Consider the following 57671-nt stretch of genomic DNA (forward strand, 5'->3'; position numbering starts at 1 on the left):
AATACCAATTGCGGGTGCCGGAGGGCATTCTAACCAGCATGAACGAGCCTAAAACCAATGTGATGCCGGCAAAAAAATACTCTCACAGCCTCATCGCCCACCATGGTAATAAACTCAAGTTTCGGGGTACGCGCTTTGGTGCCAGAACCCGCACCGGCTGCCGGGTAGACCCATTCGGGGTCGCCGTGAACCCATCCATGGGGGCTTGGCGGCAGCCATCCTGGCTGCCGACATCCCCGAATGGGTCTACCCGGCAGCCGGCGCTAGCCATGGGTGAACACCGAGACTTGAATAATAAAATTACCGTAGTTTCCGCACCTCGGTAAGCATTGCCCACCCTACTGGACTGCCCCAAGCTCCCTGAAGAGTCTCAAGCTGTGGATTGAACAATGACTCGATCTTTTATCAACCGCCCACTGCGCAAACTGGGCGGTTTTGTCGTTTCCATGGTCTGCGCGATGTCAGCGTGGGCCGATTTGCCTTTTAGCGGTGGCGATACCACCGTTCATGCCAAAGGCTCCAACGCCTTCTCCCTGCCGTCGGCCAATCTCTCGTTCGAGGAACGGCTCGATTTCAGCGTCGGCAATTCGTTTTTCCGCAACCCCTGGATTCCCGCACCCGCCACGACGACGGCGCGGGACGGACTGGGCCCCCTGTTCAACACCAACGCCTGTCAGAACTGCCACATCAAGGACGGGCGCGGGCACCTGCCGGAGAACGATGCCGATATCGCCGTTTCCATGCTGGTGCGCATCAGTGTTCCTTCAACGGACGAGACGCCGGCCGAACTTCTGAAGCAGATGGGCAACGTTCCGGAGCCCACCTATGGCGGTCAGTTCCAGGACGCCAGCCTGCCCGGCACCCAACCGGAAGGACGCATTCGCATCCGCTTCAACGAACGGAGCCTGACCCTGGCCAATGGCCGGGAAGTCCGGTTGCGCGAGCCGGTCCTGGACTTGACCGATCTGAACTACGGACCCCTGGCGGACGATGTGCAGACGTCCATTCGGGTGGCGCCGGCCATGAACGGGCTGGGATTGCTCGAAGCGATACCGGATACCGACATCCTGGCCTGGGAAGACCCGGACGATGACGACGGGGACGGGATATCCGGGCGCGCCAACTGGGTCTGGGATCAGGCCGCTGAGCGGACCCGGTTGGGCCGGTTCGGCTGGAAGGCGGGTCAGCCCACGTTGCGCCAACAAAACGCTGCGGCCTTCAACGGCGATATGGGCCTGACCACCGACCTGTTCGTGGCCGAAAACTGCACCTCGGCGCAAACACTGTGCGCTGACCAGCCAAACGGCGGATCGCCCGAAGTGAGGACCGAATTGCTCGACAACGTCACCTTCTACAGCGCCCACCTGGGTGTGCCGGCGCAGCGTGATCACGACGCGCCCGAGGTCCTGCGCGGTGCCGAGCTGTTTGAACAGAGCGGCTGCGCCGGCTGTCATCGACCGACTGTTCAAACCGGCCTGTCGCCTAACCGTCCGGCTCTGTCCGGGCAAACCATTCATCCCTTCACTGACCTGTTGTTGCATGACATGGGGCCGGGACTGGCCGACCATCGGCCGGAGTTCCGCGCCAGTGGCCGGGAGTGGCGAACCCCGCCTTTGTGGGGCATCGGTCTGCTGCCGGATGTGAACGGTCACCAACAACTGTTGCACGATGGCCGCGCCCGGAATGTGTTGGAGGCCATTCTCTGGCATGGCGGCGAGGCCGAGGCGGCCCGGACTACAGTGGAGCAGATGACCGAGGCCGATCTGGACGCGTTGTTGGCGTTCGTTAATTCCCTGTGATCACGAGCGAGGAGAGCGGAGTGAAACCTTTGATCCCACTGGTGCTGGGCGCCGTTCTGGCGGCTGGCGCACAGGCCGACCTGGCGACCGACTGGGCGCGGAACCAGAAGACCGCCGTATCCAAATGGCAGGATCGCACGACAGCGTTTGTGGCCGAGATGAACCGGGTGTGCGACGCCCGACCGGAAGCCCGTATTCCGGCCGAACATCGCCGGGCCTTGTTACCCGCCTGGTATGATCTGGTCGAGGCGTGGGGCGTTGTGGCCAGCCAGGAACCGGCGGCGATCGACGAACTGGGGTTTGGCTACCGCGTCGCTTTCTGGCCGGACAGCCGGGGTGTCGTCGTGAGGCAGATGGAGACCCACGCCGTGCAGCGTCAAACCGGTCAGTTCGAGTCGCTGCAAATCGCCGGCCATGGCATCCAGGGTTTGGACTGGATGCTGTCTCGATCGCAACCCGACTGCCGTCTGATGCGTGACTGGGCTGACCATTATCCGGGCTATGTCGACCAGATCGAGAGCGCCATGCCGGAACGGATGAGGCTGGCCGATCAGGCCGTGACTCTGGCCGCTAACGATCTCTATGCCCAGGCCAGTCGGCTTAATCAGCGTCTGCGCGAGGTGATGAACGAACCGGGCGGGCGGTACCGTCCTTTCATGGGCGATGTCTCCGAGACCGGTCAGTCCGTTCGCTTTATTCGAGCCGGCCTGAGCGATCTCGGCGCGCGCCTGGTGCTGTTCAGCGAACGCCTGCCGGACGATCGTATGCGGGCTCCGGCAAACGAATGGCGGAACACCCTGGTTGAATTGGCCGATACCTTGCCGGATGGCTGGCCTGAAGAGTCGGATGCGGCTTGGGATATGATCAAACGCATCCGAGCGGCCAACCAGGGTGTCGAAACCTGGTTGAAAAATGATGTCGCGGACGCTTATTCATTGCTGATCGGGTTCAACAATCAAGATGGCGATTGATCGAAGAACTTTTCTGTCGATGGCGGGGGCGGCCTGTGTGTCGCCCTGGTTGCGCGCCGGAGAGCGACATCCACGCTGGTTGAGTACCGGGCGCGACCGGGACGGTCGATATTGGCTCGCCGGAGTGGGGCGGGGCGACGACCTGGCGTTCAAAAGCCCGTTGCCCGGGCGTGCCCACGGCTTCGCCGTTGCGCCCGACCGGCCGCAGGCTCTGGTTTTCGCCCGTCGGCCCGGCAACTGGGCGGGTGTCTTCAGTCCGCTCGACGGTCGGATCAGCCGCTGGCTGGAACCGCCCCGGGATCACCTCTTCGTCGGCCACGGTTGCTGGCTTGAAGATCGGTGTTGGGTAGCGCTGGGTTCCGAGTCCAGCGATGCCCGGTTGGGAATCTGGTCCCCCGTTAACGGGCACTGGACGGATCGAATCGCGTTGCCCGGCATCGGTGCCCACGAAGTGGTCGCCCATCCCGGCGGAGAAGGCCTGGCCGTTGCCGTGGGAGGCCTGGACAACAGCGTCCGCGCATCGGGAGAAGCCTTCCGGAGCGCCTTGATTCTGCTCGATGGCCTTGGCCGGGTTCGGACCACGTTGACCTCCCCGCGGCCGGGCTTCAGTGTCCGTCATCTCGACGCCGATGAAGACCACGTTTATGTCGGCCTGCAGTATTACGGACCGGATCGAACCGACCTGCCGCTGGTCTATCGGGTCGCCTGGCGGGATCCCGCCTGGCAACCGTTGCCCGCCGAGCCTTGGCAATGGCTGCAAATGAACAGCTACATCGCCAGTGTGGTGTGCGGTCCCTGGGGTGTCTCGGTCAGTTCGCCCAAGGGGCACCATGTGATGCACTGGCGCTTTGAGGCGCCCGTTGCGATGGAACCGATGCGCGACGTCGCCGCATTGGCCGGTACGAATGATCGCCTCTGGGCGGGCAACGGTTTGGGTCAATGGCGGAGGTCGAATACGAGCGGTTCCACGGCACGAAGCGGCATCGTTCCGCTCGCCTGGGACAACCACGGCGCCGTCGCCTGGGTCTGACCTCGCCCCCGACTTGCCCGCCGTTCGAGGCGGGCGTATTATTCCCGGCTTCAATCGACTTCAGGGCGGGGTGAAAGTCCCCACCGGTGGTAGTGTTGCGGGGCGGGTGCCCTGTCAGCAGAGCCCACGAGCGCCTGGCTTGGATGTATCCATGCCAGGGTCAAGCAGATCAGGTCCAATGCCTGAGCCGACGGTGATAGTCCGGATGAAAGAAGTTGATCGCACCTCCGTCGCTGGGCGGAGGCTTGTCGTGCATGGCGATTACCCGACTTCCCTTGTCGGTACATGGCCGTGCCGGTGCGTTCGTACCTTCCTTTCTTACAAGCTGAGCCCTGTCACAAGAGGATACGACCGTGACAGGTACTTTCTATGTTCTTCTGGCCTGCCTGCTGTGGGCTCTGGACACCCTCATCCGATACCCCTTGCTCGAAGCCGGGGTCTCGACTCTCCACATTGTCTTTCTCGAACACGCCTTCCTGCTGGTCATGATGGTGGTGATCGGCCGTGTGGCCGGCATCCGTCTCTGGTCCTTCCAGAAGCGGGACTGGCCGGCCCTGTTCGTGATCGGCGGGCTCGGTTCGGCCATCGGCACTCTGGCCTTTACCCAGGCCTTCAGCCTGATGAACCCGACGCTGGTGATCCTGCTGCAAAAACTGCAGCCGGTCGTGGCGGTCAGTTTGTCGGCCCTGGTGCTGGGCGAGCGGATCAGCCGAGGGTTTCTGGTTTACCTGGCCGCCTGTCTGCTGGGCAGTCTGCTGCTGATCGGGGAGGATCTACTGCCCCTGTTCAGCCAGGAAGACTGGTTTTACCAACCGGGGCTGGATGCCAAATTGCTGGGCTACGGTTTGACCCTGACCGCCGTGGTCGGCTGGGGGGCGAGCACGGTGTTCGGCAAGCAATTAAGCCAGCGCGGGCACGGAACGAGCGGCATCATGACCGGACGGTTCGCACTGGGGTTCGCCATCCTGCTGCCCTGGCTGTTGATCGCCCAGCCGGACCTTTCCCAGGTGGCGCCCACCCAGGTCGGGTGGATCGGCGTAATGGTGCTGATCTCCGGTCTGCTGGGCATGGCTTTCTATTATCGGGGGTTGCGGCGTATCGCTTCCCGGCACAGTGCCCTGGCCGAAATGTGTTTTCCGGTGGCCGCCGGTCTGGTCAACTGGGTGTTTCTCGGGTTCGCGCTGTCGCCGCTTCAGATGGTTGGCGCCGTTGTTTTGGTGTCGGCGAGCCTGCTCGTGCATTACCCCGGGCGCACTTTGGATCAAAACGCCAATCAATTGACGAGCGATGATTTAATACCCGCACTAAAAAAGTGACGCAGTGCTCAAAATAGAACATTGATCAGCTGCAAGGAAGCAAAAGTGACGTAAGTCCGGTTTGGGCGGATGGCCTGCGCTACCATCCGGCCAAACCGGTTAATAGAAGTTGGGATTGCGTCATGAACACAGCCAAAGTCACGCGCCTGAGCGACCATCTCGCCAAGGTACCTTCAAAACGGGACGACGCCCGTTTGCAGGCGCTGTCTCGCCGTTTTCTCGACCTGTTGCCACCGCTTCTGGACGGCTATTTCACCGCCGCCGACGACTTCCTGTTCCAGTGGGCCGAGAAGACTCGGGATGGCGTCGAGTCCGCCGCTTATTTCGAACACCTGCGCGCGCTCCGCCTGGAAAAAGACACTATCCGCGAAGCCATCCTGGAGGGGACTCGGGACCTGAACGAACGCCAGTTAAACGGCGACACCGGTTCCGGCCGGTCCGTCAAGTCCGTGTCCATGGATGAGTTGTCCCTGATGGAGGACGACACTCTGGAGCGTGGTCTGGCCATCGACAGCTTCGCCAATCGCGTGCTGGAGCGTTCCGGTAACGAATGGCTGGCCTTCCGCGAGCGGATGGGCGTGCTGATGGGCGAGCGTGAGCTCAAAGACGAACAGACCCCGTTCAATCCCCAGGATTTCGGCAAGGTTGTGTTCGAGGCGCTGGAGCGGATGGATTGCCCGCTGAAAACCGTGCTTATGCTGTATCGCCTGTTCGACCAGAAAGCCTGCGCCAAACTGACTGTGTATTACGAATCCGGCAACCGCTGGCTGGTGGAAGAGGGCATCCTGCCCAACCTCAAATTGATGAATGCCCGTAACGAAACGCCCCTGGCCCAGCCGGAAACCTTCGAGCAGTTGGGCGCCATGCTGGCCCAGCGCGCTTTGCAGGGTGAAGGCGGCCAGGGTGGCTCGTTCGGCGGTGGTGCGGCCGGTGGCTACGGTCACCCCGGCGGCATCGGTGGAGGAGGCGGAAGCGCTTCCCACGGCGGCGGCTATCCCTCCGGAGGTGGCATGGCCGGTGGCGGTGTGTCCGTCGATGCCGGCACCATGCAGCATTTGCTGTCCACTCTGAGCCACATTCAGACCCAGGTTGCGCCGGCGACAACCGACGTGGCGACGCTGAAAAACTGGGCCCAGACCCAGGCTCAGGCGATTACCACTGAAGCCCGGGGCACCGAAGACGCCGGGACCATCTCGCTGGTCGCCATGCTGTTCGAATACATTCTGGACGACGACTACCTGTCGCCGCACATGAAACAGCTGATGGCGCGGATGCAGATTCCCATCATCAAGGTCGCCCTGCTCGACAAGGAATTCTTTACCGATGCCGAACACTCGGCGCGCCGTTTATTGAACCGCATGGCGAAAGCGGCGGCCGGCTGGGAACCGGATTCGAACATCGACGACGACATCCTGCTGGACGGGATGGAAACCATCGTCACCCGGCTGAATCACGATTTCGAAACCGACCTCGGCATGTTCGATACTGCGCTCGACGAGTTCATGGCGTTGAAAGACGAGTACGACGCCATGCAGTCCGCGCGTGTGGCCGTATTGCGCGACGAGGAAGACGCCCGGGTTCGCCAGCACGAAAACCAGGATCGCGCCAAGCTGTTCATCGAAGCCCTTTTGAAGGACGAGGCACCGCCGACCGACGTGCTCAACCTGTTGCAGCGTCACTGGTATCGTCTGATGAAGGGTATTTTCAATTCCCGGGGCGAGGGCAAAGCCTGGAAAACCAGTGCCCGCATCGCCCGCGAGCTGATGTGGAGCCTGCAGCCCAACGTTCAGTTGACCGAAGCCACCCGCTTCAACAAGGTTGTGCCCGGTATGTTGTCCGGCCTGCGCGACGGTTTGAAAGCTCTGGGCGTGGACGAAGCGGAACGCAACAAGGTGATCGAACGCATCGAAGCACTGCACGACAGCAAACGCCAGAGCTTCAATGAAGATGTCTGGACCGCGCAAGAGAAACTGGATGCGTTCGAAGAACGCTCCCGGAAGGCCGAAGCCATTGTCGACGAACCCCAGCCACTGCCGATCGATGAGCCCGTGGTACAACACAAACCGGCTGACCTGACGTATTACATGGATGTTGTCGAATCGCTGGAAACCGGAGGCTGGTTCGACATCGAACTGAACGAAGGCGATGTACGCCGCGGCTGTCTGTCCTGCATCATCGGCGCCGGTACCAAGTACCTGTTTACCGATTACCAGGGCGACAAGATCGCCGAGCGTTCGGCCATCGGTCTCGCCATGGCCATGCGCAATGACACCGTGCGTCCGCTCGACGACGCGCCCTTGTTCGATCGCATGATCAACACCCTGGTCACCGATCTGGGTCAAAACCAAACCCGCCACTGATCGGGTGGTGGGAGCGAAGTGTCCGCCTAACACGCGGCCCGGACAGCCTTGTCTGCGTCGCGGCTGGACCCTGGGCTTCCATTACCCAACAATCCAAGACGATTTCGCACAAATCCCCTACGAACTTGAAAAACAGCCGCCTGCCCCAAGCACTATACTGTATCTGGTCGATCCCGGATTACCTCAATTTTTGTCAACAATTTAAATTGCCAAAGTGAGGTAGGCCGTTAGCTCCCACGACATGGGGGTCATGGCGGGATGGCCGATAAGGGTCTACCCTTATTAAAAGCGTTCAAAACGGGTCCAAAAACGACCTCAAAAGCGCATTCGGCTTGATTATGGACGCTAAGTTATAAATGTTTGTCGAATTCATGTACAGATTTTAAACAGGAGTGAGATTAGAGTAAGTATGTACCCAAAGAAAACTGACCCATCTGCTGGTAACAAGGGTACTAACCATCAGAACGATGATCCCAAGGTGAATAAAATGGAGAAGAAAGAAACCGCGAAGAAATCCTTTCTGGCCTTTTTGGGCGCAGTGAGCAAACACAAAACCCGCCGCCGGGGTAACTATACCACTCTGGATCGGCTGGCTCGTCCTGAAGTACGGGATGAACTCTCGCTGAAAGGTGTTGCGGTTCTAAGCGACAACTGATTCGGTTGCCGCACCCCGGGCTCACCCCCTGGGTCTACGGACAGAATCCAAGACCGGTCGGCATCCGGTGATGCCGACCCAGGCCTTTACCTCGGCCACGCTATCATTCGGGTCATGAACGACCGACCATGATGAGATACAGTCAGGCTGAATCGGGCGTTTTGCTCGCCGGAAAAACAGCCCAGCCTCGCGTGGGCAAGCTACCTCTCAGGGTGTAGACTCTTCGCTTTTATTGTCCGAAGTGAATCCCCCTCGTGTTGTATTGGCTCAGTGGCTTCGGCCTTGGCTTGGTGTTGCTCCAGGCACTGCTCGTCGTTGTAACCTTTCCCCGGCTCAAACCGGCCTGGAGTTACGCTTGTCTTATGCTCGCCGTCGGTGCCTTCCTGCTGCATCCGCTGGCCGAAGACGGCGTGCGCCTGATTACCCAAAGCATCCGCACCGCCATACCCGCCTTATTCTGGTGGCTGTGCATCGAAACCTTCACCGACCGACCCAAACGCTTTCGCTGGGGCGTCGGTTTCGCGCTGTACAGCGTTCTCGCCCCGGCCATCCACCTCGTCACCTTCGGTTCAACCGACGCCGGCTCCCCCGTGCTGCATCGGCTGCTGATCGGACTGCCGCAACTGGTCGAATACGGCCTGATCCTCACCGGCCTCGGCGTCGTCCTCTACCACTGGCGCGACGACCTCATCCCCACCCGTCGCCGACTGCGCGGCTGGCTGCTCGGTTTCGCCGGCGTCATCATCCTCACCCAGGTCGCCCTCGAACAATGGGTCGAAGCCGGCCAGATCGGCAAACTTCTGCTGGCCGACATCGCCCTCATCGCCATCGCCTGCCTACTGCTCACCGGCCGGACCGGCGTACTGCTCGGGCACGCGTCGCCACAGCCACAATTAACCAATAATGAACCTGCAGAACCCGACCTCGAAATCTCCCGGGAACGTCGTGCACTGAACCAGGCCATCCAGAATGGACTCTACCGACAGGAAGGCCTCACCCTCGCCACCTTCGCCCGGGCCATAAAACTGCCCGAATACAAAACCCGACAACTGATCAACCAGGAACTCGGCTTCCGCAACTTCCCCGACTTCGTCAACCACTACCGACTTGCCGACGCCTGTCGGCACCTCAAGGAAACACCCGACGAACCCATCACAACCATCGCCCTGGACATGGGCTTCCGGTCCGTCAGCTCGTTTAACCGCGTCTTCAAGGAACACTTGGGGATGACGCCGACTCAGTATCGAAAAGCCGGGGCGAGTGCTGGAGAGGCATAGTTCCCTGGAGTTGAAATCGGAGGTGTTTCGCCACCAGTAGATCGAACTTCACATCCAAGCAGGCAAGGGGTGCGCCTCTAGCAGGTAAGGCCAGTAGCGTATGTCCGGTATGCTCATTCGGTGGCAGGACTGGTTAGTATCGGATGGGTGGGATGCTCCCAGGGGGATATCTGAGGCATGGATGCCGAAGCTAAGCCCCCATGGAGGGGTTTACGGCGGCCCCCTGGGAGCATCCCACCCAGCCGATACGGGTTTCTGGCACCCAATCAAACCCAGCCGGGGCGGGTTCAACCACGATACAAGGGGCTATACCAAAGCCCCCGTATAGAGCCATTTTCAAAGAATTGCAAAGCGATTCTCAGGGTTTGAGAAGCACCCGACCGACCGTCAGCGCTAGTCTTCCTGGAGCGACAAAAGGAGAGAACCCATGAACGCGCTGAAAATAACAACTCAATGGCTGCTCATCACCCTGATCCTGGCCGCCTGCTCCCAGGACACCGACACCGCCGCCACCTCCGAGGACTACCAGAAAACCCTCATGACCCAGCTCATCGAGGCACAGCCCGGTGACGTCATCGACATCCCCGCCGGCACCTTCCACTTCAACCGGGGCCTCACCCTCAACCAGAACGGCATCACCCTCAGAGGGCAGGGCATGGACCAGACCATCCTGTCGTTCAAAAACCAGATCCAGGGCGCCGAAGGACTCTTCGTAAGCGGCAACGACTTCACCATCGAAGATCTGGCCATCGAAGACGCCAAGGGCGACGCCCTTAAAATCAACGAAGGACGCAACATCGTCATCCGCAACGTCCGCACCGAATGGACCAACGGCCCCGACACCGACAACGGCGCCTATGGCATCTACCCGGTCCAGACCGAAAACACCCTGATCGAGGGCTCCGTCGCCATCGGCGCCTCGGACGCCGGCATCTATGTAGGCCAAAGTCGCAACGTCATCGTTCGCAACAGCCGCGCCGAATACAATGTCGCCGGCATCGAGATCGAAAACACCCAGGGAGCCGACGTCTACGGCAATCTCGCCACCAACAACACCGGCGGCATCCTGGTGTTCAACATGCCCAACCTGCCGATACCGGGCAAGGGCACCCGGGTCTACGACAACGACGTCACCGGCAACAACACCGGCAACTTCGCCCACAAAGGCGCGGCCGTGGCCAGTGTGCCGGCGGGCTCGGGCGTCGTGATCAACTCCAACGACCAGGTCGAGATCTTCAACAACCGCATCAAGGACAACGACACCGCGAACATCATCATCTCCTCCGCCCAGTCCACCGGCTATTACGAAGCGGACAACGAAGCGGCCAGCTTCGACCCCTATCCGGAATCCATCTTCATTTACGACAACACCTTCGAAGGCGGCGGCAAAAGCCCGGACCACCTCGAACTCAAAGCGCTCAAGGTGCTCGAATTCGGCATCACCGGAGCTTTGCCGGACATCCTCTGGGACGGCTACTACGACCCGGAAAAACAAGTCGACGGCCAAACGCCGGATGCGCTGAAGATCTGCGTTCAGAACGGCGAAGCCGGCTTGATCAACGTCGATGCACCGGGTGGTTTCGACAACATCTCCACCGACATGAGCCCGCACAACTGTGAGCTCCCCAAACTGCCCGCCGTTTCACTGGAAGGAGCCGAGGCATGACCCGGATGCAAGGCATAACGACGGCCGGCCTTCTGGTTCTGATCGCACTGGTGAGCGGCTGTGGCCCGCAAGCAGTGACTCACCACGCCGAGGACCAAATTCCGGACGACCTGGCCGAGTGGGGCATTGTCACGATAGACGGCGATCGGCTTGTCTGGTCCGAACAGGTTCAGGTCTACGATCTGAACACCCCCCTGTTTACCGATTACGCCCACAAACTGCGCACCGCCTATGTCCCGGAAGGCGCTCAGGCCCAACTGGCGGATACGGGAGACCTCACATGGCCGGTCGGCACGGTTTTTAGCAAAACCTTTTATTACCCCAAAGGCCAGAAGGCAGGGCAGGTACAAAAAGCCGAGTTCGATCCGCAGGAAATCGAAAACGGCCTGTCACTGGAGGAACATCGACTGATTGAAACCCGCTTGCTGGTTCACTACGACAGCGGCTGGAAAGCCATCGGTTACGTCTGGAACGAAGAGCAGACTCACGCACAGCGTGAAGTCACCGGCGCATTGGTCCCATTAACCCTGCAGACCTCGACCGGGCAGCAGGACTTCACCTACGTCGTCCCGGACGCCAATCAATGCATCGGCTGCCATGCCACCGCCTTCAAAACCAAGCAGGCCCTGCCCATAGGCCCCGGCCAGGCCCGATTCGTCAACCGGACCGTTCCCGGCCAGGCAGGCAATCAACTGGCCGTCTGGCAGGAGCGTGGCTGGTTGAGTGGCGCGCATGACACACAGGCATCCGCACCCGATTGGCGTGACGGCTCCGCCAGTGTCGACGCCCGTGCCCGCGCCTACCTCGACATCAACTGCGGTCACTGCCACAGTCCGGAAGGCGCCGGTGACACCAGCGGTCTCTGGCTGCAACAAAACGTCACCGCGCTCAACCGTCTCGGTGTTTGCAAACCGCCGATCGCGGCCGGGCAGGGGACCGGCGGCAACCGCTGGGGCATCACCCCCGGCAAACCGGACGAATCCATTCTTCACTACCGCATGGCCAGCCTCGATCCCGGCGCGATGATGCCCGAGCTCGGGCGAAGCCTGGTGCATGACGAAGGCGTCGAACTGATTGCCGAATGGATTGCCGGGATGGACGGGGAATGCAACGAACCCGAAGCGGGGTTTTCCCTGGACCGGACGGCGGATTGAACAGTGTCCCCTCCCTCCGGGAGAGGGATAACCCCCGGGCTGTTGCCAAACCCCGATCACCCATTAAGCTGACCCAAAACCAACAACAATAAAAAGCCAGGAGGCCATTATCATGCTCAACAAATCCATCGACCAATGGCTCGACGAATACGGCGAGAGCCACCAGAACAAAACCAACAAACTCATCCACTGGATCTGTGTGCCCGTTATACTCTGGTGCGTCCTCGCCCTGCTGTGGCATGTCCCGCTGGGTCCCAACGAATGGCTTAACGGCGCCTCCGCCCTTATCGTCATCAGCATCCTGTTCTATGCCCGGCTGTCACTGACACTGACACTGGGCATGGCCGCCATATCCGCGATCTCGGTTTGGCTGATTATGGCGTATCAGAATGCGGGGTTTGGCTTTCCGCTCTGGGCTTTTGCGCTGGTGCTCTTTGTGCTCGCCTGGATCGGGCAGTTTGTCGGGCACAAGATTGAAGGTAAGAAGCCCAGTTTCTTCAAGGACATCCAGTTCCTGTTGATCGGACCGGCCTGGTTGTTGAGTTTCGTGTATAGGAAAGTGGGGATTCCGTTGCGGGCGTGATCGGGGGTGCGGGATTGATTGTTGCCCGGGTTTTATTGTTGGATTACGCGCTCTCGCGCTAATCCAACCTACGCAATACTACTTAGTGCAATTTGTCTTGCAGTCACCTTAAAAGGTGGGCAGTGCCCACCCTACAACGCAATGTATGTGCTGAGCACCCGAGGTGGGGGATGGCTTCTGCGGGGATGTCGGCAGCCATGGATGGCTGCCGCCAAGCCCCCATGGACGGGTTTACGGCGACCCCGCAGAAGCCATCCCCTGCCTCGGGTGCGGATAATGCCACCGCATACAAACGAGCCTTCACAAAAAGGGTTGAGGAAAAACACGAACCCGGTACCCTCCAGAAGCTGACACCCACCAAGACCTCAGCTCGGGAGAAGACTTCTTGGCGAAGCACGAACTGACCGCTCATGGCCTGACCTTCCTCAAACCCGGCCATAAACGCATCAAAGCCCTGAAAACCGAATACGGCGAAGCCAACCTCCATGGCACCAAAGTCTGGGACTCCAGCTTTGTCCTTATGGATTACCTGCTGCTCGACCCGATCCCCAAAGACCGGGTCGTCTTCGATATCGGTTGCGGCTGGGGGCCCACATCCCTGTTTCTGTTGAAACATTTCAGTTCCCGCGTCCTGTCCATCGACGCGGACGACTCTGTCGAGCCCTACCTGAAACTCCACGGCGAACTGAACGGGTACGAACCCATCTTCTGGCAGCGCAAGCTCAACCAGTTGAAGAAAGAAGACCTCGCCATGGCCGACACCATCGTCGGGGGTGACATCTGCTTCTGGGACGAACTGCGCGACGACTGGTGGAAACTGCTCAAGCGCGCCAAGAAAGTCGGCGTGCGCCAGGTGCTCATCGCCGATCCGGGGCGTCAGCCGTTCTACGACCTCGCCAACTGGGCCAAAGAGCGCTTCGATGCCGAACTGTGGGAGCACGACATCAAACAGCCCCTCAAAACCAGCAAATACGTGCTGGAGGTCAACCTGAACCCGGAGGCCCCCTAAACTTTGGGCCGGATCGGGCGATAACCTTATCGTCCACCCTCAACCGTGCGAACCACCGATGAAGCGAGCCGCCGTCCCCCATCGAATATTCCCGCTACACCGGCAGGGCCTGGCCCTTGTCGCCGCCCTGGCCTTGGCGGGCGGGGCCGGTGCGGTCGAACTGGGACTGGATCTCGGGGCGGCCGGCAGCCGCCTGGCCACCGGCTGGGGGCTGGCGACACACGCCCAGACGATGTTCACGCCCGAATGGGGGCTGGATCTCGGTTACCGTTACCAGAGCAAGCTCGAATACGATTTGAACGGGTCCAGCCACGAACATCGTTTCAGCCAGTTCGAGACCGGCCTGATCTGGCAACAGGGCAATCGCGGCGCCCGCTTCCAGGCCATTGGCGGGGCCATCTTTGCCGGCTACGGCGTCGAAGACGACTCCGGAGACCTGACCCTGGAGCGGTTCACGCCCGGGTACCGGTTCGACGCCGACGTCAGCGTCCCCGTGTTCACCCGGTTCCGGGTGTTCGCCAGCGCCGGTTACCAGGGCTTCTACAGCGACGGCATGTCGAACCAATGGCGTTGGCGCTATGGTGTGCGCATGACCTTCGGCAGCGAAGTCACACCGCTGGAGCGGGACGAACAGGCCCGGTTGGCCGCCGAACAGGCCGCCCGGGAAGCCGAGCGTGAAAACCCCAGCCCTCGCATCGACCCGGAGGTGCCGCAGTACATGCCCCGGTATCTGTCCCAGTCGCTGCCGCCCATCGTTGAACTCTCCGAAGTGTGCAAATGCTTCCCGGCCGGGCCCTATACGTTGCAGTTGGGTGAGTTCCGCTCGATGGAGCAGGCCGTTCGCGCCATGGAATACCGTGGCTTGCGCCAGTTCTTCAATACCGTCGCCTATGAACGCGAACCCCTGCCCGTCTTCCTGGCCCAGGTCGATCCCGAGGGCGCGGTGCTGATGTTCGTGGGCGAATTCGACTCTCTCGACCGCATCGACTTCTGGAAACGCCAGTTGCGCCGCAGTGGCGTCGAGGGGCGTTTGCGCAAGGTGATCGGCAGCGAGGGCCGGGTCGCCAATCGCATCGCGGCTGTACCGGAACTGGAGCGGAGCATCGAACCGCAGTACACCGAAGAAGAAGTGCGCCGGATGAACAGTTTGCCCGGTGATCGGCCGGCAATGGATACCGCGGCCATGAATCAGGCCGAACCGGAGTCGGCATCACGCTATACCGACAGCCTGGTGGTTGGGCCGGTACGGGAGAATCTGGTGCGTGCCTGGCTGGAACAGGCGGAATACCGCGATACACTGCTCAAGACCACGGACACCGCCATGCCGGGCCGCCAGCGTCTGGTTTGGGAGGCCACCCGCCAGGAGGGGTGGCTGTACCTGGATGGCTTCGCCGATCGACGCCAGTTGGACCAATGGCGGGCCTGGCTCGAACGCCGAGACCTGGTGGCGGATCACCGCGAACAGGCGACGCTGCCGGTGGGGGACACCTACATCTACCACCTCGGCTCCCGGCAAACCGGCCACACCCTGTTGCTGGACGCCCAGCCGACCGCGAACGCCATCATGACGCGCATGACCTCACCGGAAGTGCTCTGGTTCCAGGCGTATCAGGCCATCAACGACCAGCCGCCGACACTCAGCGTCAACTGGTCCGACAACGACGGGCGCTACCATCTGGTGGCGACCGGATTTGGCCAGCGCAGCCAGGTAATGGAGGCATCCCGACAACTGAGTAACGTCGGCCTGTTACCCCGTTTGATGGAGTAAGGGCGCGTTCGACCAGCGTTATATTCGATCGGGAATTTCAGGCATAATGGCCAGCCGTTGACGAGACTGGAGCCCTGAATGGAATTGGATTGGCCACTGACGCTGTTGTTCATCATGTTCGCCGTTGCCATGCTGGCCGGCTGGGTCGACACCCTGGCCGGCGGTGGCGGCCTGATCGCGCTGCCGGCCTTGCTATTGGCCGGTGTTCCTCCGGTCAGTGCACTGGCGACCAATAAGAGTCAGGGCGTCGTGGGCACGTTGACCTCCACTTTGACGATGTACTTCAAGGGCCATCTGCGAGGGCGCCACCTGATTCCGCTGGTGATCGCCTCCGCCATCGGTTCGGCGATCGGCACCTGGCTGGTGCAACGCGTCAACACCGATTGGCTGGCCTGGGTGATTCCCGTTTTGTTGGTCGCCGTCGCCGTCTACTACTGGTTATCCCCCAATCTGGGCGAAATGGAAGCCGATGCCCGCATGACCGAGCGCGCCTGGGGTCGTACCTGGGTGCCGGCTGTCGGCTTCTACGACGGCTTTTTCGGGCCCGGCACCGGGTCGTTCTTCGCCGCCAGCGGCGTGGCCTTTCGCGGTCAGACCCTGCTGAACGCCACCATCCGGGCCAAGTTGTTGAACTTCACCTCGAATGTCGTCTCTCTCGCCCTGTTCACCGCCGGTGGCCAGGTGGTCTGGACCATTGGTTTCGCCATGATGGCCGGGCAGATTGTGGGCGCCTATGTCGGCAGTCACACCATGCTGGCTGGCGGCGCCAGGATCATCCGTCCGGTGGTGATCGTCATGTGTGTACTGATGAGCATCAGCCAGGTGTTGCAGCAGATCGGGTGGCTCAGCTTCGGTTGAGGGACGGCCTTGCAAGCCGGGGTCAATCGCGCTACATCTAGTAGTGGTCCGAAACGGCCGGGAAGGAGGCTCCCATGGCTTACGATGAAGGTCTGGCTCAACGCATTCGCGACTATTTTCAGGGACGCACCGATGTGGTCGAGAAAAAGATGTTCGGTGGCCTGTGTTTTATGGTGCACGATCACATGTGCTGCGGTCTGCTCGGCAACGATCTGATGGCTCGGATCGGGCCGGACCACTATGAGGAACATCTTGCCTTACCCCACGCCAAACCCATGGAGTTTACCGGCCGACCGATGAAAGGCATCCTGACTGTCGAAGCCGAAGGCCTGGCGGAAGACGCCGATCTCTTCGCCTGGATCGACCGATGTGTTGCGTTCGTCGACACACTGCCGCCCAAAGCGCCGAAAAAGTCTCGCAAATCCCGGACATCCGCCCGCTCGGACGATGCCTTCGCCGGTTTGAGCGCCCCGGCCCGACGCGCCCTGGCGAACGCCGGCATCAACACCTTGAAAGACCTGTCCCGCTACAGCCAGGCCGAAATCCTGAAACTGCACGGTATGGGGCCGAGTTCCATTCCCAAACTGGAAAAAGCGCTGCGGGACGGAGGATTCTCCTTCCAATAGCCCCGGAAAGGATTCGAACACGATGACCGTAACAACCGATACCTTTGCCAACTACCCCGATCCGGCCAGGACGAAACTGAACACGCTGCGTCGGTGGCTTCTGGATGTCGCCAACGAGCACGAATTGGGATCCGTGACCGAGTCGTTGAAATGGGGCGAGCCCAGCTTTCAGGTGAAAAATGGAAGTACGGTGCGAATGGACTGGAAGCAGGCGTAAACATCCTTGCCCTCGTCGAGCCATCGTTTGATGCGCTCCTGTTCAATGGTTTTCAATGAACTCGCGAGTCAGATACTCGCGCAAGGCCACGGCCTGGTTGTGCTCCGTGTCGCGCGCGGAGTACAGCAACGTGATCGGACCCTGTCCGGCCTCCTGCGTCAATTGTTCGATAGCGTCCTGTTGCCCACGCAGTTCCTCGAAATAATGGTGCTTGAACGCTTCCCACTTGTCCGAGTCGTGGTTGAACCACTTTCGAAGTCGGGTGCTCGGCGCCAGTGTCTTGAGCCAGCGATCCGCCTGAACCTCCTCTTTGGTGCGACCACGTGGCCAGACCCGGTCCACCAATACGCGATAACCGTCGTTCGTTGCGGGGGACTCATAAACGCGTTTAATGCGAATCTCCATCCGTCCAGCCTCTTTGGTTTTCGGGAAACCTGTCTTCAATGATGCGACAAGGACGTAGCCCATCACAACCTTGAGAAGTGAAGCATTAACCCGCCGCTCTTACGTTGCTTTCCTCGCCCATCTTGCATAACGTCGAATCTTCACACCGTTCAATAATCGAATAGGAGAAGATCGATGCCCGATAGTCGCTACACCGAATACAAGGTCGTTCACCTCGCCGAAGGAGGTTGCGGCACTATCCTGCTGGGGGCTTCAGGCCTGCCGTTGCGCAAGATCGAAGCGGAACTGAATGCGCTGGCGGCCGATGGCTGGCAGGTGGTCTTTCAGGTGTTGGAACAAAAGCGCTTCTGGCTCTTCTGGCAGCGTGAAGCCATGATCGTCACCCTGGGGCGGTGATGTCGCCGACACGGTGCGTTCTCTGGATGATCGGGCGTTACCGGGCCACCGGTGGCGGTCGACGCTGGTTCGGAATCGACTGCAATTTCGAACCCAGCTGTTCGGCCTTTACGGAAGAGGCCATTCGCCGGCACGGCCTGGTACCGGGAATGCGGCTCGGTTGGGACCGAATACGTCGCTGCAATCGGCACGATGCCGTATGCAAGTGTCATGAACCGGTTCCGGACCGGGCCACTCCAGGCCATTCTCACCTCAAGAGACGGGAACGGGCACGCTGAATGCTGAAACAAGACGAAGTCGACAACGACGAAGAGCAACTCAAGACCGAAGCCAACGCCTTGCCCGCCGAAGCGCGCAAGGCCTTTTACCGCGAAGCCGGTCGGGCCGTGAAAGATCCCGACACCTACGCCGCCCTGAACTGGTTTTTCATCACGGGATTGCATCATTTTTATCTCGGCCGCTGGGGTCGGGGTGCGCTGGATCTGGCGCTGTTTGTGTCGGGGCTCATTGTGATGTTCACCCATTCCGTGCTTTGGGGGTTGGGGATGATCGCGTTGATCACCGTCCTTGAGTTTTGGGCACTGTTTCGCTCCCAGATCATCGTTCAGGACTGGAACAATCAGGTGTACCGGAGACTGCTTGACCGGTATCGGGGGCGACACTGAACGTCGTCGTCAGGTGTTCATAATATCGAACATATGGCACGATTTCGGAACCGATTTATTAGATCCCTAAAGAAGCCTGAGAAAATTTTTTAGGGATCTAATAGTTATTCCCCCAAAAATTAATAGCCTCGAAAGTGCGTTTCGAATGACGCTGAATATTCATTTTCAGTCGAACTTTTTATTCACTGGGCATGATTATTATTTGGGCCGTATTGAAGCGGTTTATGCACTAAATATATGTTTGTAACCTATTGATAATAAAAGATTTATAAGGGTTTTATCGAAAGCGGTTTGTAGGCCGAATTGTAGCGGAGGCATCCTGAATGCAACGGCGTTCGGCTCGGTGCGAAAAAAATGTCTTGCAACCCTGCCGTTATTGAATCTAGGGTATCCGCAGTTCAGCGCTGTGCGATTTATCAATTCCTGACTATCCTGAAATGGCAGGCTGAACACGGTATGTGTGATTCGAGGAAAACTGTCAAAAATATTTGAAATAGGTGGTGTGACGTGGCGCAGCAGCATGCACAAAACTGGGATGCGTTTATCGAGGAATCGGTCGCGTTTCGGCGTGAATTGCATCGGCAACCCGAACTCAGCTGGTCGGAAGAACAAACGGCGGACAACATCCGTCGGCGCCTGACGGCACTGGGAATCGAATGGGAGCCCTGCGCTCAAACCGGCACCGTTGCCCGTCTGGCGGGACAGGCGAGCGGGCGCCACGTCGCGTTGCGCGCAGACATCGACGCCTTGCCCATACACGAAGACACCGGCGCCGACTGGTCTTCCCAAACCGACGGGTGCATGCATGCCTGCGGTCACGACGGTCACACCGCCACCTTGTTCGCCGCCGCTCAGTGGCTGAAGCAGCACGAAGCCGAATTGCCGGGTCCGGTCACGCTCCTGTTCCAACCCGCCGAAGAAGGCGGCCACGGCGCCAAACGCATGATCGAAGACGGTGCCTTGAAGGGCGTGGACGCGGTTTTCGGCTGGCATAACTGGCCGGCCATCCCGTTCGGGCAGGCGGTGTGTCCCAATGGCGCCGTCATGGCCGGCAACGGCACCTTCAAGATCGAAGTGCGCGGGCAGGGCGGTCATTCCAGCCAGCCCGAGGTGTGCCGCGACCCGGTTCTGGCCGGCTCCGCCATCGTTGTGGCGTTGCAGCAAATCGTCAGCCGGCGTCTGGCTCCCCAGGATGCCACCGTGTTCAGCGTCACCTCTTTCGATGCGCGCAGCGGCGTCACCATCATACCCGACTCCGCGACGCTCGAAGGCAGTTTTCGCCTCGCCAATCCCGACCAGCGCGATACCCTGGCGACCCTGATCGACGACATCGCCCAATCCACCGCGCGGGCCCATGGCGTGGAGTGCGACGTCAGCGTTTATCCGCGTTACGGGGCGACCATCAACCACCCGGAAGAGGCGTCGCTCTACCGGCAGGCGTTGCAGGACGAATTCGGGTCCGACGTGATCAGTCAGTCCACCCCGGTTCCCATCATGGCCTCGGAAGACTTCAGCTATTACCTGAATGAAGTCCCGGGCGCCTTCGCCCTGATCGGGTCGGACGACGGCCGGCAACACGATATTCCGTGCCACAGTCCGAAATACGACTTCAACGACGCGCTGATCCCCCATGTGGCGCGCATTTACGCTCGACTGGCCGGGGCACCCATACCGGACTGATCCATGGTCTACACTCGACCTAACCAACCAAGCTCGACAGAGGAGGGGCTGATATGGCTGATATGAACGTGTTTGAACAGTGGGAATCCAATATCCGTGGCTATTGCCGTTTGTATCCCACGGTGTTCAAGTCGGCCTCGAATGCGAGGCAGGTAGACGAAGCCGGGAAGTCTTACATCGACTTCTTCGCCGGTGCCGGTGTGCTCAATTTCGGGCACAACAACGAGCACATGAAAAAAGCGTTGATCGAGTTCATTCAGAACGATGGTGTGGCGCACAGTCTGGACACCTACACCACCGTCAAGCGCGACTTTCTGGATAAATTCGCCGACACCATTCTCAAGCCGCGCAACATGAACCACAAAATGCAGTTCATGGGGCCCACCGGCACCAACGCCGTTGAAGCGGCGCTCAAGCTGGCACGCCGGGTCACCGGTCGCAAGAACGTGGTCGCTTACAGCCACGGCTTTCACGGTATGACGCTGGGCTCGCTGGCCTGCACAGCCAACGCCGTCTTCCGCAATGCCGCCGGTGTACCGCTGGAGCATGTGGTGCGCCAGCCCTTTGGCTGTGAAACCCGCTGCGAAGGCTGCGAAATGGGATGCGGTACCGAAGCGGTCGACCGTCTGCGTGCGCAGTTCGAGGATTCCTCCAGCGGCCTGGAAAAACCGGCGGCGTTTCTGGTCGAGGCCATCCAGGCCGAGGGCGGTGTCCACGTCGCCAGCCAGGAATGGTTGCAGGCGGTTCAAAAGCTGGCGCACGACCTGGGCGCCTTGTTCATCATCGACGACATCCAGGCCGGTTGCGGCCGCACCGGCAGCTACTTCAGCTTCGACGGCATGGGGCTGGACCCGGACATCGTCACCCTGGCCAAGGGCATCGGCGGTTTCGGTACGCCGCTGGCGATGAACCTGGTCAAGCCGGAGCATGACGAACACTGGAACCCGGGTGAACACACCGGCACCTTCCGGGGACAGGGCTTCTCCTTCGTCGCCGGCGTGGAAGCGTTGAAATACTTCGACAACGACAACCTGATGACCGACACCAAGCGCAAGGGCGAGGTCTTGAAAGAACACCTGCAAGGCATTGTCAGCCAGCACTCCGGCAAACCGTTCCAGGTTCGCGGCAAAGGCATGATGCAGGCCATCGACCTGGGCGACGGTGCCCTGGCCAAAAAAGTGGCTCAAGAGTGTTTCAGCCAGGGATTGCTGATCGGTGCCTGTGGCACGGGCGGTAAGGTGTTGAAGTTGATTCCGCCGCTGACCATTCCCGATGCCGATCTCAATGAAGGTCTGGCCATTCTGTCGAAGGCTGTGAATACCGTTGTGGAGGGTGCATGAGACAGCGCGATGACATGACCTTTCCGTTCGAGGAGTACGTGCGGCGCCTGGACGGGTTGCGCGAGCGGATGGCCAAGCGCCTGCTCGATGCTGTGGTGATCACGGATCCGGAAAACCTGATGTACCTGACGGATTATCAGACCACGGGGTATTCGTTCTTCCAGTGCCTGGTCGTACCGCTGGAAGACGAACCCTTCATGATTACCCGTTACATGGAAGAGTCCAACATCCATGCCCGGACCTGGGTGAAGCATACCCGCCCTTATCCGGACACGGGGGATGCCATTCAGATGTTGGTCGAATCGCTGCGCGAGTTCGGTCTGGCCGGTAAGAACATCGGCTACGAACGGAACAGCTATTTCTTCCCGGCCTACCATCAGGACAGCATCCACACCACCTTTCTGGATGGTCAGTTGATGGACTGTTTCGGCATCGTCGAGGAAGGTCGTGTCTGCAAGTCGCCGGTCGAGATCGATGTCATGAAGAAAGCCGCACTTGCGACCGAGGCCGGCATGAAAGCCGGCTTCGATGCCTGCGTGGCCGGCGCGACGGAGAACGAGATCGGCGCGGCGGTATCCAACGCCATGTTCCGCGCCGGTGGCGAGCCGCCGGCGGTGATGCCCTACATCACCTCCGGACCGCGCACCATGATCGGCCATGCCACTTGGGAAGGCCGCACCGTTCAGCCGGGGGAGCACGTCTTTCTGGAAATCGGCGGCTGCTATCGGCGCTACCACACGGCCATGATGCGTACCGTCGTACTGGGTGACCTGACCGACTCGATGCATCACGCCCAGGAGCGTATGAAGCACGCGTTGCGGGAAGTGAAAAAGCTGATTCGTCCCGGACTGACCGTTTCGGATGTTGATAATCTGGTGCGCAACATCATTACGGACAATGACGTGGGCGCCCGACTGGTCACGCGGTCCGGTTATTCGATCGGCATCGCGTTTCCGCCGGCCTGGGACGAGGGCTATATCGTCAGCCTCAAACAAGGCGATTCCCGCGTTCTGGAGGAAGGCATGACCTTTCACATCCTGCCCTGGATGTGGGGCGTGGACGGCGACAAGACGGTCGGTATTTCCGACACCATTCGGGTGACTGATCGGGGCTGTGAGTCGTTCTTCACGCTGGACGAGGACTTCGTGGTCAAGCCGGAATTCGCGGCTCGCGAAATCGAACCCAGAGATGTGGCTCCCACAGTGGTCAATGAGCCTTCAAACGAACCCGAGGCGCCCAAATCGTCCGAAAAAAAGGCCCGGTCCAAGGGTAAGGAAAAACAAACCCAGGCCGCCGCCAACTGATGTCATATCAGGCCGGTGTCGCGGTGCGTCGGGTAGCGCGACACCCTACAATCAAAGAGGAATCAACATGCTGACAGCCACAGATCCAAGCACCGGAAAAATCGTGCGTGAAGTACAGCCGGCCAGTTCATCCGAGGTCGAGCGCATCCTGGTGACGGCGGACGCGGCCTATCAAAGCTGGCGGCAGACCACGTTCGATGAACGTGCACGTGTACTGAAGGATGTCGCCAAGCTGATGCGCGACGACATCGAAAACCTCGCCATTCTGATGACCGAGGAGATGGGCAAGCCGATCAAGGAAGCGCGGGGCGAAGTACAGAAAGCCGCCTGGTGCGCCGAACACTATGCCGAGCACGCCGAGGACTATCTGAAAACCGATACCATCGAATCTGATGCGACCCTCAGTTATGTCCAATATCGGCCGTTGGGTGTGATTCTCGGCATTTTGCCCTGGAACGCGCCTTTCTGGCTCGCGTTCCGCTATTGCGCCCCGACGCTGATGGCCGGCAACACCTGTGTGATGAAACACGACCCGCACGTACCGGCCTGTGCCGAGGCCATCGGCAAATTGTTCGAACGGGTCGGTGCGCCGGAAGGCATCTTCCAGAACCTGCCGTTGGAAACACCGGACGTGGAAAAAGTGATTCGCGACGACCGCATCCAAGCCGTGTCCTTCACCGGGTCGGAGAAAGGCGGGGCGGCCGTGGCCTCCATCGCCGCGTCCGAAATCAAGCATTCCGTGCTCGAACTCGGCGGCTCCGACCCGGCCATTGTGCTGTCCGATGCCAACCTGGAAGAAGCGGCGGATGTGATCACGCTGTCGCGCATCATCAACGCCGGCCAGAGCTGCATCGCCGCCAAACGCATCATTGTCGAAGCGCCGGTGTACGACCGCATGGTCGAACTGCTGGAAGAGCGGTTGGCTAAGCTCAAGCTCGGAGACCCGCGCGAAGAGACCACCGACATCGGCCCCATCGCCCGCCCGGATCTGCGCGACAACCTGCACCGCCAGGTGACCGAAACCGTCCAGGCCGGCGCTCGCTGCCTGCTGGGCGGTGAAATGCCCAGTGGTGACGGCTACTACTACCCGGTGACACTGCTCGCCGATGTCACCGAGGACATGACCGGCAGCTGCGAGGAAACCTTCGGGCCGATTGCCGTAGTGATGAAAGCCGAGAACGAAGTTCAGGCTCTGGCCATGGCCAACAACAGCCGCTATGGCCTGGCGGCCGCCATCTGGACCGATGCCAAGCGCGGCGAGGCTCTGGCTCCGCTGATCGAAACCGGCCAGGTCGCGATCAATGGCATCGTCAAGACCGACCCGAGGCTGCCGAGCGGTGGCATCAAGAAGTCCGGTTTTGGCCGCGAACTGGGTCCGCACGGCATTCGCGAATTCGTGAACGCCCAGCAGATCTGGATCGGCCCGAAAAAAGACGGCTGATTGGGAACCAAGTAGGGCAGAAGTGGTCCGACACATCGGGCGACAGCGATATCTGCCGTTTACAACAGTGCCGCTCAACTGAAACGACCGGCATTCACTTAGTAGGGCAGAAGAGCCTGAAGGGCGTTATCTGCCGTTTAATACGGTGCCTGTCAAAGAGACGAACGGCACCGTTGATAACGGCAGATAACGCCGTCGCTCTTCTGCCCTACTAATTCAGTGCCATTCGTTTCAACTCGCCGGCACCGCTGTAAACGGCAGATAACGCCCTTCGGGCTCTTCTGCCCTACAATTTATCCAGCCCCCAATCCAACCACCTCGCACTGTCCACGCAACAGCCTCAACCAATCCTCCACATCCATCTCCTCACCCCCAAGCCCCTCCACCAACACAAAGAAATAACTCGCCATCCAGGCTCGCGAGACCCAATACGCCCGCTCTTCCGTCAAACCATCTACGCCCGTCAATCGCCGGGACAATTCGGACATGAATCCGGTCAACTGGGACCCGAAGCCGCTCATATCAAACATCGAGGTGGTCAACAGCGCCCGACTCAACGTCGGATTCGAGGCGTAGAACCGGTACAGGTGGCGCGCATGAATCAGCAGAACCTCCAGCCCACCGCTGGACTTCGGAACCTCTTCGCGCGCCCAGGCGAGCGCCGACTCCACGTCGTTGTACAAAATCGCCCTCAACAGCGTCGGCTTGTCCGGGAAGTGTGAAAACACGGTGCCCACGCTGACGTCACATACCCGGGCCAGCTGCCGTGTGGTGGTGGGTTCATACCCCTGTTCAATGAACAATCGCTTGGCTTCCGCAAGCAGGCGATGGCGGGTGTCGGCTTTCTGTTGCTGGCGTTTGGACACGGTATGGGTTCCCGAAGACGTTCAGGGGCAGTGTATCGTTTTGTTGAGCATGTTCAATGAATCTTGACCGAGTGGCGTTTCAGGATAATAATGAACATGCTCAATGAGCATGATCAATCAGTATTTAAAACAAGGAAACGACAATGTCCAACCGAACTCTGGGTCTGTCACTGATCGCTCTGGCTTTACTGCATCAGGTGGTCGGTTTGCTGACCTTCCACCAACCCCTGAAGGACGCCATCGCTCTGGGCTGGTGGGCCTCCCAGGATCGTGATGAACCGCTTCGTGCGGTTATGTTCTGGTTCTTTTACTTTGGCTTTCTGCTCGCCTTGTGGGGCGAATCCATCCGGCATCGCACCGACCCGTTGCGCCGGGTGGAATGGGGCGGCGGGGCTCTGCTGTCGCTTTTGGGAGGAATGGCGATTCCGCCTTCCGGCTTCTGGGCCGTTATGGTGCTGTGCCTGGTGTATGGCTACCGACAGCGCTCCCGGACACTCGGGGTGCCGGTATGAAAGCGGGTGTCGATGCCAAACCCCGGGTGTTGATTCAGGGCGCGGGCATCGCCGGGCTGACACTGGCGGGACAGCTCGAGCGTCGGGGTGTGGACTATCGGATAGTGGAGCAGGCTCGAACGTTGGAACCGGTCGGGGCGGGCCTCGTCATTCAACCCAATGCTCGGGCGATCCTCGAAGGTCTGGGGTTGGGCGATGCATTGACTGAAGCCGGCTGTGGGTTAAAGACCATGTCCGTCGGTCCGGCCGGGCACGCCCGGAGCCTGACCTTTCCGAACCGACAGTTCGCGATCGGTGTGCATCGCGCCGACCTGCATCGGATGCTGCTGTCCATCGTGCCCGGGGAACGACTTCAGATGGGGGCCAGCCTGTCCGGTTGGCAGACCCGGGGTAATTGTATCGAGGCTCGATTGAATACGGGTGACGCCTGGACGGCGACCCATCTGATCGGTGCCGACGGTCTGCACTCCGCTGTTCGGCACCGACTGGAACCCTTGGACACGCTTCGCGACAGTGGCCAATGGTGCTGGCGCACGGTTCTGCCGGCCCAGCCCTTGGGTCCACACGGGCTGGAATGGGTACGCGGCACAACCCGCCTGGGCGCCATTCCCATCGGTGGCCATCGAACCTATCTGTATTGGGTGGAAACCGGTGCCGACGCGGCTTCAGCTCCAACGGTCCGTGATTTGAATGCTTGGGGGCCGGAAGGGCGAGCGTTGGCGGATGCCTTACCGACTGACCCGCATTGGCTCAGCCACCCGTTGTGCGACCGGCCCGTACGCTGGGGCACAGGCAACCGCCTGCTGATCGGTGACGCGGCGCATCCCGTGACACCCAACCTGGGGCAGGGCGCGGCCCTCGGCATGGAAGACGCCTGGGTGTTGGCCGGATTGCTGATGCAGGGGCGTGGATCGGCGGAGGCGCTGAAACGACAGCGCCATCGACGGGTCGATAACGTGCGGCGCTTGTCCTGGTGGGCAGGTCGATTCGCCCATGGACAGGGGCTCCCGGGAACCGGGTTGAGAGACCGGCTCTATCGGCTCATGCCACCCCAATGGATCCTGAGATCCCAGCAATCGTTCGTGGCCGGCTTTTTTCCCTAAAACCGCTTCCAAACAGAACAGAGTTCACAATTTGTGAACAAAAATCGATCAATGGGCTCGTATTGCCGTTGAGTCATAGACCTGTAAAAACTGTCTGTTAGGTTAGGTTTTCCTGAAAAGGAATAAGCAGTTTCCTCATAAATAACAAATAAGGCCAATAATCCATGAAGAAACGACTGACCTTCCTGACACTGGCACTGACGTGCCTGACCGCCCAAGGCGCCGCCCTGACCGAAGGGACACCGGTCAACTCACTGTCGGCATCCACCGGCAGTGCGCTGGACTATGAAATCGCCGTCCCGGCCGATGCCACCAACCTGAGCGTTAATCTCTCCGGCGGCTCCGGCGATGCGGACCTCTACGTTCGTGCCGGGGCTGTACCGACCACATCCAGCTACGATTGCCGGCCTTACCTGTCCGGCAACGATGAGACGTGTGACTTCGGTACACCGCAAACCGGGACCTATTACATCCAGGTTCGCGCTTATCAGAGTTTTTCCGATGTCTCTCTGTTGGCGACCTACGACAGCGCGAGTGGGGGTACCAGCCAGGCCCTGAGCAATGGCGAGACCCTGACCGGACTGTCGGGCGCGGACGGCTCCGAGACCCACTACCATCTGGACGTCCCCGGCGACGCCGAAAATCTGGTCGTCGGGATCAGCGGCGGCTCCGGCGATGCCGATCTGTACCTGAAGTACGGTACAAGCCCGACCTCATCCAGTTACGATTGCCGCCCCTATGAGGCCGGCAACGACGAGACCTGCAGCGTCGCGACCCCGCAAGCGGGGACCTACCACCTCATGGTTCGGGGCTATAACGCCTATTCGAACCTGAGCCTGACCGCGTCCTACAGCGATGGCGGGGGCTCCGGAAATGACGGCGCGACCTGGGACGGGTACGAGACTTACTACGCCGATGCCATCGGAAAAACCGGTTCAGCCCTCACCAGCGCCCTGAATGAAGCCGCCGCGCGCAACCACAGTCGAATGAGTTATTCCCAGGTATGGGATGCCCTGTCGTACACCGACGAAGACCCGAACAACAGCAACAACGTCATCCTGATCTACACCGGCCGGTCCCAGGACAAGGATTTCAGCGCCAGTGGCAATAACGACCAGGATGCCTGGAACCGCGAACACAGCTGGCCGAAGAGCCACGGTTTTCCGAGTTCCGGCGACTGGGCGTATACCGACATCCACCACCTGCGTCCGTCCGATGTGTCGGTCAACGCCGACCGGGGCAACAAGGACTACGACGACGGCGGCAGCCAGATCTCGGAAGCACCCGGCAACTACACCGACGCCGACAGCTTCGAGCCGCGCGACGCGGTGAAAGGCGATCTCGCGCGGATGATGTTCTACATGGATGTGCGCTACAACGGCAACGACGGCACCGGCGTCGGGGACTTGCAACTGGTGAACTACACCGGCACCAGTGGGAACAACCTGGGCGAATTGTGCACCCTCTATGCCTGGCACCAGCAAGACCCGGTCAGCCAGCGCGAAATCGATCGCCATGCACGCATCGTCGAACAGCAGGGCAACCGCAACCCCTTCGTCGACTACCCGGCCTGGGTGGACGAAATATGGGGATCGCAGTGTAATTAACACCCATCGGGGGGAGCCGGCATCGCGCCGGCTTCTCCCGCTCCATTGTGTAAGTAGGTTGGATCGGTCCGACGGTTCGGTAGCGCGTCTGCGCGTAATCCAACACCGAGCTATTGCCTCCAAAGTAAACCGTCCTACCAATGAACCTGTCGGACGACGCCTGCGGCGACCAGCCAATCAAATGGCACAAAGTGCAAGCAGGACGGCGCGTTCTGCTAGTGAGTGTGGTTAGACTGCGGTCTATCATGCTCTCCATCCAAAGATACCCCAAGGAGAGACCGCATGACCCGAATTGACCGCAACGCCCCGGTTATGGTGACCGGCGCCACCGGCTATGTAGCCGGCGTATTGGTCCGCAAACTGCTCGAAGCGGGCCTGACGGTCCACGCCCCGGTACGCGACCCCGACAACACCGACAAGCTGAAATACCTGAACGACGTCGCGGCCAACACACCCGGAACCCTTCGGTATTTCAAGGCCGATCTACTGGACAAGGGCTCCTACGCGGAGGCCATGGAAGACTGCGAACTGGTGTTTCACACCGCCTCTCCCTTCTTCAACAGCGTCGAGGATCCGCAAAAAGAGCTGGTGACACCGGCTCTGGAAGGCACCCGCAATGTGTTGGAGACCGCCAACCGGACCCCCTCGGTCAAGCGCGTGGTGCTGACCAGCAGTTGTGCCGCCATCTACAGCGAGTGCGCTGATCTCGACAAGACCCCCGATGGCGTATTCACCGAGGACGTCTGGAACACCACCTCGACGCTGGACGACAACCCTTATTCCTATTCCAAAACCGTCGCGGAACAGGCCGCCTGGGAGATCAACAAGGCCCAATCGCGCTGGGACCTGGTGGTCGTCAACCCGAGCCTGGTCATCGGCCCGGGCCTGAACCCGTTCGCCACCTCGGAGAGTTTCAACATCATCCGCCGCTTTGGCGATGGCACCCTGAAGTCCGGCTGTCCGCGTTTCGGCATCGGCGCGGTGGATGTCCGCGACCTGGCCGAAGCCCACTATCAGGCCGGGTTCACACCGGAGGCGCAAGGTCGCCACATCATATCCGGCCATAACACCGACCTGTTCGAGATGGCCCGGACTCTGCAGGATCGATATGGCGACCGCTTTCCGATTCCGCGCCGCCCCTTACCCAAGTGGCTGCTCTGGCTGGTCGGCCCGCTGGTGGACAAGGAGATGACGCGCAAGTTGATCGCCCGGAATGTCGATTTGCCCTGGAAAGCCGACAACAGCAAGAGCAAACGGGCCCTCGGCATGACCTATCGGCCGCTCGCCGAGTCCGTGAACGATTTCTTCCAGCAAATGGTGGACAGCGGGCAACTGAAACCCCGGTCGTGATGGTATCCTGAACCGGGTGAGCACCCGGCCCGGGTGGTCGGTCTATTCGACAAGTGGGAGAACAATGAACACGACCTTGAGATTCGCGGTCAGCCCCAGTTGGCGGACCATCCTGACCGACCTCGGCCTCAACGTCGCCGAGGTGCTCCGGCGCGCCGATTTGCCAGCGGACCTGTTCAGTCGCCCCAACGCGGGTCTGTCCACCGAAGCGTATTTTCGGCTCTGGCGCGCCATCGAGTTCATGGTGGATGACGCTGCCTTTTCGTTTCACATTCTGCGTGGCCTGAACAGCGAAGCGTTCAGTCCGCCCCTGTTCGCCGCCTACTGCAGCCCGGACCTGAACACCGCGCTGCAGCGGTTGCGGCAATTCAAACCCCTGATTTGCCCCATGACCCTCGACATCGACACCGGCAAGGACGCCACCCGGGTCACACTGCGCTTCCTGGAGAACCGGTGGGACATTCCTCCGTCGCTGATCGCGCTGGAAGTCGGTTTTTTCGTGCAACTGGCCCGGATGGCCACGCGCGAGCCGATTGTTCCACTGCGTGTAACCACACCGACTGCCTTCCCGGCCATCGACGCATGCACCGAGTATTTCGGTGTGACACCAGAGCTCGATAACACCATTACCGTGACCTTCGGTGCCGAGGATGCCGCCAAACCCTTCATTACTGAGAATTCCGAGATGTGGGCCTTCTTCGAGCCCGGTCTGCGCAAACGCCTGTCGGAAATCAACACCGATAGCGGCATGGCCGAACGCGTGCGCAGCGCCTTGCTGGAATTGCTGCCCGTCGGGAAAAGCAGCGTCGATGACCTGGCCGGTCAACTGCACGTCAGCCGTCGCACCCTGCAGCGGCGCCTGTCCAGCGAAGGCACCAGCGTCAAGACCATTCTCGGCCAGGTGCGCGAAGAACTGGCCCGGTACTACATCACCCAGTCCGATCTGCCCTATGCCCAGATCTCTTTTCTGTTGGGCTATGAGGATCCGAACTCGTTTTTCCGGGCGTTTCATGCCTGGACCGGGGATACGCCCGAGTCGGTTCGCTCCCGGGCCATGCATTAAGGTGCGATCGCCTCCCCCTTCCGGAGGCGTTCCTGTATAATCCCGCGCCCTTTTTTCTGTGAACGGCCGGGAGGATGATGCATGATCTGTGGACTGGACTTTGGAACCTCGAATTCCACCGTGGGCGTCTTCAAAGACGGCCGGGCGCAGATGGTGCCGCTGGAATACGACCCGCGTACCGGGCAACAGGAAACCACCTTACCCAGCGCCCTGTTTTTCGACTTCGAGACCAATGACATACACTTCGGACGCCGGGCGATCGCTCATTACACTCAGGGTGAGTTCGGACGCCTGATGCGTTCGATGAAGTCCATACTCGGTACGCGCCAGATGGACGAAGGCACCCAGATCAAGACCCGTGTTTATTCGTTCAACGACATCATCGGATTCTTCGTTCAAAGCCTGAAGGAACGCGCCGAAGCCTTCGCCGGGAAACCACTGACTCACGTCGTACTGGGTCGGCCCGTGCATTTCAGCGACAATCACCCCGAGTTGGACCAGGCCGCCGAAGCTCGTATGGCCGACATCGCCCACAAGGTCGGCTTCCAGGACGTCTCCTTTCAATACGAACCCATCGCCGCCGCCTACGACTACGAACAGCAGGTGGACGGCGAAGAGCTCGCCCTGATCATCGACGTGGGCGGCGGCACCTCGGATTTCACGCTGATCCGTCTGGCCAAGTCGCGCAGCCAACTGGCTGACCGCTCCAGCGACATCCTCGCCAATCACGGCGTTCACATCGGCGGCACCGATTTCGACCGGAACATATCGCTTGCCACCGTCATGCCCCTGCTCGGCATGAATGTCTGCTATAAGGACAAGCCGACACTCAGCATGCCCAGACACTATTTTGTGGATCTGGCCACCTGGCACCGCATCCACTGGCTGTACGAACCCAAGGTGCTGCGCGACATCGCGGATTTACGTCTGCAGATGCGCGAACGCGAGCCCATCGATCGGCTGATGACCGTTCTGAAAAACAAGGCGGGTCACCGACTGGCCGGCGAAGTCGAACGAGCCAAGATCGACTTGTCCCAGGTGGACGAGACTCAGTTGGATCTGTCGTTTCTGTTGGAGGCTGAAGACGGGGGCCCGCAACCCACCGCAACCCAAGCGACCATGAACGAAGCCATTGCCGACGATGTGAATCGTGTGTTCCGCACCGTCGACGAGACTCTGGTTCAATCCGGCCTGGGCAAAAGCGACATTCAAACCATTTTCACCACGGGCGGTTCAACCGCCTTGCCGACCATCCGATCCATGATTCAATCACGCTTTCCCGATGCGAAATGGGTCAGTGGGGATCTGTACAACTCCGTAGGCAAAGGCCTGGCGTTGGAGGCCCGACGTCGGTACCTTTAGCGCCCAACAGTTGGGTGGGGATTAGGCTTTTCCCTGTCTGACCCGACAGTTAATGTCTGATGAAAGCCGATAATGGGAGGGACTATGCACCAAAGGATACTGACTTTGCTATTGGCAGGGTTGCTGGCGTTTTGTGAAGCCGTTTACTCGGACAGCGCTGGATTCGGTTGTGGAGCCGTGGGGGCTTCACTGGTCGAAGACGAAGACATCGTCGTTGTTGGCGAGTACCACGGTACGAAAGAAATCCAACCGCTGTTTTTCGACCTTGTTTGCCATTTCCGAAACACGACTGACCATCGCATTCTTGTCGGTTTGGAATTGTCATCGGAGTTAACACCGGTTTTCAACGCCGACTACGCGGACGCGGCCGCCTTTTCCGAGGCTGTGTTTCAGTCGGAACATTGGGGCCCCTACAGCGATGGACGCCACAGTCCTGCTATGAAAGCACTGCTGGTGGATTTGTATCGGCTAAAGCGAGCCAACTCATCCGAACTGATGATCCTGGGGTTGGTCGAGGAGGACTGGGATGAAGAAGCGCCTGGTCGAATGGACGGTTTCATCAAAACCCAGGCCATCGACAAGACCTTTATCCTGGTTGGGAACTGGCACGCGAGACGGACCCGGAGCCAGGGGTATGACGCCTACCCCTTCGTGCACCAACTGCGCGGATTCGACTATCATATCGCCACCTATGATACTTGGGCGGGCGGAGGCGAAGTGTGGGCCTGTACCGAGGAATGCGGTCCCATGGAGGTCTTTCCTCGCGAGGTGTCGAATAGCCAGCAAGGTCTATACAACCTGGGCTGCGAAGGCACCGATGAATGTCCTTACGATGGCTTTCTGTATACCGATTCGCTGAGCATTTCGAAATGAAGGTCGGCGTCGGTCCACTGTAGACGATCGATTGGCACCCTGATGATCGATTGTAAAGATTGATCTTCAATCGTAATGGCGGGATATCCTGCCTGCCGCGACCGAGTTGAAGAATGTTACTTTGTCAGCTACACATGATCGCTGCCCTGTTTCTATGGAGGTGAGTGAAAATGAAGCTTGAAGGTTCCTGTCACTGTGGAGCGGTGCAATTCCAGTTACAGTCACCACACCCGTACCCATTCAACTACTGCTATTGCTCGATTTGCCGTAAAACCGCCGGTGGTGGCGGCTTTGCCATCAATCTCAGTGGGGATTACGACACGATGGAGGTCCAGGGCCGGGAACACATCAATGTCTATCATGCACGGTTGAACGGGAAAGTGAGTGAAGGCGAACGGCATTTCTGCAAACATTGCGGCAGTGCCCTGTGGGTATACGACCCGAATTGGCCGGATCTGGTGCACCCACACGCCTCGGCGATCGATACTGAATTGCCCAAGCCGCCGGAGAAGGTGCACCTGATGTTGGCGAGCAAGGCATCCTGGGTGGATGTGGCTTCGGGGCCTCGGGACAGGGTGTTTGATGAGTATCCCGACGAATCCATCGCAGCGTGGCATGAACGGTTGGGATTGGTGCGGGATTGAGATTCGAAATTCCATTGGGCAAGTTAAGGAGCCGTGCTGAAATGAAGGTTCGACGCTGTTTCTTGAGATTCTGTGTGGCTGTTGGGATGGGGGCTGTTTCGTTGGCGTATGCCAATACTGGATGGCCGGAACCCGAATGCGCGGAAGGTAAACACTGGTTGGAGTTCGCCGAAGTGGCGTTCTGCTTTAACCGCGATGACATTCAGTTCTTGAACTATCTGAACCTCAGCTCTCCGTCGATGCAGATCAACTTTAACCCGGAAACGAATGCCATTACACAAATGAGCGTGGGTCGTCTGGATGAACAGCAAACAACCGGAGGGTTGCACGATCAACTGGGGCTGTCTGTCCGGGACATGTTTGTTGACTTGACCACGGGAGTACTGTCTAAAGGGCCCGATAAAGAAATCGTTAATACGATTTTGACCGTCGATGCGGCCACTGATTTTCGTCACTATCAAAAGGCGGGTCTGGATGCCTTTGTCATTCTACGTAAATCCAGCATGTGGGACGCCATTTTCATCGTCGACGAAAAACGGGAAGGTTCCATTCACCTGACGGGTCAGTTCCAGCCGGCGGACGTCGAGTGGCTACTGGCTCGACTTCGTTGGTAAAGCGAAATCCGGCCCCTTCCTCAATGCTCCAACCCTTCAGTGAGCGAGGAAGGGGTGTTGTTCACCCTGGTGTTGTAACCGACGTTTCGACAATTTTAACCACCTCGGTCAGGCAACTTCCGCACGACGTGCTGCACTTCAACGCCTGCTGAACATCCTCTAGCCCGGCTTCCGTATTCTCCTCCAAATACTCCGCAATCTGCTTGTCCCGTACATTGAAGCATGTACACACTAACTTTCCACGGTCGAGGTCGCCCGCCGGCTGTCCGCGAACCCAGTCATCCATGCTGTCGTTGCCCTGGTCGAACTGTTGCTCCAGCCAATCGGTATCCGGTTCCGCGATGGGGTGTTCGGACAGGGACAGCCAGTGCGGATTGTTCGTCGGCGGACGTGAGATCGCCTGGAACCAGTGGTCGTGATCGTCGCTCAGGATGAGATCAGTGGCGTCCAGGTTCAGGCGTTGGCGCAGGTCGGTGACGGTGGCGTCGGTGTAGAACAATTGCCAGACGGTCATGCCGTTCAGGTGGTGCTTGAACCAGTGCGCGCCGTCCAACAGAGGGGTTGGCAGGTTGAAGCCGACGTAGAGGCCATGCACGGCAATCGGGACCGGTTCCACATCCACCAGGGCGTGTTTGCTTTCCGGTTGGCCGGCGAGCGGGTCGACTTTGGGCGGGATGACCTGGGCGACACCGCCTTCGGAGGCGAAGGTCTGGTTCCAGTGCATGGGCGCGAACAATTGGCCGGGTTGGACGGTGTCGGTGAGGTCGGCCCGGGCCAGGAACCGTCCTTGTTCGTTGTGGACCCTTACCAGGGCGTCGGCGGCGATGCCGAGTCGGTCGGCGTCGATCGGGTGCATGGCGAGCGTGAAGTCTCGGCGGTGCTGGGTCAGGCGTGGGGCGAAACCGGTGCGAGTCATGCTGTGCCATTGATCGCGAATGCGGCCGGTGTTGAGGCGCAATCGGTCGGTCGATTCGGTCGGCTCTTCCGGGGTGACCGGTATAAAGCGGGCCTTGCCGTCCGGCGTGGCAAAACGGCCGTCGGAGAACAGACGCGGTGTGGGCTCGCCGTCGTCGCTGAGCGGCCATTGCACCGGTTGCAGGTTGTCGTAGTCCGCCGGGGTCAGGCTGTCGAGGCCGGTCAGGTTGAACTGTCGGTGGCTGTCGGTGTTCAGGGTGCTCAGGCGTGCGTGTTCCCGAAACACATCGGCGGCGCGCTCATAGGCGAAGGCTTCTGTGTGCCCGAGTGACTGTCCGACCCGGGCCAGCGCCCACCAGTCCGGTTTGGCCTGGCCCGGCGGAATCAGGAACCCGCGCTGGCGCGACAAGCATCGTTCCGAGTTGGTGACGGTCCCGTCCTTTTCGCCCCAGGCCAGGGCGGGCAGTACGATGTCGGCGTAGGCCACTGTGTCGGTGTGCTGCACGACGTCGGAGACGATGACGGTCTCGACCCGCTCCAGTGCTTTTTTAACCAATGGCGCATCGGGCATGCTCGCCAGGGGGTTGGTGGCCAGAATCCACAACACCTTGATGCGACCTTCGGCGGCTGCTCTGAACAGATCCACGGCTTTCAGGCCCGGTTGCCGCGCCATGCGTTTGGCTTGCCAGAACTGTTCGACGGCGTCGACATTCTCCGGCGCGAAATCGCGGTGCGCGGCCAGCTGGTTCGCCAATCCGCCGACTTCGCGGCCGCCCATGGCATTGGGTTGGCCGGTGATGGAAAAGGGCGCGGCACCCGGCTTGCCAATGCGGCCGGTGGCCAGGTGCAGGTTGATGATGGTCTGGCTCTTGTCCACGCCGGAGCGGCTTTGGTTGATGCCCATCGACCAGGCCGTCACGGTTTTTTCGGTGGCGGCGAAGGTGTTGAAGAAACTCTGCACATCGGCGAGACGCAATCCGCAGTCTTCGGCGAGCTGCGGCAGGTCGGTGCCGGCGTGTTCACGGGCTTGCGCCAGGGTGTCGTCGAAGCCTTGGGTGTGGGTATCGATGTAGGCGCGGTCGATTTGGTTCCGGTCGGCCAGCCAGGCGAGCAGGCCGTTCAGCAGTCGTCCGTCGGTACCGGGTTTCAATGGCAGGTGCAGGTCCGCAGCTTCGGCGGTTTCGGTGCGGCGCGGGTCGATGACGATCAGCTGTTTGTGCGGGTTGTGTTGCCGGGCGTTTTGCAGGCGCTGGAATAGCACCGGGTGCGCCCAGGCGAGGTTGGAGCCGACCAGCACCACCAGGTCGGCCTGTTCCAGGTCGTCGTAATTGCCGGGCACCAGGTCTTCACCGAAAGCGCGGGTATGGGCGGCCACGGCGGAGCTCATGCACAGCCGGGAATTGGTGTCGACGTTGGCGGTGCCGAGGAAGCCCTTGGCCAGTTTGTTGGCGACGTAATAGTCCTCGGTCAGCAACTGGCCGGAGAGGTAAAAACCGATGCTGTCCGGGCCGTACTCGTCCAGCGCGACTTGCAGTCGGCCTGCGATCAGCTCGACGGCTGTGTCCCAGTCGGTGTCCCGGCCGTCGATGCTGGGATAGAGCAGTCGGTCTTTCAGCGGCAGGGTGTCGCCCAGGTGGGTGCCTTTGACGCACAAGCGGCCGCCGTTAGCGGGGTGGCTGGCCAAGCCCTTGACCCGGACCGACCGGTCGCCGCGACCGGGAACCTCGACGCCGCAGCCGACGCCGCAATATGCACAGGTGGTGTGAACCGCGGACATTCAGAGCCTCACTGGATGGAAATGTAGACGTGGTCGCCTTCGATGCGCGCCGGCCAGGTGTCCAGGCGGACGCTGTCGTCTTCCAGGCACTGGCCGTCTTCGAGGCTGAAGTGTTGTTTGTAGAGCGGGCTGGCTACGACGGTTTTGCCTTGCAGGTCGCCGGTCAGGCCCCGGGCGATGACGTTGGCGTTGCTGAATGGGTCTTTGTTGGCCAGGGCGTAGACGCGGTGTTCGTCCGGGAGGTAGAAGAGGGCGATTTGTTGGTTGTCGATTTTGGCGGCTACGCCGGAGTCCGGGACCAGGTCGTTTGTTGTGCAGATGGGGGTCCAGGTGTCGGGTTTCAGTTGGGCGGTCATGGTGGTTCTCTCCTGGTATTCGGGCTTTATTTCGGCAGATGTCGCTGCGCTCTTCTGCCCTACGTGTTAGGGGTTGAATTCTATGGCGGATAACGCCCTTCGGGCTCTTCTGCCCTACAGGTAATCGAATCCGGGGCAACAGTTGTTTGCCCCGGATATTTGTCAGGCGGTGGCGATCAGGTTTTGTTTTTCATCGTCCGTGGCCGGGCGGATCTGGTCTCGTTCCTGTACGAAGACGACATTGTCGTCCTCTTCCGGGCTGTTGACGAAGGTGCGGAAGCGTTTGAGTTTCTCTTCATCTTCGAGCGTCGCCTTCCATTCGCACTGGTAGGTGTCGATGACGCGTTCCATTTGCGCTTCGAGGTCCGCGTTGATGCCCAGGCTGTCGTTAAGGATGACATCTTTCAGGTAGTCGAGGCCGCCTTCGAGGTTTTCCATCCAGCGTGCGGTGCGTTGCAGGCGGTCGGCGGTGCGGATGTAGAACATCAGCAGGCGGTCGATGGTTTTGATCAGGGTGACGTCGTCGAGGTCGGTGGCGAACAGATCCGCATGGCGGGGTTTCATGCCGCCGTTGCCACAGACGTAGAGGTTCCAGCCGTTTTCGGTGGCGATGACGCCGATGTCCTTGCTCTGGGCTTCGGCGCATTCGCGGGTGCAGCCGGAGACGGCGAACTTGAGTTTGTGCGGTGCGCGCAAGCCCTTGTAGCGGTTCTCCAACAGAATCGCCATGCCGACCGAATCCTGAACGCCGTAGCGACACCAGGTGCTGCCGACGCAGGATTTCACCGTGCGTACCGATTTGCCGTAGGCGTGGCCGGTTTCGAAGCCGGCGTCGATCAGGGTCTGCCAGATGTCCGGCAACTGGTGCAACTGGGCGCCGAACAGGTCGATGCGTTGGCCGCCGGTGATCTTGGTGTAAAGGTTGTAGTCCTTGGCGACCTGGCCGATCACCAACAGCTTGTCCGGGGTGATCTCGCCGCCGGCGATGCGAGGCACGATGGAGTAGGTGCCGTCCTTCTGCATGTTGGCCAGGAAGGTGTCGTTGGTGTCCTGCAGTTTGACGTGCGGTTCATCGTGCACCAGCTCGTTCCAGACGCTGGCGAGGACGGAGGCGACCGCCGGTTTGCAGATGTCACAACCACGGCCCTGTCCGTGATGTTGAATCAGTTCGTCGAAGGTCTTGATCTCTTCCACCAGCACCAGGTGGTAGAGCTCCTGCCGGGTGTGACTGAAGTGTTCACACAGGGAGTGATCCACTTCGATGCCGCGCGCTTCCAGGGTGGCGTCCACCACGTCCTTCAGCATGGCCGCGCAGCCGCCGCAACCGGTGCTGGCGTCGGTCTCGCTTTTCACATCGCCGACGCTGCAGCAGCCGCCGTCGACGGCGCCCACGATGTCGCCCTTGGTGACGTTCAGGCAGGAACAGATGGTGGCCGTATCCGGCAGGGCGTCGACACCCAGTGCCGGGGTGGCGTCCGAGGTCGGCAGGATCAGACTGTCCGGTTCGGCCGGCAGTTCGATGTCGTTCAGGTGGTATTGCAGCAGTGTGTCGTACACGGAATTGTCGCCGACCAGAATGGCCCCGAGCAGGCGTTTGCCATCGGCGCTGGTGACGATCTTCTTGTAAACACCCTTGGCTTCGTTGTTGTAACGGAAGCTGATCGCACCGCTGGATGCGGCGTGGGCGTCGCCGATGGAGCCGACGTCCACACCCAGGAGCTTCAGCTTGGTGCTCATGTCGGCGCCGAGGAAGGGCGCCTCGCCACCGTCCAGGTGGGCGGCGGCGGCTTCGGCCATGCGGTAACCGGGTGCGACCAGGCCGAAGATCTTCTGATCCCACAGGGCGACTTCACCGATGGCATAGATGTCCGGGTCGGAGGTTTGGCAGTGGTTGTTGACGCAGATGCCGCCGCGCTCGCCCATGTCCAGGTCGCAGTCACGGCCCAGGGCGTCCTGCGGGCGAATGCCGGCGGAGAATACCAGCACGTCGGTGGTCAGGGGGTCTCCCTCGGCAAAGTTCAGTTGCAGGCGGCCGTCATCCAGCGTGTCGATGGACTGGGTGGCGGTCTGGGTGTGTACCGTGACGCCCAGCTCTTCGATTTTTGCGCGCAACACCTGCCCGGCGTCATCGTCCAGTTGCACCGGCATCAGGCGCGGGGCGAATTCGATGACGTGGGTGTGCAGGCCGAGAGACTTCAACGCGTTGGCCGCTTCCAGGCCCAACAGGCCACCGCCGATGACGACACCGGTGGTGCCTTCGGCCGCCGCCGAACGAATGGCGTCCAGGTCGTCGAGAGTGCGGTAGACAAAGCACCGCTCGGCCTCATGACCGGGGATCGGCGGCACGAACGGATAGGAACCGGTGGCAAGCACCAGTTTATCGTAAGCCAGTGTGTCGCCGTTGCTCAGGGTGACGGTCTTGGCCTGCCGATCGATGTGGTCGGCCTTCACGCCCAGGTGGGCTTCGATGCCGGCCTCTCGATAACCGTCCAGAGTACCCAGTGCCAGTTCGGCGTGGCCTTTGCCCTGGAAGTATTCGGACAGGTGCACACGGTCGTAGGCACTGTGGTGTTCTTCGCCGACGATGTGGACTTGCCAGGCATCGGCACCGGCCTGTTGGCGGAAGGATTCCGCGAAGTGATGGCCGACCATGCCGTTGCCGATAATGACGAGTTGCTGTCGTTGGGTCATGGGGTGCCTCCTGTGGCGTTAAGCGGCGGCCGCCTGTCCGAGCAGGACAGAACGGGCGTCGTGAATCGGGGTGTCTCGGTCGATCAGGTCCTGATAAATGTCGGCGTGGTCGACGGTGCCGACCATCTCAAAGCCGATCAGGCGATCGTTCAGGACATGCAGGCGCCGGCATTGGCGCTGCCGGGGGTTGTCCAGCGTGATCTGGCGGGCGTCGGGATGAGCGATGTCGCCCATGGACACCACATCCAGACCGGAGATCTTTAAACGGGTGCTTTCCTCGGCGACGGCGTAGAAGCGGGTTTGACCGCACAATACGCCGGCCAGTATCCGGGCTTGCTGATAGGCCGGGTTAACCAGCCCGAAGGTCCGACCCTGGAATTCGGCGCATTCACCAAGGGCGAACAGACGCGGGTGCGAGGTGCGCAGGTGGTGGTCGACGACGATGCCGCGCTCGACGGTTAATCCCGCCTGTCGGGCCAGATCGGTATTGGGCCGAATGCCGGCGGCGGCGATCAGGGCATCCGCGGCCAGGTGTTCGCCGGTGTCGAGGGTGACGCCCCGAAGCACGGGTTCGGCCTGAATGGACTGCAGTGAGGCCTGTAGCCGCACCGCGATGCCCGCGTCCCGGAAGGCATTTTCAAGGTAACGCGCGGTGGCGGCGGAGAGCTGTCGATTCATCAGGTGGCGGTTGCGATGTACCAGGGTGACGTTCTGGCCGCGTTGGCGCAGGCCCCAGGCGGCTTCGAGGCCCAGCAGGCCGCCGCCGATGACCACAACGTCGCGGCCGGTCGGCAGGTCTTTCAGCCAATGGCCATCCGTCTTGGAGCGAAAGGCGCGAATGGCGGGTTGCTCCGGGTAGGGGCAATCCGGCAGGCGGGGCAGGGCGCCGGTGGCGAATACGCAGCGGTCGAATGGAAGCGTTCGGCCGGAAGCGGTGCGCGCAAAGCCGGTCGGGTCCAGTTCGATCACAGCATCGGCGCTGATCAATTCGATACCGGACCGGTCGTACCAGGCGCGATCGACCAGGTCGAGATCGGGTTCATCCACTTCGTCAGCCAGCCAGGGTGTCAGTTGAATGCGGTTGTACCCCACGCCCGGTTCGTCGCCGACGACGGTGATGCGGCCGGCATAGCCCTGGCTGACCAGTTCCTGAAGCAGGCGGGTCGCGGCCATGCCGTTGCCGATGATGAGCAGTCGTTCTGTTGCCATGCCATCCTCTCTCGGCCTGTCGTTTCACCGGCCGGTTTGGCCGGATAAAACGACAGGCATAAAAAAAGCGCTCTGGGGTTGCCCCCAGAGCGCCAATGCTCGATACGCAAATCACAGTGTAAGGCCATTGCATCACCCGGCTCGGCGAACCGAATCGGGATATGCCATGACTGAGTGCTATATTGCTAAGGGCGTGCCAACTTCAGGAAATCGCGCAGTGGCGGGCTTGCAGGGCCAAAGGGCCGTAATCGACCCGGGCGGGATTGCACCAAGGGAGTACAAAGGGGGCGTCAGTCTGTGCAATAACAGGGCGAGGGTCAGTCGTTTTCGCGTCGCAGTTCCAGAATACGGTCGCCCTGGGTGATCACCACCATGGGCTGACAGCAGGCTTCGCAGTCTTCCACGTATTCGTCGAGCTCGTCGGATGGGTCGATGACCAGATTGATGGGGGTGCCGCAATAGGGGCAGTGCTCGTGTGTGATTTCCGTGAACAGGGTTTCCTGACTCATCGGAGGGCCTCCTTCATGATTGTCGGATGCGGGCCCCGGAAGAATACAGTCGCGTTGATTCAGCGGTGGATAGCCCTGATGAAGACGCGGGGCCGGTTCAAGGCCTCACTATAGCAAAGCCCCGGCAGACTTCTGTTTCTTTATGAACAGACCGTTACAAAATAATCAACCAAAAGGTTGAATAATGGCGCTGAAGGTTTATATTCAACCTTATGGTTGAGCAACGAGACGAACAACAGCTTTCGGAGATCCTGAAAGCCACCAGCGACGCCACGCGCCGCAGCCTACTGACCACTCTGGTTCAGGCGGGCCCCACGCGCGTGACCGATCTGGCCAACCATTACGACATGAGCCTCAACGCGGTGAGCAAGCACATCAAGGTGCTGGAGGCGGCGGGCCTGGTCAGCCGTAGGACGGTCGGTCGCAATCACCTGATCGAGGCGAACCTGGACCCGATTCAACGAATCGACGACTGGTTTCGGAACCTGCGCAGTATCTGGGAACTGAGGCTGGAAAAACTGGACCACCTGCTGACAGAGGACCGCAACGATGACTGATCTTTCCCTGAACGTCTCCCGCACCATCAAGGCCCCGATCGAACGCGTCTACAACGCCTGGCTGGACCCGGCCATGCTGGCCCGTTTCATGCTGCCCGGCGAAGGCATGAGTGTGCCCGAAGCCGACACCGACCCGCGTGTCGGCGGCCGGTTCAGCATCATTATGGCCGCCGGCGAAGACAAACTGCCGCACGGCGGCGAGTACAAGGAACTGGATCCGCACACCAGAATTGTGTTCACCTGGGAATCACCCTTCTCGGCCGACGGGTCGACCGTCACCATTAACCTGAAGGAAGTGGACGCGGGCACGCATGTGGAGTTGACCCATGTGACGTTCGTCAACGAGGAGTCCCGCGACAACCACGAAGCCGGTTGGGGCGCGATTCTCGACAAGCTGAACGAGGTCGTTCTCTGAAACCCGGATGGCCTGTCCAGCGAAAGCAGCGGCCCGGATTGCCGGATGGACTCGCGGTCCGGTATCCGGTCGCTGTCGTATTTGCGCTCGCGGTTTTTTGCGCTAAACCTATAGCCCATACCACAACAAGAAAATCCAGCCGTACAGGATTTCCGTCACTGTTAACGCCTGCCCGCATTGAGGGCGGGGAAGTCGATGGGGTATGGACATGAAAATCGCGAACCACCAGCTTAAAGACGACGATCTTCTGAGTTTCGATTTCAAAACGCCGAACATGAGCGGCAAGTTCGCCAATGGTTTGCCGGACACTCTGGTGATCCATTTCACGGCGGGCAGCAGCGCGGAAAGTTCGGCCAGGCATTTGTGCAAACCCTCGGCGAAGGCGTCGGCGCATCTGGTGGTCGGACGCGACGGCAAGGTGTATCAGTTGGCGCCGTTCAACCGGGTAGCCTGGCATGCCGGCAGGAGCACCTGGAAAGACCGCAGCGGTCTGAACCAGTACGCCATCGGCATCGAGATCGATAACGCGGGGCAATTGACGGATAACGGCAACGGCTTTTATCAGACCTGGTTCGGAAAGAACCTTCCGGTGTCGGAGGTTTTCCACGGCAGGCACCGAAACCAGAGTGAACCGAGTTATTGGCACGCGTACACCGAACCGCAAATCGCGCGGGTATTCGAATTGTGTGAACTGCTGATCGATCACTATGGCATCACCGAGATCGTCGGTCATGAGGAAATCGCGCCGGGTCGCAAGGTCGACCCGGGCCCGGCCTTTCCGCTGGATAAACTCCGCGACCAACTGCTCGGCGATACGCGGGACCAGGATGCGCCGGCACCGAAACCGGCTTCCAAAGAGGTTATCGTCAATGCCAGCCAGTTGAATATCCGCAAGGGTCCGTCGACGAGTTTTCAGACTGTCGCCGCGCCACTGGAACAGGGCACCCGGGTTCGGACATTGAATAAAGAGGACGGCTGGGTCGAGGTGGAATATTGCATCCGGGGTTGGGTGAGCGGTCAGTATTTGAAAGCGCCGGACTAGCGATCCAGAATCCGTCAGAATGGTTTGTCCACGCTAAAACATCATGTCGGCCGCGATGAAACCTCGTGCCGGTACTCAGGGGAACGTTGGAGGGTAAGACAATGGAAGATTTTTCCGCCGTCAGTTGGTTGGCCGTCGGTACCGGTACCGTAGTCGCCTTTTTGGTCGGTTGGGCCTGGTATGGCCCGTTTTTGTTTGGCAAAAAATGGGCTGAGGGATCCGGAGTGGAACTGGGAACGGCTCAGTCCATGCCTGTCTTCGCCATGGTATCCCAGTTGGTGGGATTGTTTTTGTTGTCACTCGTGATCGGCTTGACAGCAACCATGGATGCCTTGATGACAGCGATGCTGGCGATCCTGGCGATGGCCGTGTTCGTGGTCTCCATGGGTGCCTTCGTCAAAAAGACGAATTATGCCCTGGTCGTCGATGGCGGCTACATCATAGTCTCCGGGATCGTGATGATTCTCGCGCAGGCGATTTTCTGATCGGTTTCCAGGCCCTGCCGATGGCGTGGTTTCGCGGTGATGTAACGGACGGTGTGGCTGCGCCAAATCAAGGCGTGAGGTCAGGAGTCGTCGGGTAGAAGCGGAATGATGTCGGGGAGATCGCGCGATGGTTCGTCGGACTCGCTCCGGCGGCGCAGAGCGAGTTGGTGCCGGTAGCGACGCATGTTACAGGCATCCAGAATCTGCCGTTTGGTGGCGTTGTCGAGCCGGTGCCAGTGCTGGCGTTCCTCGCGGGAACGGTAGCAGCCCTTGCAGTAGCCGCGCGCGCCGGACTCGCACACGTCGATGCAGGGGCTGGGGATGTCGAAGAATTCCAGTTGCTTCACGAGCGTACCCGGTCAGTTGCTCTCCTTTTGGCTCAGCTTGCGATAGATACCGAGACCGATCAAGAGTGCGACGGCCGATAACATCATAAACACAGCCTGATTCAACTGATTGGTGCTGCCGAGCAGGGACTTGAACATCAGCAACAGGGCCTCGATGGATACGGCGATCAGGATCGCTGACATAAAGCGTACGATGGTGCGTTCAGTCGAACCGTGATGATGAATGTTTTTGTGAACAAACACTTCCTCTTCGAGAATCGTCTTTCCCAGATCGAAAATGGCGAGCCCCAGGGTGATGAGTATCACTACGCCGAACGCCTCGGTCGCGACATTGGTCGGCTGGGTGAAAATGTTGAACAGCAGTTCCCCCGAGCTCCACAGCAACAACCCGGCGACGACCAGAAGCAGGGCGCCGATCAAGGTGTACACCGCCTGAAAGAGCGGATGAAACCGGTAGCGCAATTGGTCGTGGCTGAGGTAGGCGATCAGTCGCTGCAGGTTCAGGTTCAGCACCAGGTAACCGGCCGTGGTGCCATCGTCATGATCGAACCGGAGCACGGCCGAGATCGCCAGCCGGTGCGTCGCGCTCGATAAATAAGGCTCGGTCACGGTGATTTTCCGCCGGTTTTGACTCGCGGCCAGAAAATAGGGTCGGTTGCTGCGGTCCGAACCGCGTCCCATGGTTCGTCGTTTGGGTTCGGTGACTTGTCGGCCGTAGGCGGAATCCATCAGCTGGGTGCCTTCGGCATCCAGGCTGTACAGCATTTCGATGAACGGGTAGGCGCGGCTGAGGTGATCGACTTCCTGACGCTGGGCGTTGGCGTCGGTCAGCAGTTGGATATTGTCCAGACTGGAGACAATGGATTCGATCATTTGATCGATGGCGGTACGATCCTGGTCGTAATTCGAGATCAGGTTCAGATAACTGTGGTAGGCCATGGCCGGTGTTGGTCGGACCTCGTCGGTGGTGGGTGTCCGTATCACGGTAACGGCTTGGTGAACGGACCTCAACTGGACCGGCCGGGCAGGTTCGATGGCTTTGTTGCTGGTTTTCAAAGGATTGGCCAAACGGGGCTGAATCGAGTTCGTTTGGGTCGTTAGTTGAAAGAATGCTACGAAATAGACGATATTTCGGGGGTGTGGTTGGAAGGTGTTGTGAAAAAGATTCTTAAGCTGCGTGTAGGGTGGGCACCGCCCACCAATCAAGTGTAATTGGCTTAAAAGCCAAACGACTGGAAAATGTAGGTTGGATTAGACGAAGGCGTAATCCAACAAATAGGTTATTATTCGTGATGGTGCCCATGTCCACAATGTTGGATTACGCCTTCGGCTAATCCAACCTACCTACCGAAACAGAAATAGATCCGAGCCAAGGTCTTGGTGGGCAGCCGAACCGTCGGACCGACCCACCCTACGGATGCTAAGCTACCTCACTGGCTTTTTTGGGCGACGCCGTACTCCGCGACCCAATCGGCTCAATCTTCCGCTGTTTCTCATACAGGAACGTCAACACCTGCGAGCGCAACCGGTTGTACTCGCTGTCGTCGGCCAGGGCGATGCGGTCACGCGGACGTGCCAGGTTCACGTCGAGCACTTCTCCGATGGTGGCGGACGGTCCGTTGGTCATCATAACGATGCGGTCGGACAAGAGTACGGCTTCGTCGACGTCGTGGGTGATCATGATGACGGTGTTGCCCAGTTGCGCCTGGATGTCCATCAGCGAATCCTGCAGGTGCGCCCGGGTGAGGGCGTCCAGCGCGCCGAAGGGTTCGTCCATCAGCAACACCTTGGGTTGCATGGCCAGCGCGCGGGCGATACCGACGCGTTGCTTCATGCCGCCGGATATTTCGCTCGGCCGTTTGTGCATGGCGTGCCCCATGTGGACCAGCTCCAGGTTGTGGGTTATCCAGTCCTTCATTTCATGCTTGGTCATGGTTTTGCCAAAGACGCGCTTGACCGCGAGCTGGACGTTTTCCCAGGCAGTCAACCAGGGCAGCAGGCTGTGATTCTGGAACACCACCGCCCGTTCCGGACCGGGTTCGTTGACTTCGCGGCCATCCAGTACGACGCCGCCCCGGGTCGCCTGGTGCAGGCCGGCGACGATGTTCAGAACGGTGCTCTTGCCGCAGCCCGAGTGACCGATCAGGGAGACGAATTCGCCTTCGCGAATTTTCAGGTTAACGGTGTCGAGGGCGCGGAAAGGTCCCTTGGGTGTCGGGAAATCGATGCCGACGCCGGTGAGTTCGAGGTGGGGTTTAGTCATATTAAATGCCTCCAGTATGTTTTGTGGTTCCGTAGGATGGGCACTGCCCACCATGGAAGAACGTATCGGTGCCGGTTGTTCCTGTTAGCGGGTGGTTTTCATTCGATGGTGGGCGGTGCCCACCCTACGTTGGGTCCAACAACGTCACCGCTGCTCGGTCGATTTATCCCAGCTCACCCATTTCTGCAACTGCAACATGGTGCGGTCGAGGCCATAGCCGATCAGACCGATGACCAGTACCGCCACCATGATGCGTCCGAGCGAATCGGAGCTGCCGTTCTGGAACTGGTCCCAGACAAATTTGCCGAGGCCGGGGTTTTGCGCCAGCATTTCAGCGGCGATCAGCACCATCCAGGCGATGCCGAGCGAGACCCGCAAGCCGGTGAACATCATCGGAATGCTGGACGGGATGACGATGGTGCGGATGTGCGTCAGCGTCGGCAGGCGCAGTACCTGACTGACGTTGACCAGGTCCTGTTCAATGTTGGCGACGCCGACGGCGGTGTTGATCAACGTCGGCCACAGGCAGCACAGCGTCACCGTGAACATCGAGGTGATGAACGACTTCTCGAACATCGGGTCTTCCGACACATAGACCGCACTCACCACCATGGTCACCAGCGGTAACCAGGCCAGCGGCGAGACAGGTTTGAACACCTGGATGATCGGGTTGGCGGCCTGATAGGCCGAACGCGACAGGCCGATCAGAATCCCGGCCGGAATCGCGATCAGACTGGCCAGAATGAACCCGGCCAACACCGTAACCAGGCTGGTGCCGATCTGGTCGATAAAGGTCGGCTTGCCCGGATAATCCCGGATGCGCGGTTCATAGGTCGGGTCGTCCGCGACCCGGGCGGCGTTGCGCTCTTCCTGGCGCTCGAAGAACGCCGCTTCTTTGGCGCGTTCGGTCCGGTGTTCGTCCCACAAGGCGTGAGCCTGGTCGTAGACGACGGCCGGTCCCGGAAATTGCCCCAGGGAGGTGTCGACCTGGGCCGCACCCAGTTGCCATAGCCCGAGAAACACCAGCACACCCACAATGGGAAGGAGGGCGGCCGAGAGCCAGGCCTTGGGGTTGATGTCGCCGATGTGCTCGCGCAATCGAACGACGGGTTTGAAGGTGCTTTGTAAGGTCATGGTGCTTCTCCAGGCGGGTTACAGGCGGTCGTCGCCCTTCAGGCCAATCGGGAATTGTTCCAGATAGGCGTTGGGCCGGGTGCCGTCGTAGGTGATGCCGTCGATGAATTCGGTTTGCGGCGGTTTGAAACCGGTCTCGGAGTCGAATTCCGGGAACTGGTCGGCGCTCATCAGGCCTTCGGCAATCAGTTCCTCGGCGGCGAGCTGATACAGGTCCGGCCGGTAAACGCTGGCGGCGACTTCCTTGTACCAGTCATCGGTTTTCGGTTCGGCGATCTGGCCCCAGCGGCGCATTTGCGTGAGGTACCAGATGGCGTCGGAGTAGTAGGGGTAGGTGGCGTTGTAGCGGAAAAAGACGTTGAAATCCTCGACCGGCCGCGTGTCGCCTTTCTCGTATTCAAAGGTGCCGGTCATGGAGTTGGCGATGACTTCGTAATCCGCACCGACATAGTAAGGCTTGGCCAGAATCTCGACCGCCTCGGGACGGTTGGCGTTGTTGTTGGCGTCCAGCCATTCGGCGGCGCGGATCAGGGCCTTGACCAGGCGCACGGTCGTGTTCGGGTATTGCTCGGCGAATTCGCGGGTGATGCCGAACACCTTTTCCGGGTTGTTCTTCCAGATCTCGTAGTCGGTGATCACCGGCACACCGATGTCCTTGAACACGGCCTGCTGGTTCCACGGTTCACCGACGCAGTAGCCCATGATGGTGCCGGCTTCCATAGTGGATGGCATTTGCGGGGGCGGTGTGACACTCAACAGGACGTCGGCGTCGATCTGGCCGGAGGTATCGCCGTTCGCCGGAGCGTAGTAGCCCGGGTGCAGACCGCCGGCGGCCAACCAATAACGCAGCTCATAATTGTGCGTGCTGACCGGGAACACCATGCCCATTTTGAAGGCGTCGCCGCGTTCGTGAAAACTCTCCACCACGGGCTTGAGCGTGCTGGCGCTGATTGGATGAACGGGCTTGCCGTTCTCGTGCGGGATGTGCGTTTTCATTTGCTCCCAGATGGCATTCGACACCGTGATGCCGTTGCCGTTCAAGTCCATTGAGAAGGGCGTGATGATGTGCGCTTCGGTGCCGTAACCGATGGTCGCCGCCAGCGGTTGGCCGGCGAGCATGTGGGCGCCGTCCAGTTCGCCGGTGATGACCCGGTCGAGCAGTACCTTCCAGTTGGCCTGGGCTTCCAGGCTGACGTAGAGGCCTTCATCCTCGAAAAAGCCTTTTTCGTAGGCGATGGCCAAAGGGGCCATGTCCGTCAGTTTGATAAAACCAAAGGTCAGTTCCTCTTTTTCCGGCCAACCGACATCGGCCTGAGCGGTGGTCAACAATCCCACTGTGGCGAGGCCGGTAGCCAACCAGTGACGAAAGCGCTGGCGGGCGTGTTTAACAGTCTTCATGGTCATCAGGGTGTCTCTCCCGTGGTTCGGTTTTTCGCGGGCACAAAAAAACGGCGCCGCGATCGCTTTCGCGATCAGGGCGCCGTTGCCAAGGTGTCTTGAATGTGTGCGATCGGACCGATGGTTGGGTCGTATGCGGTGCGAGCCCGTCGCGGGGACGCCGGGCTCGATCGGTCCGATCCGTAGGGCCGTCGTCGGCCTCTGATTCTCGTGGCACAGCACGCTGTCCGGTCACCTGGAGGAATCCCGTAGGCGCCTATGCCTCTAAAGAGGTAGTGCGAAGGGCGTGCCAATAACGGCGATTGATATATAAGGCCCTGTTTTTAAAGGGGATTATCGGATGTGAGGGGATTGAGACGATCGCTGCGACCCTGTCGCATTGCACTGGCAGAGCGCTAAAGGAGTAGAGGCTGCACCAAGACGATACCCCAAATGGGGTCTTATTTGAGGGGGTTGCCCGAGTACGTAGGTTGGATTAGCGCGTGAGCGCGTAATCCAACATAATCAGCCCGCATAGGTTTGGGAGCCACAATTACGAATGTTGGATTACGCCTGCGGCTAATCCAACCTACACTTTTTGCCAATCGTTTAGCTGTCAGCCACCCAGGATTGGGTGGCGGTCGTCCCGGGCATTCTCGGGCTTGTCGTCTTCGGTCGGTGACGGGATTGCCAGTGTTTGCGCAACTTCCCGCCAGGTGGCGGTGTCGTAGGCGCGTTCAATCAGAGCACGCCGGTCGCCCGGCAGGGTCTGGATCTGGCCGGCGTCGAGCATCTGATCGAGCATCCATTCGGCCTGGCTGCGCCAGGGGAAGGTAGCCGCGTAGTGGAAATACTGTTTGCGCCAGCGCGGAAGGCCGTCGATCCAGGGCGTTTGCAGCGCGGTGAGCAACAAGTCGGACGAGCAGTCGAGATACTGTGGCCGGGACAGCCAATGCGCGACCGAGGCGATGCGGTCCGGTTCGTCCAGCCATTGGCAGGCCCGCAGCACAGCGCTCACCAGGGCGCGGTGGCTGTTCGGGGCCTCGCGGGCAAAGGCTTCGCTGACGCCCAGCACCTTTTCCGGAGCGTTTTGCCAGATGTCATAGCCGAGTACGGCGATGCGGCCTGCATCCAACCGGTCGGCGCCGGTGTTCCAAGGCTCGCCGACGCAATAGCCATCGATGTCGCCCCGGCGCAGTGCATCGATCATCGCCTGGGGCGGTAAAACGCGAATATCGACGTCTGCTTCCGGATCGATGCCGGACTCTTTCAGGAACAGCCGTAACAGGTAGGTATGCATGGAAAACGGGTAGACGGTGCCGAACACCAGCCTGGCCTGGCCGGCGGCTCGTCGTCGTTCGATCGCCGTGTGCAAAGCACGTCCGACCGGACCGGGCCGGGCGGGCAGATCGATGGCCAGCTCCCCGGCCAGGGTGTTGGACAGGGTGATGGCGTTGCCGTTGTAACCCAGTGCCAACGCCGTGGTGAGCTTCGGCAGCGGGCGGGAACCGGGCATGCGCATCTGGCTGGCCACCACCATGGGCGCCAGGATGTGGGCGCCATCCAGCAGCCCGAACACCAGCTTGTCGCGCAGGCTGGCCCAACTGGCCTCGCGCTGGAGGGTGACGGTCAGGCCGGCATCGCGGAAAAAACCGAGTTCGTGGGCGACGATCAGGGGCGCGGCATCCAGCAGGGGGACAAAGCCGAGGTTCAGGGTGCGTTTTTCCAGCTTGGCGGGGTCTGTCATGGTGTCCTCGGAGTGGGTATCAGGATTCGAACAGGTCGATGACGTCGTGTGCGATCTCGACCAGTCGCACACTCTTGTTCATGGCCATCTTGCGCATGGCGTTGAAGGCCGCGTCCTCGTCGCAGTCGCGGTGCTTCATCAGCAGGCCTTTGGCCCGGTCGATGACCTTGCGGTCGGCGAGTTCGGTCCGGGTTTTGTCCAATTCGCCACGCAGCGACTGGAATGCCTCGAAGCGGGAAATAGCGACCTTGATGATGGTGTTGACCCGTTCCGGTTGCAGACCGTCGACAATGTAGGCGCTGACTCCGGCCTCGATGGATTGCCGGATCACTTCGGAATCGTCGTCTTCGGCGAAGAAAATAATCGGTCTCGGATTGCGATCGGACGTCAGCGCCACATCCTCAAGCATGTCCCGGTCCGGCGACTGGGCGTCGACGATGACGACATCCGGTTGGAAGGACGCGACCAACTGGTGTATGCGGGTCTGGTCGGGCGTACGGATGACGACCGCGTGGTCGAGCGCGGTCAGGGCTTCTTCTATAACCCGTGCCCGTTCGGGCTGGTTATCGATCACCAATATATTCATCTTGCCTATCTGAGCCTGGGAAAGGGAACTGTCGCGACGTCCGGGCACTGGTGTGCCTCTTTTGACGTCGTCCGAACCCTTGTAAGAGCAAGGTACGTGCCTGCATTGGGTGCGGCGGAAACGTCCCGGGTGCGCCAGGGCGGTGCAAGGGCGGCCCGGTGCGGGTTTTATTCGCTGTATTTCGGTGCGTCGAGCTGTGCGGATGCACCGACCGTTCGACCGGTGTTGCTTGGCAAACCGGGGCTGGCTGGGTATCGTATTCGTTTGATCGTGTCATAATGACAGGTCAGGTCCTGTTCAGGCAGGTGGTCGGCGTACCGGGAGCGAGCTATGTGGTTAGGTGGATTGAGTCGTCTGGCTCAAATGCCGCTGAGTGGCGATCGGCATAATCATCGGCATCATCAGGTGGTCCTTGGCTTCGAAGGCGAAGCGGCTTTCGAGCTTGAAGGCAAGGGTGGTGATCAACTGATGCTGGGTGCCGGCTGCCTGGTGCCTACCGAGTGCAGCCATGCCTTCCAGGGGCTGGGCGACAATCGCATGGTGGTGCTGGACTTCGAGCTGGAAACCGCGGTGGATTCACGCATCGACCGGGAGATCCTCAGCCGCCTGTTCGATCGGCCTTACTATTTCCGTCTGGACGGTCAGTTTGCCCAGTTGCTGTCGGCGATGGCGCGGGAGATTGATCAGTACGGGGCGGACCCCCACATGCAGCAGCATGTCAGTGCCCTGTTGTTGCACAGCCTGTATCAGCGCCTGACCGGAGCATCGTTGCCGGCACAGGACCATCAGGGGCGATTCGACATCACCCGCATCGATCATCTGATCAAACAGCGCCTGCAGGACAAGGTGTCGGTGGCGGATATGGCCGAGGCCTGCCACATGAGCGTTAGCCAGTTCCATCTGCGGTTTCGGCAGGTGACGGGGATGACGCCCTACCAGTATGTGATGAAGCATCGTCTGGACCAGGCGGTCTGGTTGCTCCAGTGTTCCACCCATTCCATCGCCGATATCGCCCAGGAAACCGGCTTTAGCAGCCAAAGCGCCCTGACCCATGCGGTGAAAAACCAATACGGTCTGTCACCGGGTCAGGTCCGCAAGCAGAAGCCTCTGGCCCATTGAGATTGAAGGCTCTTTCTGAGCTTTTACGGCAGGGACGACCCGCCACACCTGCAGGAGCGCACTCCGTGCGCGACCACAGCGCTCTCTCCCATACATAGGTAAGGGGGACGCTTTTCCACACTGAACAACCCCCGTCACACCAGCCTGACACCCAATCCGCTCCTTATAATTCCCCATCCCCATACCCTCTTTCCTACCTGAACTATGTTAACCCCTTAACAAATCGCCGGACGTTTTCGCAAAAACTCCGAAGATTTTGACAAGCCGTCACACTCCTGTGCCGGTATGTTTCGCACAATGCGCCAAAAACAACTAACAGGCAGGTTTGAAATGACTCAGTTTGATGCCTCCCGTGTGTTCTCCGGGGACTACGCCACTCTGTCCCCGGCGGACTGGTTCCAATTCATTGTCAATCAGTATGCGGTTGAAGAAGACGAGTACATGTCCCAGCTGGTCGAGCTCGCCGAGCCGACGCCGGACAGTCGTGACCGTGTCGAGAAGACGGCGCGACACATCGTGGAAAAGGTCCGCGATGAAGGGGATGTGGCCCATGCCGTGGATAAACTGTTGCAGCAGTACAGTCTGGACAACGAAGAGGGTGTGATCCTGATGTGTCTGGCGGAAGCGCTGATGCGCGTTCCGGATCCGGACACGGCGGACGACCTGATTCGCGACAAGTTGTCGGTGGCGGACTGGAAAGAGCACATGGGCAAGTCCGATTCCCTGTTGGTGAATGCGTCGACCTGGGGCTTGATGCTGACCGGCAAGGTGACCTCGCTGGACAGCCGGGAGACGTCGCCGGCGAACTTGCTGTCGAAGTTGATCAACCGAGCCGGTGAGCCGGTAATTCGCGCCGCGATGCATCAGGCGATGCGGATCATGGGCAAGCAGTTCGTTTTGGGCCGCACGATCAAAGAGGCGATCAAGAACGGCAAGCCCTATCGCAAGAAGGGCTACACCTATTCGTTCGACATGCTGGGCGAAGCGGCCTTTACCGACCCGGATGCGCAGCGTTATTTCGAATCCTACCGTCAGGCGGTTCGCACTCTCGGCGAACGCATGGACGAGTGGGCCGGCGATGCGCCGAAACCAACCATTTCCATCAAACTGTCGGCCCTGCATCCGCGTTACGAGGAATCCCACGACGCCTGGGTGCAAACCGAACTGGCGGACCGTGTCGCCCAATTGGTGCGCGAAGCGCGTGATCTGGGTGTGGGCATCACCATCGATGCCGAGGAAATGGACCGTCTGGAACTGTCATTGCGTCTGTTTGAAAAAGTGTATCGCAGTGACGCGGCCAAGGGCTGGGGCAATTTCGGTCTGGTGATTCAGGCATATTCGAAGCGGGCTCTGGCCGTACTGGGTTACCTGACGGCGTTGTCGAAAGAGCAGGGCGATGTCATTCCGATTCGCCTGGTCAAGGGCGCTTACTGGGATACCGAAGTGAAGCACGCCCAGGTATTGGGCCTGGCCGATTACCCGGTGTTCACCCGTAAGGAAAACACCGATGTATCCTATCTGGTGTGCGCCCGCTATTTGATGGGCGAACAGGTCAATGGCGCGATCTATCCGCAGTTCGCGACGCACAACGCGCACACGGTGGCGAGCATCGCCGAACTGGCGCGTGAAAACCCTTCAATCGATTTCGAATTCCAGCGTCTGCATGGCATGGGCGATGCGCTCTACGACACCCTGCTGGGTGAAGAGAAACCCCGGGTACGTATTTACGCGCCCGTCGGCGCCCATAAGGATCTGCTGCCCTATCTGGTTCGTCGGCTGCTCGAAAACGGCGCCAACTCTTCGTTCGTTCACCGCCTGGTGGACGCCGAAACGCCGATCGGCGACCTGGTGTCCTCACCCGTCGATCTGGCCAAGAGCCGGCCGGTCTTCCGCAACCCGAAAATTCCTCGCCCTTCGGATATTTACGGCGATGTTCGCCGTAATTCCCAAGGGTACAACTTGAATGTCGCCTTTGAACGGGAGCCTCTGTTGGAAAACGTAGCCGCCTTCGATGATCGCCAGTGGTCGATGAAACCGTTGGTCGCCGGTGTGTCCACCGCCACGGACGTCGTGAAAACCATCACCAGCCCATACGACACCCGCCAGACCGTCGGTCAGGTGCACTGGACGCAACCGGAACACGCCCGCGATGCGCTGGCCAAGGCCGATGCCGCCTGGTTTGACTGGAACAAGACACCCGCAGTCAAGCGTGCCGCCTGCCTGGATCGTCTCGGCGATCTGCTGGAAGAACATACCGCCGAATTGATGGCCTTGTGTGCCCGGGAAGCCGGTAAGTCCCTGCAGGACAGCATCGACGAAGTGCGCGAAGCCGTGGACTTCTGTCGTTACTACGCCTCGCAGGCCCGCGAGACCATGAATGAAGCGACGCTGTTGCCGGGACCAACCGGTGAGAGCAACGAGCACTATTACGAAGGCCGGGGTGTATTCCTGTGCATCAGCCCCTGGAACTTCCCGCTGGCGATTTTCACCGGTCAGATTTGCGCGGCCTTGGTCGCCGGCAATGGCGTGTTGGCCAAGCCGGCCGAGCAAACCTCTCTGATCGCCGGTCGCGCCATCGAATTGTTCCACGAAGCCGGCGTCCCGACGGACGTGTTGCATTACCTTCCGGGTGATGGCGCGACCATCGGTAACGCCATCATGGACGACGAACGTCTGTTGGGTGTGGCATTCACCGGTTCCACTGAAACCGCACACATCATCAATCGCACGCTGGCGGCACGCCAAGGCGCCTTGCCGACCTTCATCGCGGAGACCGGTGGCCAGAACGCCATGATCGTCGATTCGACCGCTCTGCCGGAACAGGTCGTGGCCGATGTCATGCAGTCCGCTTTCGCCAGTGCCGGTCAACGCTGTTCAGCGTTGCGCGTACTGTGCGTGCAGGACGACATCGCCGACCGCGTGGTCGATCTGATTCGTGGTGCCCTGTCCCGTGTGGAAATCGGTAACCCGCAGAAATACGAAACCGACTGCGGCCCGGTGATCGACGAAGAAGCCCTGCAGGGGCTGAGCGACTACGTCGAAAGCTGGCGCGGCAAAGGCCGGGTTCTGGCCGAAGCGGAACTCGGTACCGAAGCCGCCAACGGCCACTTCCTGGCGCCGGTGGCGATCGGCATCGAGAGCATCGATGAACTCGGTCGCGAACAGTTCGGCCCGGTCCTGCACGTGTTGCGTTTCAAAGCGCGCGAACTGGACAACGTCATCGCCGACATCAACCGTACCGGTTACGGCCTGACGCTCGGCATTCACAGCCGCAACGAAGCGACGGCCGCCTACATCGAATCCCGTGTGCGTGTCGGCAACTGCTACGTCAACCGCAACCAGATCGGTGCCGTCGTCGGCGTGCAGCCGTTCGGCGGTCGGGGACTGTCCGGAACCGGTCCGAAAGCCGGCGGCCCGAACTACATCAAGCGTTTCGCCACCGAACGGGTGCGCACCATCAACACCACGGCCGTGGGTGGAAACGCAACGCTGCTGTCGTTGGAAACCGACGACTGACAGTGACCGAAGTCGCGGCTCGAGGCCAAAAGCCTCGAACCGCGCCTGTCCGGATCAAAGCCAATTTCACCGTTGGTTTCGATCCGGGCTCGCCCGGCAGTCACTCGTATGTCGGGTTCATTGATACTGAGTAGTCACTCAATCACAACAATTACAATCTCGGAGAGAGCTATGAGCAATACTTTTGCAGTCAGCTTGACCTTTCTCGCCTATCTGGGGATGATGCTCTGGATCGGCGTCTGGGCGTATCGCCGCACCAATAACCTGTCCGATTACATCCTAGGCGGTCGCCAATTGGGCGCCTGGCCGTCGGCTCTGTCCGCCGGCGCGTCCGACATGTCGGGTTGGTTGCTGCTGGGTCTTCCCGGTGCCATGTACGCCTCCGGTCTGGGCGCTTCCTGGATCGCCATCGGCTTGTTGGTGGGCACCTACATCAACTGGTTGGTTGTCGCCCCGCGTTTGCGGAGTTATTCGCAAGCCGCCAACGATTCCCTGACCCTGCCGGAATATTTCAGCAACCGCTTTGAAGATACGGTGGCCATTCGCGCCATCGCCGCATTCTTCATTTTGTTGTTCTTCCTGTTCTACACCAGTTCCGGTCTTGTCGCCGGCGGCAAGTTGTTTGAAACCGTCTTCGGTCTCGACTACAAGATCGCCGTGACCATCGGTACCGTCGCAGTGGTGTCCTACACCCTGTTCGGTGGTTATCTGGCGGTCTCCTGGACGGACCTGGTTCAAGGCCTGCTGATGGCGGCGGCGCTGATCATCGTTCCGATCACCGCCTTTATCGTCATCGGTGAAGGGCCGGTGGCCATTCTGGAAGCCAAGAACCCCAACATGCTGAGCATGTTTACCAATCCGGATGGGTCCACGCTGGGGATGATCGGCATTGTGTCCTCCCTTGCCTGGGGCCTGGGTTACTTCGGTCAACCGCATATCCTGGCTCGCTTCAAGGGCATCAAGGACCGCGCCGAAGTTAAAACCGCCCGTCGCATCGCCGTGACCTGGACCTTCATCGGCATGGCCGGTGCCCTTCTGGTCGGCGCGGCCGGCAACGGTTACTTCGAAAGCGGCCTGGCCGATGGCGAAACCGTCTTCATCTCCTTGGTTCA

General features: G+C 60.1%; 53 protein-coding genes and 1 riboswitch (1 of these 54 running past the window's edge). Of the genes, 39 read left to right on the forward strand and 14 right to left on the reverse strand.

Going from position 1 to position 57671, the window contains the following annotated elements:
• The 16 genes from IE111_RS24510 to IE111_RS14140 form a co-directional block, all read left to right on the forward strand.
• Positions 1-326 (forward strand): hypothetical protein (locus tag IE111_RS24510; RefSeq protein ID WP_229805367.1); only part of this gene is annotated, 326 nt, incomplete at its 5' end.
• A 63-nt stretch (positions 327-389) separates the two neighbouring features.
• Entirely contained in the window at positions 390-1799 is a 1410-nt protein-coding gene (locus IE111_RS14070; RefSeq protein ID WP_229805368.1) for a di-heme oxidoreductase family protein, read from the forward strand.
• 20 nt (positions 1800-1819) lie between these two features.
• Positions 1820-2770, forward strand: a complete 951-nt coding sequence (locus tag IE111_RS14075; RefSeq protein ID WP_189609829.1) for an imelysin family protein — start codon at positions 1820-1822, stop codon at positions 2768-2770.
• Positions 2760-3800, forward strand: a complete 1041-nt coding sequence (locus IE111_RS14080) for a DUF1513 domain-containing protein (RefSeq protein WP_189609831.1) — start codon at positions 2760-2762, stop codon at positions 3798-3800. Before IE111_RS14075 ends, IE111_RS14080 begins: the two co-directional genes overlap by 11 nt.
• 52 nt (positions 3801-3852) lie before the next feature.
• A riboswitch (FMN riboswitch) is annotated at positions 3853-4021 on the forward strand.
• A gap of 132 nt (positions 4022-4153) precedes the next feature.
• Positions 4154-5116 (forward strand): DMT family transporter, encoded by a 963-nt coding sequence (locus IE111_RS14085; protein ID WP_189609833.1) that lies wholly within the window; start codon positions 4154-4156, stop codon positions 5114-5116.
• A gap of 122 nt (positions 5117-5238) precedes the next feature.
• A complete protein-coding gene (locus tag IE111_RS14090; RefSeq protein ID WP_189609835.1) occupies positions 5239-7476 on the forward strand; it encodes a DUF1631 family protein in 2238 nt (745 codons plus the stop codon).
• A 487-nt stretch (positions 7477-7963) separates the two neighbouring features.
• The gene (locus tag IE111_RS14095; RefSeq protein ID WP_189609836.1) at positions 7964-8131 is read left to right on the forward strand and encodes a hypothetical protein; all 168 of its coding nucleotides are present in this window, start codon (positions 7964-7966) and stop codon (positions 8129-8131) included.
• Positions 8132-8385: 254 nt separating this feature from the next.
• A complete protein-coding gene (locus tag IE111_RS14100; protein ID WP_189609838.1) occupies positions 8386-9408 on the forward strand; it encodes a helix-turn-helix domain-containing protein in 1023 nt (340 codons plus the stop codon).
• A gap of 427 nt (positions 9409-9835) precedes the next feature.
• A complete protein-coding gene (locus tag IE111_RS14105) occupies positions 9836-11074 on the forward strand; it encodes a parallel beta-helix domain-containing protein (RefSeq protein WP_189609840.1) in 1239 nt (412 codons plus the stop codon).
• A complete protein-coding gene (locus tag IE111_RS14110; RefSeq protein ID WP_189609843.1) occupies positions 11071-12228 on the forward strand; it encodes an SO2930 family diheme c-type cytochrome in 1158 nt (385 codons plus the stop codon). The genes IE111_RS14105 and IE111_RS14110 overlap by 4 nt, the downstream gene beginning before the upstream one ends.
• A 112-nt stretch (positions 12229-12340) precedes the next feature.
• A complete protein-coding gene (locus tag IE111_RS14115) occupies positions 12341-12811 on the forward strand; it encodes an Mpo1 family 2-hydroxy fatty acid dioxygenase (protein ID WP_189609845.1) in 471 nt (156 codons plus the stop codon).
• A gap of 385 nt (positions 12812-13196) precedes the next feature.
• Complete coding sequence (locus tag IE111_RS14120) at positions 13197-13820, forward strand: class I SAM-dependent methyltransferase (RefSeq protein WP_189609847.1); 624 nt, start codon at positions 13197-13199, stop codon at positions 13818-13820.
• Between the two features lie 58 nt (positions 13821-13878).
• On the forward strand, positions 13879-15588 hold the full coding sequence (locus tag IE111_RS14125; RefSeq protein WP_189609849.1) for a hypothetical protein: 1710 nt from the start codon (positions 13879-13881) through the stop codon (positions 15586-15588).
• A gap of 78 nt (positions 15589-15666) precedes the next feature.
• Entirely contained in the window at positions 15667-16446 is a 780-nt protein-coding gene (locus IE111_RS14130; RefSeq protein ID WP_189609852.1) for a TSUP family transporter, read from the forward strand.
• Positions 16447-16520: 74 nt separating this feature from the next.
• On the forward strand, positions 16521-17072 hold the full coding sequence (locus tag IE111_RS14135; RefSeq protein ID WP_189609854.1) for a TfoX/Sxy family protein: 552 nt from the start codon (positions 16521-16523) through the stop codon (positions 17070-17072).
• Positions 17073-17094: 22 nt separating this feature from the next.
• Positions 17095-17289, forward strand: a complete 195-nt coding sequence (locus tag IE111_RS14140) for a hypothetical protein (protein WP_189609856.1) — start codon at positions 17095-17097, stop codon at positions 17287-17289.
• Positions 17290-17331: 42 nt separating this feature from the next.
• On the opposite strand, the gene IE111_RS14145 is transcribed toward IE111_RS14140, so the two are convergent.
• Positions 17332-17694: a DUF488 domain-containing protein gene (locus IE111_RS14145; RefSeq protein ID WP_189609858.1), complete on the reverse strand. Its 363-nt coding sequence runs from the start codon at positions 17692-17694 to the stop codon at positions 17332-17334.
• Positions 17695-17868: 174 nt separating this feature from the next.
• Here IE111_RS14145 and IE111_RS14150 point away from each other — a divergent pair, with 174 nt between their 5' ends.
• The 7 genes from IE111_RS14150 to IE111_RS14180 all read left to right on the forward strand — a co-directional run bounded on the left by IE111_RS14150 (position 17869) and on the right by IE111_RS14180 (position 24520).
• On the forward strand, positions 17869-18090 hold the full coding sequence (locus IE111_RS14150) for a DUF4177 domain-containing protein (protein ID WP_189609861.1): 222 nt from the start codon (positions 17869-17871) through the stop codon (positions 18088-18090).
• A complete protein-coding gene (gene yidD, locus IE111_RS14155; protein ID WP_189609862.1) occupies positions 18090-18368 on the forward strand; it encodes a membrane protein insertion efficiency factor YidD in 279 nt (92 codons plus the stop codon). The genes IE111_RS14150 and yidD overlap by 1 nt, the downstream gene beginning before the upstream one ends.
• Positions 18369-18755, forward strand: a complete 387-nt coding sequence (locus tag IE111_RS14160) for a TM2 domain-containing protein (RefSeq protein WP_189609866.1) — start codon at positions 18369-18371, stop codon at positions 18753-18755.
• A 507-nt stretch (positions 18756-19262) separates the two neighbouring features.
• Complete coding sequence (gene doeB2 / locus IE111_RS14165) at positions 19263-20435, forward strand: N(2)-acetyl-L-2,4-diaminobutanoate deacetylase DoeB2 (RefSeq protein WP_189609868.1); 1173 nt, start codon at positions 19263-19265, stop codon at positions 20433-20435.
• Between the two features lie 53 nt (positions 20436-20488).
• A complete protein-coding gene (locus tag IE111_RS14170) occupies positions 20489-21775 on the forward strand; it encodes an aspartate aminotransferase family protein (RefSeq protein WP_308427543.1) in 1287 nt (428 codons plus the stop codon).
• Positions 21772-23079, forward strand: coding sequence for an ectoine hydrolase (gene doeA / locus IE111_RS14175; RefSeq protein ID WP_189609869.1), 1308 nt, complete (start codon positions 21772-21774; stop codon positions 23077-23079). The genes IE111_RS14170 and doeA overlap by 4 nt, the downstream gene beginning before the upstream one ends.
• Before the next feature lie 67 nt (positions 23080-23146).
• A complete protein-coding gene (locus tag IE111_RS14180; protein ID WP_189609871.1) occupies positions 23147-24520 on the forward strand; it encodes an NAD-dependent succinate-semialdehyde dehydrogenase in 1374 nt (457 codons plus the stop codon).
• Between the two features lie 293 nt (positions 24521-24813).
• On the opposite strand, the gene IE111_RS14185 is transcribed toward IE111_RS14180, so the two are convergent.
• A complete protein-coding gene (locus IE111_RS14185) occupies positions 24814-25386 on the reverse strand; it encodes a TetR/AcrR family transcriptional regulator (RefSeq protein ID WP_189609873.1) in 573 nt (190 codons plus the stop codon).
• 143 nt (positions 25387-25529) lie between these two features.
• On the opposite strand from IE111_RS14185, the gene IE111_RS14190 reads away from it, so the two are divergent.
• The 9 genes from IE111_RS14190 (at position 25530) to IE111_RS14230 (ending at position 34514) form a co-directional block, all read left to right on the forward strand.
• On the forward strand, positions 25530-25898 hold the full coding sequence (locus IE111_RS14190) for a DUF6463 family protein (RefSeq protein ID WP_189609875.1): 369 nt from the start codon (positions 25530-25532) through the stop codon (positions 25896-25898).
• On the forward strand, positions 25895-27001 hold the full coding sequence (locus IE111_RS14195; protein ID WP_189609877.1) for an FAD-dependent oxidoreductase: 1107 nt from the start codon (positions 25895-25897) through the stop codon (positions 26999-27001). Before IE111_RS14190 ends, IE111_RS14195 begins: the two co-directional genes overlap by 4 nt.
• Positions 27002-27165: 164 nt before the next feature.
• Positions 27166-28608 (forward strand): endonuclease, encoded by a 1443-nt coding sequence (locus IE111_RS14200; RefSeq protein WP_189609879.1) that lies wholly within the window; start codon positions 27166-27168, stop codon positions 28606-28608.
• 282 nt (positions 28609-28890) lie between these two features.
• Positions 28891-29958, forward strand: coding sequence for an NAD-dependent epimerase/dehydratase family protein (locus tag IE111_RS14205; protein WP_189609881.1), 1068 nt, complete (start codon positions 28891-28893; stop codon positions 29956-29958).
• 64 nt (positions 29959-30022) lie between these two features.
• Positions 30023-31021, forward strand: coding sequence for an AraC family transcriptional regulator (locus tag IE111_RS14210; RefSeq protein ID WP_189609884.1), 999 nt, complete (start codon positions 30023-30025; stop codon positions 31019-31021).
• Positions 31022-31102: 81 nt separating this feature from the next.
• A complete protein-coding gene (locus IE111_RS14215) occupies positions 31103-32383 on the forward strand; it encodes an Hsp70 family protein (RefSeq protein WP_189609886.1) in 1281 nt (426 codons plus the stop codon).
• Positions 32384-32467: 84 nt separating this feature from the next.
• Positions 32468-33256: a hypothetical protein gene (locus IE111_RS14220; protein ID WP_189609888.1), complete on the forward strand. Its 789-nt coding sequence runs from the start codon at positions 32468-32470 to the stop codon at positions 33254-33256.
• A gap of 170 nt (positions 33257-33426) precedes the next feature.
• Positions 33427-33900 (forward strand): GFA family protein, encoded by a 474-nt coding sequence (locus tag IE111_RS14225; protein WP_189609890.1) that lies wholly within the window; start codon positions 33427-33429, stop codon positions 33898-33900.
• Positions 33901-33941: 41 nt separating this feature from the next.
• A complete protein-coding gene (locus IE111_RS14230; RefSeq protein ID WP_189609892.1) occupies positions 33942-34514 on the forward strand; it encodes a hypothetical protein in 573 nt (190 codons plus the stop codon).
• 61 nt (positions 34515-34575) lie between these two features.
• On the opposite strand, the gene IE111_RS14235 is transcribed toward IE111_RS14230, so the two are convergent.
• From IE111_RS14235 to IE111_RS14255, 5 genes are all read right to left on the reverse strand, one after another.
• Positions 34576-37206: a nitrate reductase gene (locus IE111_RS14235; protein WP_189609895.1), complete on the reverse strand. Its 2631-nt coding sequence runs from the start codon at positions 37204-37206 to the stop codon at positions 34576-34578.
• Positions 37207-37214: 8 nt separating this feature from the next.
• A complete protein-coding gene (gene nirD / locus IE111_RS14240; protein ID WP_189609897.1) occupies positions 37215-37562 on the reverse strand; it encodes a nitrite reductase small subunit NirD in 348 nt (115 codons plus the stop codon).
• Positions 37563-37724: 162 nt separating this feature from the next.
• Entirely contained in the window at positions 37725-40253 is a 2529-nt protein-coding gene (nirB, locus tag IE111_RS14245; protein WP_189609899.1) for a nitrite reductase large subunit NirB, read from the reverse strand.
• Between the two features lie 18 nt (positions 40254-40271).
• Entirely contained in the window at positions 40272-41462 is a 1191-nt protein-coding gene (locus IE111_RS14250; protein ID WP_189609901.1) for an NAD(P)/FAD-dependent oxidoreductase, read from the reverse strand.
• A 317-nt stretch (positions 41463-41779) separates the two neighbouring features.
• Entirely contained in the window at positions 41780-41971 is a 192-nt protein-coding gene (locus tag IE111_RS14255) for a zinc ribbon domain-containing protein (protein ID WP_189609903.1), read from the reverse strand.
• A 212-nt stretch (positions 41972-42183) separates the two neighbouring features.
• Here IE111_RS14255 and IE111_RS14260 point away from each other — a divergent pair, with 212 nt between their 5' ends.
• From IE111_RS14260 to IE111_RS14275, 4 genes are all read left to right on the forward strand, one after another.
• Positions 42184-42528, forward strand: coding sequence for an ArsR/SmtB family transcription factor (locus tag IE111_RS14260; protein ID WP_189609904.1), 345 nt, complete (start codon positions 42184-42186; stop codon positions 42526-42528).
• A complete protein-coding gene (locus IE111_RS14265; RefSeq protein ID WP_189609906.1) occupies positions 42521-42943 on the forward strand; it encodes an SRPBCC family protein in 423 nt (140 codons plus the stop codon). The genes IE111_RS14260 and IE111_RS14265 overlap by 8 nt, the downstream gene beginning before the upstream one ends.
• A gap of 208 nt (positions 42944-43151) precedes the next feature.
• Positions 43152-43985 (forward strand): N-acetylmuramoyl-L-alanine amidase, encoded by an 834-nt coding sequence (locus tag IE111_RS14270; protein WP_189609908.1) that lies wholly within the window; start codon positions 43152-43154, stop codon positions 43983-43985.
• Positions 43986-44086: 101 nt separating this feature from the next.
• The gene (locus IE111_RS14275) at positions 44087-44470 is read left to right on the forward strand and encodes a DUF1761 domain-containing protein (RefSeq protein ID WP_189609910.1); all 384 of its coding nucleotides are present in this window, start codon (positions 44087-44089) and stop codon (positions 44468-44470) included.
• Positions 44471-44550: 80 nt separating this feature from the next.
• Here IE111_RS14275 and IE111_RS24650 read toward each other — a convergent pair whose 3' ends face one another.
• The 7 genes from IE111_RS24650 to IE111_RS14310 all read right to left on the reverse strand — a co-directional run bounded on the left by IE111_RS24650 (position 44551) and on the right by IE111_RS14310 (position 51924).
• On the reverse strand, positions 44551-44817 hold the full coding sequence (locus tag IE111_RS24650) for a DUF1289 domain-containing protein (RefSeq protein ID WP_189609912.1): 267 nt from the start codon (positions 44815-44817) through the stop codon (positions 44551-44553).
• Between the two features lie 12 nt (positions 44818-44829).
• Positions 44830-45873: a PDC sensor domain-containing protein gene (locus IE111_RS14285; RefSeq protein ID WP_229805369.1), complete on the reverse strand. Its 1044-nt coding sequence runs from the start codon at positions 45871-45873 to the stop codon at positions 44830-44832.
• A 364-nt stretch (positions 45874-46237) separates the two neighbouring features.
• The gene (locus IE111_RS14290; RefSeq protein WP_189609914.1) at positions 46238-47080 is read right to left on the reverse strand and encodes an ABC transporter ATP-binding protein; all 843 of its coding nucleotides are present in this window, start codon (positions 47078-47080) and stop codon (positions 46238-46240) included.
• Between the two features lie 144 nt (positions 47081-47224).
• Complete coding sequence (locus IE111_RS14295) at positions 47225-48214, reverse strand: ABC transporter permease (protein WP_189609915.1); 990 nt, start codon at positions 48212-48214, stop codon at positions 47225-47227.
• 18 nt (positions 48215-48232) lie between these two features.
• A complete protein-coding gene (locus tag IE111_RS14300) occupies positions 48233-49612 on the reverse strand; it encodes a CmpA/NrtA family ABC transporter substrate-binding protein (RefSeq protein ID WP_189610361.1) in 1380 nt (459 codons plus the stop codon).
• Between the two features lie 595 nt (positions 49613-50207).
• A complete protein-coding gene (locus tag IE111_RS14305; protein WP_189609917.1) occupies positions 50208-51338 on the reverse strand; it encodes a CmpA/NrtA family ABC transporter substrate-binding protein in 1131 nt (376 codons plus the stop codon).
• Between the two features lie 19 nt (positions 51339-51357).
• Positions 51358-51924, reverse strand: coding sequence for an ANTAR domain-containing response regulator (locus IE111_RS14310; RefSeq protein ID WP_189609919.1), 567 nt, complete (start codon positions 51922-51924; stop codon positions 51358-51360).
• A 330-nt stretch (positions 51925-52254) separates the two neighbouring features.
• Here IE111_RS14310 and IE111_RS14315 point away from each other — a divergent pair, with 330 nt between their 5' ends.
• From IE111_RS14315 to putP, 3 genes are all read left to right on the forward strand, one after another.
• Complete coding sequence (locus IE111_RS14315; RefSeq protein WP_189609921.1) at positions 52255-53043, forward strand: helix-turn-helix domain-containing protein; 789 nt, start codon at positions 52255-52257, stop codon at positions 53041-53043.
• A gap of 330 nt (positions 53044-53373) precedes the next feature.
• Positions 53374-56559: a bifunctional proline dehydrogenase/L-glutamate gamma-semialdehyde dehydrogenase PutA gene (gene putA, locus IE111_RS14320; RefSeq protein WP_189609923.1), complete on the forward strand. Its 3186-nt coding sequence runs from the start codon at positions 53374-53376 to the stop codon at positions 56557-56559.
• 171 nt (positions 56560-56730) lie between these two features.
• Positions 56731-57671, forward strand: partial view of a sodium/proline symporter PutP gene (putP, locus tag IE111_RS14325; RefSeq protein WP_189609925.1) — the 5' portion only. The gene runs 520 nt beyond the window's last position; only the first 941 of its 1461 coding nucleotides appear in the window; the start codon lies at positions 56731-56733; the stop codon falls past the right edge of the window.

Source organism: Saccharospirillum salsuginis (assembly GCF_014651855.1).
Taxonomy (GTDB): domain Bacteria; phylum Pseudomonadota; class Gammaproteobacteria; order Pseudomonadales; family Natronospirillaceae; genus Saccharospirillum; species Saccharospirillum salsuginis.

What these genes read in the sequence shown, in the direction of transcription:
- IE111_RS14260 (WP_189609904.1), top strand. Translation starts at nt 42,184, where the DNA reads ATGGTTGAGCAACGAGACGAACAACAGCTTTCGGAGATCCTGAAAGCC.
- nirB (WP_189609899.1), bottom strand. Translation starts at nt 40,253, where the DNA reads ATGACCCAACGACAGCAACTCGTCATTATCGGCAACGGCATGGTCGGC.
- IE111_RS14145 (WP_189609858.1), bottom strand. Translation starts at nt 17,694, where the DNA reads ATGGAGATTCGCATTAAACGCGTTTATGAGTCCCCCGCAACGAACGAC.
- nirD (WP_189609897.1), bottom strand. Translation starts at nt 37,562, where the DNA reads ATGACCGCCCAACTGAAACCCGACACCTGGACCCCCATCTGCACAACA.
- IE111_RS14265 (WP_189609906.1), top strand. Translation starts at nt 42,521, where the DNA reads ATGACTGATCTTTCCCTGAACGTCTCCCGCACCATCAAGGCCCCGATC.
- IE111_RS14190 (WP_189609875.1), top strand. Translation starts at nt 25,530, where the DNA reads ATGTCCAACCGAACTCTGGGTCTGTCACTGATCGCTCTGGCTTTACTG.
- IE111_RS14235 (WP_189609895.1), bottom strand. Translation starts at nt 37,206, where the DNA reads ATGTCCGCGGTTCACACCACCTGTGCATATTGCGGCGTCGGCTGCGGC.
- IE111_RS14135 (WP_189609854.1), top strand. Translation starts at nt 16,521, where the DNA reads ATGGCTTACGATGAAGGTCTGGCTCAACGCATTCGCGACTATTTTCAG.
- IE111_RS14290 (WP_189609914.1), bottom strand. Translation starts at nt 47,080, where the DNA reads ATGACTAAACCCCACCTCGAACTCACCGGCGTCGGCATCGATTTCCCG.
- IE111_RS14310 (WP_189609919.1), bottom strand. Translation starts at nt 51,924, where the DNA reads ATGAATATATTGGTGATCGATAACCAGCCCGAACGGGCACGGGTTATA.
- IE111_RS14300 (WP_189610361.1), bottom strand. Translation starts at nt 49,612, where the DNA reads ATGAAGACTGTTAAACACGCCCGCCAGCGCTTTCGTCACTGGTTGGCT.
- IE111_RS14170 (WP_308427543.1), top strand. Translation starts at nt 20,489, where the DNA reads ATGGCTGATATGAACGTGTTTGAACAGTGGGAATCCAATATCCGTGGC.
- IE111_RS14195 (WP_189609877.1), top strand. Translation starts at nt 25,895, where the DNA reads ATGAAAGCGGGTGTCGATGCCAAACCCCGGGTGTTGATTCAGGGCGCG.
- IE111_RS14130 (WP_189609852.1), top strand. Translation starts at nt 15,667, where the DNA reads ATGGAATTGGATTGGCCACTGACGCTGTTGTTCATCATGTTCGCCGTT.
- IE111_RS14305 (WP_189609917.1), bottom strand. Translation starts at nt 51,338, where the DNA reads ATGACAGACCCCGCCAAGCTGGAAAAACGCACCCTGAACCTCGGCTTT.
- IE111_RS14275 (WP_189609910.1), top strand. Translation starts at nt 44,087, where the DNA reads ATGGAAGATTTTTCCGCCGTCAGTTGGTTGGCCGTCGGTACCGGTACC.
- IE111_RS14200 (WP_189609879.1), top strand. Translation starts at nt 27,166, where the DNA reads ATGAAGAAACGACTGACCTTCCTGACACTGGCACTGACGTGCCTGACC.
- IE111_RS14115 (WP_189609845.1), top strand. Translation starts at nt 12,341, where the DNA reads ATGCTCAACAAATCCATCGACCAATGGCTCGACGAATACGGCGAGAGC.
- IE111_RS14070 (WP_229805368.1), top strand. Translation starts at nt 390, where the DNA reads ATGACTCGATCTTTTATCAACCGCCCACTGCGCAAACTGGGCGGTTTT.
- IE111_RS14215 (WP_189609886.1), top strand. Translation starts at nt 31,103, where the DNA reads ATGATCTGTGGACTGGACTTTGGAACCTCGAATTCCACCGTGGGCGTC.
- IE111_RS14255 (WP_189609903.1), bottom strand. Translation starts at nt 41,971, where the DNA reads ATGAGTCAGGAAACCCTGTTCACGGAAATCACACACGAGCACTGCCCC.
- yidD (WP_189609862.1), top strand. Translation starts at nt 18,090, where the DNA reads ATGTCGCCGACACGGTGCGTTCTCTGGATGATCGGGCGTTACCGGGCC.
- IE111_RS14180 (WP_189609871.1), top strand. Translation starts at nt 23,147, where the DNA reads ATGCTGACAGCCACAGATCCAAGCACCGGAAAAATCGTGCGTGAAGTA.
- IE111_RS14090 (WP_189609835.1), top strand. Translation starts at nt 5,239, where the DNA reads ATGAACACAGCCAAAGTCACGCGCCTGAGCGACCATCTCGCCAAGGTA.
- IE111_RS14205 (WP_189609881.1), top strand. Translation starts at nt 28,891, where the DNA reads ATGACCCGAATTGACCGCAACGCCCCGGTTATGGTGACCGGCGCCACC.
- IE111_RS14270 (WP_189609908.1), top strand. Translation starts at nt 43,152, where the DNA reads ATGAAAATCGCGAACCACCAGCTTAAAGACGACGATCTTCTGAGTTTC.
- IE111_RS14095 (WP_189609836.1), top strand. Translation starts at nt 7,964, where the DNA reads ATGGAGAAGAAAGAAACCGCGAAGAAATCCTTTCTGGCCTTTTTGGGC.
- IE111_RS14140 (WP_189609856.1), top strand. Translation starts at nt 17,095, where the DNA reads ATGACCGTAACAACCGATACCTTTGCCAACTACCCCGATCCGGCCAGG.
- IE111_RS14110 (WP_189609843.1), top strand. Translation starts at nt 11,071, where the DNA reads ATGACCCGGATGCAAGGCATAACGACGGCCGGCCTTCTGGTTCTGATC.
- IE111_RS14220 (WP_189609888.1), top strand. Translation starts at nt 32,468, where the DNA reads ATGCACCAAAGGATACTGACTTTGCTATTGGCAGGGTTGCTGGCGTTT.
- IE111_RS14230 (WP_189609892.1), top strand. Translation starts at nt 33,942, where the DNA reads ATGAAGGTTCGACGCTGTTTCTTGAGATTCTGTGTGGCTGTTGGGATG.
- IE111_RS14080 (WP_189609831.1), top strand. Translation starts at nt 2,760, where the DNA reads ATGGCGATTGATCGAAGAACTTTTCTGTCGATGGCGGGGGCGGCCTGT.
- putA (WP_189609923.1), top strand. Translation starts at nt 53,374, where the DNA reads ATGACTCAGTTTGATGCCTCCCGTGTGTTCTCCGGGGACTACGCCACT.
- doeA (WP_189609869.1), top strand. Translation starts at nt 21,772, where the DNA reads ATGAGACAGCGCGATGACATGACCTTTCCGTTCGAGGAGTACGTGCGG.
- IE111_RS14295 (WP_189609915.1), bottom strand. Translation starts at nt 48,214, where the DNA reads ATGACCTTACAAAGCACCTTCAAACCCGTCGTTCGATTGCGCGAGCAC.
- IE111_RS14225 (WP_189609890.1), top strand. Translation starts at nt 33,427, where the DNA reads ATGAAGCTTGAAGGTTCCTGTCACTGTGGAGCGGTGCAATTCCAGTTA.
- IE111_RS14125 (WP_189609849.1), top strand. Translation starts at nt 13,879, where the DNA reads ATGAAGCGAGCCGCCGTCCCCCATCGAATATTCCCGCTACACCGGCAG.
- IE111_RS14210 (WP_189609884.1), top strand. Translation starts at nt 30,023, where the DNA reads ATGAACACGACCTTGAGATTCGCGGTCAGCCCCAGTTGGCGGACCATC.
- IE111_RS14160 (WP_189609866.1), top strand. Translation starts at nt 18,369, where the DNA reads ATGCTGAAACAAGACGAAGTCGACAACGACGAAGAGCAACTCAAGACC.
- IE111_RS14250 (WP_189609901.1), bottom strand. Translation starts at nt 41,462, where the DNA reads ATGGCAACAGAACGACTGCTCATCATCGGCAACGGCATGGCCGCGACC.
- IE111_RS14105 (WP_189609840.1), top strand. Translation starts at nt 9,836, where the DNA reads ATGAACGCGCTGAAAATAACAACTCAATGGCTGCTCATCACCCTGATC.
- IE111_RS14150 (WP_189609861.1), top strand. Translation starts at nt 17,869, where the DNA reads ATGCCCGATAGTCGCTACACCGAATACAAGGTCGTTCACCTCGCCGAA.
- IE111_RS14315 (WP_189609921.1), top strand. Translation starts at nt 52,255, where the DNA reads ATGTGGTTAGGTGGATTGAGTCGTCTGGCTCAAATGCCGCTGAGTGGC.